This is a genomic window from Vibrio sp. D417a, assembly GCF_030248595.1.
GTDB lineage: Bacteria > Pseudomonadota > Gammaproteobacteria > Enterobacterales > Vibrionaceae > Vibrio > Vibrio alginolyticus.
The window spans coordinates 1-57671 of sequence record NZ_JAHGAM010000028.1 but is presented as its reverse complement, the minus strand read 5'-3'; the positions used below and the strand labels follow the sequence as shown (position 1 = coordinate 57671).

The window sequence follows — 57671 nt, the reverse complement described above, 5'->3', positions numbered from 1 at the left end:
GGTATCTTCACTGCTGAACAAATGGAAGCTGGTCAACTTGCACATTGCCTAGGCGCATTCTGCCCGAACATCCTATTCCCATACGCTCGTGAAACTATCTCAAGCCTAGTCGTTAAAGGTACGTTCCCTCAACTGAACCTAGCGCCAGTAAACTTTGACGCGCTATTCATGAACTACCTACAACAGCAAGCTCAACAAGGCGAAGCTGAAGCGTAATTCACGTTTTATAAGTGACGAATAGCCACAGTGCTGACGTCACCGAATCAAATAAAATGCACAGAGCGTCTACCATCCGATGCAATGTGCATTTTTTATTTCTGACAAAAGTTCCTAGTTCCTAATCGCCAGAAGGCGTAAAATTTGACGATTAGGAACTAGATTCTACTAGTAGCAAGACAATTAGGCGGTAGCATGACACAAGCAAATACAAACAATGCTTACGGTAAAGACATCGCAATGACTGTGATTGGCGCAGGCTCATACGGCACCTCTTTGGCAATCTCACTCGCTCGTAACGGCGCGAACGTTGTCCTTTGGGGACACGAGCCAGAGCACATGGCTCGCCTAGAAGCAGACCGAGCTAACCATGCCTTTTTACCAGGTGTTGATTTCCCTGAAAGCTTGATCATTGAATCGGATTTAGAAAAAGCCGTTCAAGCAAGCCGAGATTTGTTGGTTGTGGTTCCAAGCCATGTCTTTGGCATCGTGCTAAACAGCTGTAAACCATTCTTGCGCGAAGACTCTCGCATCTGTTGGGCAACCAAAGGGCTTGAACCTGAAACGGGGCGCCTGCTGAAAGACGTCGCTTATGACATTATCGGTGAAAACCACTCACTAGCAGTATTGTCTGGCCCAACGTTTGCGAAAGAGCTCGCAATGGGTATGCCGACTGCAATTTCAGTTGCGTCTCCAGATTCTGAATTTGTTGCGGATCTACAAGAAAAAATCCACTGTAGCAAAACCTTCCGCGTATACGCTAATAGTGACTTTATTGGTATGCAACTGGGCGGCGCTGTGAAAAACGTTATTGCGATTGGTGCAGGTATGTCTGATGGTATCGGTTTTGGCGCCAACGCCCGTACTGCATTAATTACTCGTGGCTTGGCTGAAATGAGTCGCCTTGGTGCTGCGCTGGGTGCACAGCCAGAAACCTTTATGGGCATGGCGGGTTTAGGCGATCTTGTCCTGACATGTACCGATAACCAATCACGTAACCGACGCTTTGGCTTGGCATTAGGCCAAGGTAAAGACGTTGATACGGCTCAAGAAGAAATTGGCCAAGTGGTTGAGGGTTACCGCAATACAAAAGAAGTATGGCTACTTTCTCAACGTATGGGTGTTGAGATGCCGATAGTTGATCAAATTTATCAAGTATTGTATCAAGGAAAAGATGCGCGCTTAGCAGCGCAAGATTTACTTGCTCGTGACAAAAAAGCCGAAGGAAAGTAGCAATCTACCGCCCTTTGCAGCTCATCTGAGAAAAATTGAAGTTGTCGGGTCACGGAAGAACCACTCTGGATATTGAGAATGAAACACTGCGAAAAACAAAAAGTCTGGAACAAAATTGTCTCAGAAGCCCGTGAAATGTCAGAACAAGAGCCTATGCTGGCGAGCTTCTATCATGCCACCATTATCAAGCATGAAAGTTTGTGTGCCGCTCTGAGTTATATTCTGGCTAACAAATTGAACACCGCTTCCATGCCAGCGATGGCTGTGCGTGAAGTGGTTGAAGAAGCCTTTGCAGCTGATCCAACCATCACTGACGGCGCGGCTTGTGATATTTGTGCCACGGTCAATCGCGACCCTGCTGTTTCAATGTACTCAATGCCATTGCTGTACCTAAAAGGCTATCACGCACTGCAAGGCTACCGAGTAGCAAACTGGCTGTGGAAGCAAGGTCGTCACGCTCTTGCGACTTACCTACAAAATCAGATTTCGGTAGCATGTCAGGTCGATATTCACCCTGCAGCGCGCATTGGTAGTGGTATCATGCTCGACCATGCAACAGGCATCGTGATTGGTGAAACTGCCGTGGTCGAAAACGACGTGTCTATACTGCAAGATGTCACCCTTGGTGGTACTGGTAAAGAATGCGGTGATCGTCACCCGAAAATTCGCGAAGGCGTAATGATCGGAGCTGGTGCAAAGATTCTTGGCAATATCGAAGTCGGTGAAGGCGCGAAAATCGGATCTTGCTCTGTGGTATTGCAAGCCGTGCCTCCTCACACAACGGTGGCTGGCGTGCCTGCAAAAATCGTCGGACGTCCAAAAACGGACAAACCCTCTCTCGATATGGATCAAGGCTTTAACGGCAAGTCGCAAAGCTTTATCCATGGAGATGGTATTTAATCGTCAACAAACCTTTTTGACAACAACGTGGTAGGTAACTCTCAAGTGCGAAAACAAAATCACCCTGTTCTACGCTCGGCTATTTTATTAACTTGTGCTTTATCTGCCACTTATCCCATTACCTCCTCTGCTGTGAGTCAGCAAGAGCTCAAAGGCGTATCCAGTGAGATAAGCCGTCAGCGCAAATCGCTCTCTTCCCAAGAAAAGCAGCTCAATGAGTTACAGAAATCACTAAAAGATCAAGAGCTTGGTATTTCTAAGCTTGAGCGTGAAATACGACAAACCAAGTCTAACCTCGCACAAGCAGACAAAAACATAGAAAACCTGGAAGAGAAAATTGCCTTGCAAGAAGCACAGCGTCAAGAGCAAGAAGAAGAACTCAAACAGCTGCTGCAAACGTATTACGTAACCGAGCGAGCGAAGGCCAATGGTCACTTGTTAAATCAAGGTGTGGAAGAAGACCGCATGAGCCAATACTTCCAGCATTTAGCTAAAGCACGTGCTGAAGTGATTGATGCGATCACCAAAATAACCCAAGAATTAGCGCACAACAAAAACCAGCTCGAGCTAGAAAAAGAGCAAATCGAGACTCTGCTCAAGCAGCAATCCGAAAAACGTACAGCGCTAGCGAGTACACAATCCAAGCGTAAGCAAACCCTGAATAAAATTCAGAGCAGTATCAAGAATGACAAACGCTACTTAGCCGAGCTGCAACGCAACGAAACCCGTTTAAAAGCAGAGATCGCCAAAGCAGCGAAGCGTAATGCGGTGCCAATGGACGGACTCGGCAAACAGCGCGGTAAGTTGCCTTGGCCACTCAAAGGCAGTGTGTTACACAACTTTGGTACGCGACAAACTGGGCAGGTAAACTGGAAGGGTATGGTGTTGTCTGCCAACTATGGTCAACAAGTGAAAGCCGTTTATCCTGGTACTGTCGTATTTGCTGAGTATCTGCGCGGATACGGTTTAGTGGTACTGCTCGACCACGGAAAAGGTGACATGACCCTCTATGGTTACAACCAAGCGTTAACTAAAAAAGAAGGCGATCGAGTCACCGCCGGCGAAGTGATTGCTCTCGCGGGTGATACGGGTGGTCAAGACAGGCCATCGCTGTACTTTGAAATTCGTCGTAATAGTGAAGCGCAGAATCCGAAATCTTGGTTAAAACGCTGATTATCTGACTCATCGACTTATAATAAAAAAGGAGCCACTCGGCTCCTTTTTTGCATTCATATTTTGGAAAATGCTATGCGTAGTAGGTTTCTACCGCATCAATAAAAGCATGCACATCATCTTTGCTTAACGCGTTGATTCCTGCCGCCGCCTCTCGGCCCCCACCTGTCGGGAACTGACCACACACGGCCACGGCACCTTGTTTATTGTTTAACGGGGCACGAAGTGAAACCGTATAAGTCTCATCTGCATTTTCAGTAAGTACCGCATGCGCAGAGTCAGGGTTTTGGTTTGCCAGCCAGTTGCCATAAACACCACTGATTCGGCGTGATGCCGCCGTGTTTGGTAACTCAAACAACTTTAGCTTACCGCCCTCATGCATGGCAGGCACTGCGAGAGCCGCCTCCATGTCTTGTTGGTAAGCCGATTGCAATTGGTAGTATGGCGAGGCCGTATCTTCAATAGCTTCAAATGGTGACATGTACTTCAGCAAAGCTCGGTACAGCTCCGCAGGATGAAAGTGTAAATCTTCGACTTTCGAGCCGTAGCCGTTGTAGTTAATTAAAGTACCCAGCTCTTTTAGCTGCTCTTTCTGTTGCTGCGACAAGCCCGCGTTATTCGCTAACTCATTGGCTTTAGCAATCATGTTATCGCCATAAGCCGCCGTAATCGCCCAGTCATGAAAACGCCCATCAAGCAACTTATCGACAATCAACGCCGTGCACATGTTGGCATCGAGATCGATGTGCGCATCCAAATTACCATGCTGAGGAATGTCACCAGCTTTGTGATGGTCGGCGTAAAAGACGTGCGCGCCTTGAGCCAAAGCTTGCTCTAGACCTGCCATGTTCTTTTCCATCGAAATGTCTAACACAGTCAGCTCATCACCCGCTTGCACGTCTACTTTTTCCACCAGTTTGATGTCGCGCTTTACACCGGTTATTAACTGGGCATCGACAGGATCAGCCAAACGTAATTGCAGAAGAGCAATGATGCCATCAGCATCACCATTAAAAATGTCGTAATTCATGGGGCGATAGTTCCTTTATCGAGAATCTTATCCCTGCAAGGGTTTTTAGCGTATGGGACTATTGTGCGTGGCATATTTGACAAGTCAACTCGAGCCACGACTCGAAAATGAGAGTGACTCTCGAAATATTAAGCAGTTTGACGTTTAACTGTGTAGATTGCTAACCGCATCTTCTAATAACAGTAGCTGCTCTAAGCCCTGCTCAGTTGCTAATGGCTTAACGACATTAAGCATCTGCAACATCCCTTGCTTCACCATTTGTTCGGTAATGTTGGTTTTTGAAGCCATCGCGGATTGATACGCCAACCAACTACACGCAATCAAGTGCAATGTACATACCAATGACTTCAACTGTTGTTGATCGACATTCAACAGCTTCATCGTTACGAACTCTTGCATAATAGCAATGAGGTTCGCTTGCAGCTTCTCTTGCACATCGATGTACTGTTCGTGTAGCTGTTCATCTCGTGACAAGATTTCTGGTAAGTTTGCGTAGAAAAAGCGGTATTTCCACATCAAGGTAAAAATAGAGTCTAGGTAGCTCTTCAGCATAGTCAGGCTCTCTTGCGAACCTTGAATAGGGGTAAATCTTTCTAAAAGTTCTGCTGAATAAAGCGCAAAGATCTCACGAACGATTTCTTGCTTATTGCGGAAGTGGTAATACAAATTACCAGGGCTAATTTCGATGTGATCGGCAATGTGATTGGTGGTGATGTTGCGCTCACCATGTTGGTTGAACAACTCCAGTGCCGCGTAGACGATTTTGTCGCGCGTTTTCATTGTTATCGTGTTCCCTCTTCATTAACGAATCGAGTATAGCGACTTCACCAACCTAGGTCGATAGAGGCTCCAAATCCGGTAACATAACAGACCAGTTAAGATGCCAGTTGAGTTGGCGACAAGGTCTAACCAAGAAGTTTGTCGCCCTACATACCCTTGCAACCACTCAATAACGGCGCTGAATAGCAAAATACTAATCGCCACCGCCCAACGTTGACGCCAACGCCACACACAAAAACAACCTAAAAACGCAAAGCCGCTGTACGCCATAGCGTGCTGCATTTTGTCGAGGTACGCAATATTGCCCCAGTCTTGCAGTTCACCTGAACTCAGAGATAAAAAAGCGATCAATATGGCGTAGCTCAAGATGACGAAACGTGCAGCCGTCAAGTTCATTGGATATCCTTATGCGATTGGAAATGGAAAGGCCGTGACTTGATCAATGTGGTCACAGCCTAGCGCCAGCATGATCAAACGATCAATACCCAGCGCAACCCCTGCACAGTCTGGCAACCCTGCTTCCAGTGCAGAGATCAGATGATAATCGATCGGCTGTGGTTTTAAACCCATTTCGATACGCTTTGCGTTATCTTGTTCAAAGCGCGCTAATTGCTCTTTCGGGTTATCCAGTTCATGAAATCCGTTCGCCAGCTCTATCCCCTTAAAGTACACTTCAAAACGATCCGCGACGCGATGATCTTGAGGATTGATTTTCGCAAGCGCCGCCTGTGATGCAGGGAAGTCGTACACAAAAGCCGGCACGTCCTGACCAATTTTGTTTTCTACTCCCACGCTAAATAGTAGTTGCAGCAGCGTATCGCGATCTTCTTCTGGCTCAGCAATGTCACTCAAACCCAGCTTGCTTGCCGCCGCTTTCAGCTCAGTCATCGAGCCTTCCAGTGGACACACACCCAACACATCAATGACGGCTTGCTGATACGTCATGCGCTGCGCTGCACCACACTTCAATACCAGCTGCAACAGGTCATCCATTTCATCCATCAATTTATGATGGTCAAAGCCAACGCGATACCACTCCAACATCGTGAATTCAGGGTTGTGGTAGCGACCATTCTCTTCATTACGAAATGCTTTGTTGATTTGATAAATACAACCGCTGCCCGCAGCCAAAAGGCGCTTCATATGGAATTCTGGGCTGGTCATAAAAAACAGCTTACTGCCATCGGCATAGCCTGGGCCAACAAACTCGGTTTGGAAAGTATGCAAATGGATGTCAGTCACGGTTGCGTGACTCATGGCTGGCGTATCGACTTCCATCACCTGTCGGTCAGCGAAGAATTGTCGAATCGACGCGATTAACGTCGCACGTTGACGAAGTTGGTCAATGGAAGCAGTAGGTTGCCAGTTGGTTTGCATAACAAGTCTCTCAAACTTTAATTCAGCGAGGAAAGTCTCATTCTACATGCTTTTTACTCTTCAAGAAGAGAGGAATATCCCTTCTTCTTTTTACTAATGTGCTCGCAAATTTGAGGCAAGCATTACTCGTGCCGCAGAACAAAAAACACTCAGTTAAAATCCTATTATCCATGCGGTTAATGTCACGCAACACGGGTTTAACATCCCTAATGTTAATGCTTGAGGGCCAAAACCTCGATGCCGTGATAGCAGTCACATAACCTATAAATTCTATGCCCTTAAGTGCATTACCGAAGCAAAAACCCAATTACATCAATTTTTCTGCCATGTGGCTCATCTACACTAACCCTACTACTTTTGGGGAGTTCTTTTTAAGGAGCGCCTCGTAATGACAATAACAAGCGGATTTCCGCAATCACACACTGGAGGATAACTGTGCAAATTATCACCACAGATATCGCAGTCATCGGCGCAGGCGGCGCTGGTCTTCGTACTGCTATTGCAGCGGCTGAAGCAAACCCAGACTTAGAAGTCGCTCTGATTTCTAAAGTTTATCCAATGCGCTCCCACACGGTCGCTGCAGAGGGTGGCTCAGCAGCAGTTATCAAGGATGAAGATAGCTTAGACAACCACTTCAACGACACTGTTGGCGGTGGTGACTGGCTATGTGAACAGGATGTTGTTGAATACTTTGTAGAGAACGCGACTCGCGAAATGATCCAAATGGAGCAATGGGGTTGCCCATGGAGTCGTAAAGAGAACGGTGAAGTCAACGTACGCCGCTTTGGTGGTATGAAGGTTGAACGTACTTGGTTCGCTGCAGACAAAACTGGCTTCCACATGCTTCATACGCTATTCCAGACATCAATGAAGTACAGCAACATCAAACGTTTTGATGAGTACTTTGTGGTGGATCTGCTTGTTGATGAAGGCGAAGTTCAAGGTCTGATTGCTATTCACATGTCTGAAGGCGAGCTTGTTACTATCAAAGCAAAATCTGTTGTTCTAGCAACAGGTGGCGCGGGCCGTGTTTACCACTGTAACACCAACGGCGGTATCGTAACGGGCGATGGTATGGCAATGGCTTACCGTCACGGCGTTCCTCTACGTGATATGGAATTCGTTCAATACCACCCAACCGGTCTTCCAGGCACAGGTATCCTGATGACGGAAGGTTGTCGTGGTGAAGGCGGTATCATCGTTAACAAGAATGGCTACCGTTACCTACAAGATTACGGCATGGGCCCTGAAACTCCAGTTGGCCAACCGAAGAACAAATACATGGAACTGGGTCCTCGTGACAAAGTTTCTCAAGCTTTCTGGCACGAACAACAGAAAGGCAACACCATCAAACACCCACTGGGTGACGTGGTGCACCTAGACCTTCGCCACCTTGGTGAAGAGTACCTACAAGAACGTCTACCGTTCATCTGTGAGCTAGCAAAAGCTTATGTAAACGTGGACCCTGCAAAAGAGCCAATTCCAATTCGTCCAACCGTTCACTACACCATGGGTGGTATTGAAACGGACGGCGGTTGTGAAACTCGCATTAAAGGCCTATTCGCGGTGGGTGAATGTGCGTCTGTTGGTCTTCACGGTGCAAACCGTCTAGGGTCTAACTCACTGGCTGAGTTCGTGGTATTTGGCCGCGTAGCGGGTGAAAATGCAGTGAAACGCGCAGCAGAATTCAAAGGTTGGAACGACGCGGCAATTGACACGCAAGTCAAAGCCGTTGAAGAGCGCATCGCGAAACTGATGAACCAAGAAGGCGACGAAAACTGGGCAGAAATACGCACAGAAATGGGCCACACCATGGAAGCAGGCTGTGGTATCTACCGCCAAGAAGATTTGATGCAAGCGACTATCGACAAAATCACTGAGTTGAAAGAACGCTACAAACGCATCAGCATCAAAGACAAAGGTAAAGTGTTCAACACTGACCTTCTGTACGCAATCGAAGTGGGTTACGGCCTAGAAGTCGCAGAAGCGATGGTTCACTCTGCGATTCTACGTAAAGAATCGCGCGGCGCGCACCAGCGTCTAGACGACGGTTGTACAGAACGTGATGACGTAAACTTCCTAAAACACTCACTTGCTTTCTACAAGCCAGAGTCAGCACCAAGTATCGATTACAGCAATGTGACCATCACTAAGTCACAGCCAAAAGCTCGTCTATACGGTGAAGCAGCAGAAAAAGCAGCGGCTGAAGAGAAGAACGCAGAGGAGCAAGCATAATGTCAGCAAATCGCATTCAAAAAGTAGACATCCTGCGTTACGACCCAGAAAAAGATGCAGAACCATACAAGCAAACATTCGAAGTCCCATTCGATGAAACCATGTCTGTACTTGACGCACTTGGTTACATCAAAGACCACCTAGACAAAGATCTGTCTTACCGTTGGTCTTGTCGTATGGCGATCTGTGGTTCTTGCGGCATCATGGTGAACAACGTACCGAAACTTGCTTGTAAGAGCTTCCTACGTGACTACCCAGACGGCGTGACTATCGAGCCTCTAGCGAACTTCCCAATCGAGAAAGACTTGATTGTTGATATGACGCCATTCATCGAGCGCCTAGAAGCAATCAAACCATACATCATTGGTAACGATCGTAAACCAGAAGACGGTACGAACTTGCAAACGCCAGAACAGATGGCGAAATACAAACAGTTTGCTGGCTGTATCAACTGTGGTCTGTGCTATGCAGCATGTCCTCAGTTTGGTCTTAACCCAGAGTTCATCGGTCCTGCTGCACTAACGCTAGCCCACCGCTACAACCTAGACAGTCGTGACAACGGTAAAGATGAGCGCATGAAGCTTATCAACGGTGAAAACGGTGCTTGGGGTTGTACGTTTGTTGGTTACTGTTCTGAAGTTTGTCCGAAGAACGTTGACCCAGCAGCGGCAGTAAACCAAGGCAAAGTGGAGTCTTCTATGGACTTCGTGATTGCTATGTTGAAACCTGATGGTTCACCAAAGAAAGTGGAGGCATAAGGATGAGCAATCGTAAACCTTACGTTCGTGAAGTAAAACGCACTTGGTGGAAGAACCATCCTTTCTACCGCTTCTACATGCTACGTGAAGCTACGGTGCTTCCGTTAATTATATTCACTCTGTTCCTAACTTTCGGTTTAGGTTGCTTGGTGAAAGGTCCTGAAGCATGGCAAGGTTGGTTAGCGTTCATGGCGAACCCAATCGTAGTCGCAATCAACATCGTTGCACTACTCGGTAGCCTATTCCACGCTCAAACTTTCTTCAGCATGATGCCACAAGTAATGCCAATTCGTTTGAAAGGCAAACCAGTGGACAAGAAGATCATCGTATTGACTCAGTGGGCCGCGGTTGCGTTCATCTCACTGATCGTTCTCATCGTGGTGTAAGGAGCTGAGCAATGAAACCGAATTATAGTGTAAACACATCACCAAAACGTTCTGATGAGCCAATCTGGTGGGGTCTGTTTGGCGCAGGTGGTACTTGGTTCGCGATGATCACGCCAATCACCGTTCTTGTGCTAGGTATCTTGGTCCCACTAGGCGTGATTGACGCAGAAGCGATGAGCTACGAGCGTGTCTCTGCCTTCGCAACCAGCATCATCGGTGCGCTATTCATCATTGGCACGCTAGCATTGCCAATGTGGCATGCAATGCACCGTGTACACCACGGCATGCACGACCTTAAATTCCACACTGGTGTGATTGGTAAAATTGCATGTTATGCATTTGCAGGCCTCATCACTGCACTAGCAGTTATCTTTATCTTCATGATTTAAGAGACTGACCAAAAAAGAAAAAGCTGGCTAAATGCCAGCTTTTTTATTGCTTTGGGTTACCTATGATATTTTTGCTTTTTAAGCTTTTGACCACCCATGATCTTATTGCTGTGCGACCTTCTTTGTCTGGTCCATAAGACCCAGAGCACCAAAGCCAGTAATCACATCTAGGTTTGTTTTCAAGCCCGTTTCGTCACTTCCACCAATGTAATTTTGTGGCATCTGAACTTGGAAGTTTTGCAAATTGTTGTACAGCGAGTTCGCTACGTCTCGATTCAATTCTGCCAAGTAAACTTCACGGTTTGCTCCTAACGCCGCATACTTACCTTTAAGGACTTCAGATTCTGCGCGACCTTTCGCTAATATCGCTTTCGCTTCAAACTCAGCAGAAAGTGCGTTCGCTTTTTGAATCGCTAAGTTAGCCTCTGCGATAGCTAGCTCTTTCTCCTTCTCGACTTCAGCAAGTCGTTTGGTTTTTTCCACTTCAACGATTTCACGCTCTGCAATCTGACGTGCAACTTCCACTTCTTTTTGCTGAGCAATAATTGCGAGTTCTTTACCACGCTGAGCGTCTTGCACCTCACGTGTTCGTTGAATCTCTTTGCGTAACTGCTCGGTCTCTGCCTGTGCTTTCGACGTTTCTTGTTCCTGAATCGCGCGAATACGATCCGCCACTAGACGCTTTTTATCTGCCAATAACTGATCTAATTGCTTTTCTGGCTGCGGGTCACCAATGGTCACCTGCGTCACTTGAATACCGTATTGTTGTAACGGATTGTCTTGACGAATTGGTTGCCCGGTTTTGTCTACGACTGGCACAGTTTTCCATACCAGTTGATTGGTGCGCTGTAATTGGTTCGGATTGGCTTGATTCGCCCCAACAGGCGCAAGATCCAACTCTTCCACTTCAACCTGACGTCGCTCTGTCAGATAAATCCCCTCTCGTAACTGATCGCCAAGTTTCGATTTGAACTGGTTCAAACCACCTTGGAAAAACTCTTCACCCGTGTATTGGGTCGCGGTAATCACCGTTACGTTACGTGCGTTCTTTACAAGCAGCGCATCGATCAAGTTACTGTTGTTGCGGAACTCTTTGTGCATCTTCTTCACCGCTTCAGGATCATTACTGAGCTTAAAGCGGAATGTTACGGGGATCTGACCAATATAGGTGTCGGCAAATCGAACCTGAATCGCATCAAGGCGTTGATAAAAATCTTCGCCCTTGCTGTTACCGAATGACACGGTGATGACTTGGTCATACTTGGTGATTTTGGACAGAAATGGCATACGAAAATGAATGCCAGGTTCAGTAAACACATCCAACTCACCAGTAATATTATTCTGATGCACGTAGCTGTAACCCGCATCGGTCATCAGCACCGAGCTATTAATCGTTAAGCCTATTGCCAACAGCGGTACGCCAAATACGGCTGCTTTTAATCCTTTATGTAGTAACTGACGTCTTTCTTCCACCTTTAAACCCCTTCCTAAACCTCTGCTTTCCATTTTGTTCTCCTTTTTGGATTGTTACTGAGCTAAATCGATAAAAATCAGATTGCTATGCAACTCAGCAACAAGTACTAATGTATCAAAATGTTACATTAAGGAATAATCGACAGATTCATGGAATAAATAAGATTTTTACGAATAATACAAAATCATCAAAAATTTGCGGAGGATATCGATGTTTTACGCAGAGGGATTAAAAGAGAAGAATCACAGGCAATAAAAAAGGCCGCCGAAGCGACCTTTCTAACAATCATATAAAGTGCTTACTTCACACGACCTACGTATTCAGCAGTACGAGTATCTACGCGAATCACTTCACCAATTGAGATGAACAGAGGAACACGAACAACAGCGCCAGTTGATAGCGTCGCTGGTTTACCGCCAGTACCTTGAGTATCACCTTTCAGGCCTGGGTCTGTGTCTACAACTTCTAGCTCAACGAAGTTTGGTGGAGTAACAGTAATTGGGTTACCATTCCAAAGAGTGATCATACAAGTGTTGTTTTCTACCAACCACTTAGCGTTTTCACCTACCGCTTTTGCATCCGCTGCGATCTGTTCAAACGTTTCACTGTTCATAAAGTGGTAGAATTCGCCGTCTGAATATAGATAATCTAGGTCGATATCCATTACGTCTGCCACTTCACAAGTGTCACCAGACTTGAATGTTTTCTCTAGCACTTTACCAGAAAGAAGTTTACGAATTTTAACACGGTTGAACGCTTGGCCTTTACCTGGTTTAACGTATTCGTTTTCCAGAATTACACAAGGCTCGTTATCAAGCATTAACTTAAGACCGCCTTTAAATTCATTGGTGCTAACTGTAGCCATTTTTTCCTCTTACATTCTTAGAGCTAAATTCAATGCCGCACATAATAACCCGAAAAGTCGAATCTGTTGAGCAAAACTGGCTCAAACAGTTGGCGAATGGGATCTCTGATCCTGCAAAATTGCTCGAAATACTGGAAATTGATCCTTCACCGTGGCAAGACGGGTTTGCCGCGCGCAAGCTGTTTGCACAGCGTGTACCGCAAAGTTTTGTCGATAGGATGGAGAAAGGCAACCCTAAAGACCCTCTTTTACGTCAGGTTTTACCACTGAGCGACGAATTTGAGGTGCATCCGGGTTACTCCAATGATCCATTGGAAGAGCAGGACAATGAAGTCCCTGGCCTGCTACACAAGTATCGCAACCGCGCCCTGATGATTGTCAAAGGTGGCTGCGCGGTAAATTGCCGTTACTGCTTTCGTCGTCACTTCCCTTATCAAGAGAACAAAAGCGGGAAACAAGCCTGGACCAAGTGCTTAGAGTACATGGCACAACAACCAGAGTTGAACGAAGTCATCTTCTCAGGTGGTGATCCATTAATGGCAAAAGACGATGAGATTCATTGGCTTTTAGAGCACATTGCTCACATTCCTCACATCAAACGTCTGCGTATTCATAGCCGTTTACCTGTGGTGATTCCAGCTCGAGTCACTGATGAACTATGCCAACTTCTGCAAGCATCAAGGTTACAAATCATCCTCGTCACTCACATCAACCATGCCAACGAAATCAATGACGAATTTGCTGAACAGATGTTCCAGCTCAAAAGAGCGGGCGTTACGCTTCTAAACCAAGGCGTTCTGCTGAAAGGCGTGAATGATTCGGTAGAAGCTCAAGTGGCGTTAAGTGAGGCCTTATTTGACGCGGGTATCTTGCCTTATTACCTCCACGTTCTTGATAAGGTGCAAGGCGCAGCGCACTACTTTATTTCGGACGAAGAAGCGAAAGCTATTATGCGCGGACTCATCACGCGTGTATCGGGTTATCTGGTACCAAAACTCACACGAGAAGTTGGTGGCAGGCCAAGTAAAACGCCGTTGGATTTGCATTTAGAATAAGCTCTGACACTCAATTAAATTTGTCGTCTAGATTGATTATTTTTGTTCGCTTTGCACGGTAAGTCTATGCATACTCCGCACTTTTGGAGGTCAAGATGCATACAGCATTCGAACAAATTTTCGATCTTGGCCCATTCAGTTGGCCTGCCCTACTATGCTGCGCCATTAATGGGCTCATGATCGGTATAGAGCGCCAAACTCGTGGTAAACCGGTTGGCATTCGCACAGCAATATTAATTATTTCAGGCACCTACCTGTTTATGTCGATGGCAGTGTCGTTATCGCCAAATACACTTGATCAAGCACGAGTGCTTGGTCAGATCATTACTGGCGTCGGCTTCTTAGGCGCTGGCGTTATGATGACACTTGATGGAAAAATCCATGGCGTAACATCCGCAGCTGTAATATGGGTGCTAGCAGGTTTAGGTTTGATGATAGGTTTGGGTTATTTAACGCAGTCGGTGGTTATTACTCTCCTGACACTAACCGTGTTGTTAGGTGTGGATAAAGCAGAAAACCACATCAAAGCATTACGCCGCGGTGTTCATCAAAGAATTCAACAACGCAAAACTTCATCACGATTAATTAAATAGTTAACGCTCCGAGAAACTCGCTTCATCTCATCAGTAATTAAAGAGCCCTCGACAAACATCGAGGGCTTTCTGTATATAAAGATTCTGACTTTCTCAGGGATTACTTAGCAAAGTTGATGAGTGGGAAACACTTGAAGAAACCGTTATCCGCACAGTTCAAAAGACCAATTTGCACGCCATCGATTTGATCGGTCATGTTGAAGAAACCAAACTGGAAATTAGACTTCTTAGAGATACTCGCTAAGCCCACATCCGCCATGGTGTAGCCTTCAGAATAGTTCACCGCGCTCCAGTTCAAGCCTTTTACGTTGTTCGTAATGTTAACAGCACCCAAGTTAACACCCGTCGTCTGACCTTGGTTCCAGTTAACTAAGCCTAAAGACGCGCCTTTCATTTCTTGATTTACTTTTGCTGCACCAAAAAACAGACCAAAGTTCACACCTGTCGTACGATCCGTTTCTGACATACCAAGCAGTGAAAAGTCGACACCTTTAACCTCATTTACCTGCCCATGCAACACAGCTAAACGAACGCCACCTACTGAGGAATTAGAGGGTGCGTTTGTGTTATCGATAGTAGAGAACATCACAGGTGTACTGTCGGCTAAAGCAACAGGTGATGCGATAGCGGCTGCAACCGCCAATGACGTCATAAGCTTTTTCATTTTCATCTCCATGATGGGAAGCAACAATTTACAACATAGTGTAATGTTCAGATTTTGCTCTGTCCCCGTTCAAAAAGTGTTAGCAATAGGTCAGATTTAACCATCTGACTCAAAAGAAAAAATATTTCTCTTCGATTTTTTGCTTCTGAAATGGCGCTTGTTACGCTCAAAAATTTCATGATAAGCCACACCAGGACGTCATGTTTCTCAGGTGGCACGCATAAAAAAGTCGAGGCATCTGCCTCGACTTTTAAAGGTTTGGTCGGTTATCTTTCCGCTATAAGGGCTTCCTTAGAGCGATGAGATAAGCTGGCTTACATCATGCCGCCCATACCGCCCATGCCACCCATGTCAGGCATCGCTGGCGCGTCTTTTTGCGGTAGGTCAGTAACCATCGCTTCAGTTGTGATCATCAGACCTGCAACCGATGCTGCGAATTGTAGTGCAGAACGAGTAACTTTAGTTGGATCTAGGATACCCATTTCTAGCATGTCGCCGTATTCTCCTGTTGCCGCGTTGTAGCCGTAGCTACCTTCACCCGCTTTCACGTTGTTCGCAACAACTGAGTCTTCCTCACCTGCGTTCTTCGTGATTTGACGGATTGGCGCTTCCATTGCACGTAGTGCAACGCGGATACCAACGTTTTGTTCTTCGTTGTCACCCGTTAGGTGAGCAATCTTAGATGCCGCGCGGATAAGTGCAACACCACCACCAGCAACAACACCTTCTTCAACCGCTGCGCGAGTTGCGGCTAGCGCATCTTCTACACGGTCTTTCTTCTCTTTCATTTCAACTTCAGTCGCTGCACCGACTTTGATTACTGCAACACCGCCAGCCAGTTTAGCTACGCGCTCTTGTAGTTTCTCTTTGTCGTAGTCTGAAGTTGCGTCTTCGATTTGTTGACGAATCTGAGCAACACGGCCAGAGATCATCTCTTCTTCACCGATACCATCGATGATAGTCGTGTTTTCCTTCGTGATAGAAACACGCTTCGCTTGACCTAGATCTTCTAGTGCAACTTTTTCTAGCTCTAGACCGATCTCTTCAGAAATCACAGTACCGCCAGTTAGGATAGCGATGTCTTGTAGCATTGCTTTACGGCGGTCACCAAAGCCAGGTGCTTTCACAGCTGCAACTTTTACGATGCCACGCATGTTGTTCACAACCAATGTTGCTAGCGCTTCGCCTTCTACATCTTCTGCAATGATAAGCAGTGGACGAGATGCTTTCGCGACAGCTTCTAGCGTTGGAAGAAGCTCACGAATGTTTGAGATCTTCTTGTCTACTAGAAGAATGAATGGGTTTTCTAGATCAACACTGCCTGATTCTTGGTTGTTGATGAAGTAAGGAGACAGGTAACCGCGGTCGAACTGCATACCTTCTACTACGTCTAACTCGTCTTGTAGCGCCTGACCTTCTTCAACCGTGATAACGCCATCACGACCCACACGCTCCATTGCTTCTGCAATGATATTACCTACGCTTGCGTCTGAGTTTGCAGAGATAGTACCAACCTGCGCGATCGCTTTTGTGTCGTTACATTCAACAGAAAGCTCTTTTAGTTGCTCAACTGCCGCGGCAACAGCTTTGTCGATACCACGCTTAAGATCCATTGGGTTCATGCCCGCTGCGACTGCTTTTAGACCTTCGTTAACGATAGATTGCGCTAGTACCGTTGCTGTTGTTGTACCGTCACCCGCTGCGTCGTTTGCTTTAGACGCAACTTCTTTAACCATTTGTGCGCCCATGTTCTGGAATTTATCTTCCAGCTCGATTTCACGCGCTACTGATACACCATCTTTAGTGATAGTTGGTGCACCAAAAGATTTGTCTAGAACGACATTACGTCCTTTAGGACCCAGTGTTACTTTTACTGCGTCAGCCAGAACGTTTACACCTTCCAGCATTTTAACTCGTGCGTCATTACCAAATTTAACGTCTTTAGCAGCCATCTTTGATTTCCTTTCTAAAATTCTTTGTGTGTAATTTCGTAATTGAATCTGAGCAAAAAATTACTCAATGATTGCTATTATTCAACGATCGCCATGATGTCGTTTTCAGACATGACAAGCACTTCTTTACCGTCGATTTTTTCAGTTTTTGTACCGTAACCTTCAGCGAAGATAACGGTATCACCGACTTTAACGTCTAGTGGCAGTACGGTGCCGTTTTCTAGGATGCGGCCTTTACCCACAGCTAGAACAACACCGCGAGTCGATTTTTCTGCAGCAGAACCAGTCAGAACGATGCCACCAGCAGACTTAGATTCAACTTCTTTACGTTCAACGATAACTCGGTCATGTAATGGACGAATGTTCATCGGTCGTCTCTCCTGAAAATTTCCATGTTTATTTGATAATTGTCCTTAGGGACTGTAGCCCCAGACACGTGATCCCTATATAAGGGGTCGAAGCAGCGATCCCAAGGGGGTGGCACAAAATTTTTGTGACTTAGTTAAAATAACGAACAACTAGGCAACGGTTTGCGTTAGAAATGCTCACTCGCTCGGCATCTCGCTTTCTTGTATCCTTGCAGTTTGCTCACCAGATAGTTGTCACACATGCAGGAAAATAACAAGCTGGAACCCCAAGCGACCGATAAGCATGGTTTGTTGACCGCACCCATTCCTGAAACGCTGCGGAAAATGACCGTACCCATGACCATGGGCATGATCGCAATTTTGATGTTTAACTTGGTGGACACGTTTTTTATCTCGTTGCTTGGCACTCAAGCGCTAGCAGCTATCAGCTATACCTTCCCTGTAACCTTTGCGGTTAACTGCATTACGATGGGGATTGGGATGGGACTATCGACCAATATTGGTCGCTTGCTTGGGCAAGGTCATGCACCACAAGCTGCTCGGTTCACCACCCACGGTTTGTTGTTAGCCGTGTTACTTGTGGCTATCGCGTCTTCTATTGGCTTTACCACCATTGCGCCATTGTTTCGTTTTCTTGGTGCGTCTGATGATCTCATCCCTCTTATTGAGCAATATATGCAGGTCTGGTATCTCACCATTCCTCTGCTAGTGATCCCAATGGCGGGCAACAGTGCTATCCGAGCTACTGGCGACACAAAAACACCAGCAAAAGTCATGATGTTGGCTGGTTTGATTAATGGCATGCTCGATCCATTGTTGATTTTCGGTTATGGCCCTTTTCCGGAACTTGGCATTCAAGGCGCAGCCATAGCAAGTGCCTTTAGCTGGTTAGGTGCTTTGTGTGGCTCATTCTATGTGCTAATTAAACGGGAAAAATTGCTTGCTCAACCCCAATGGGCTTTGCTGAAACAAGACTGGCAACAGACACTAAAAATTGGTACCCCTGCTGCGCTATCAAACGCGATGAATCCGTTGTCCGGTGCCATTCTGATGATGCTGTTATCCAACCATGGTACAGCGGCGGTTGCTGCTTACGGCGCAGCGCAGCGTATTGAGTCTATATTGATTTTAGTATTGATGTCGCTGACCTCTGCCCTCACACCGTTTATGGCACAAAATTTAGGAGCCAAACAACCGCAACGAGCCTTTTCCGGTTTATTTATTAGCATGCGTTTTGCAGTGGTATTCCAAGGGTTTATCTTCTTGATGATGGTACCGCTGAGCATTCCTCTGGCTGCGCTATTTTCTCAGGAAGATGCGGTGAAAAACCTGCTTTGGCATTATTTACTGGTGGTGCCATTTAGTTATGGCTTCCAAGGCATCGTAATGATGTTAGTCAGTGGTTTGAATGCGATGCACAAGCCATTGCGTGCATTCCAGTGGAGCTTTATGCGGCTGTTCATTTTTACCTTGCCATCGGCGTGGATCGGGAGCCAAATCTACAGCATTGAAGGCTTGTTTATCGGTATCGCGGTTGGAAATACGTTGGGTGGGCTACTGGGCTACTTGTTTGCGCTGCGCGAGCGAAAATTAACGCTCATAGAGCAGAGCAGCGTGTCTTAGCACTCGTCTATCGCTAGTTTCTTTTTTGTTGATTCTCAAATACAAAAAAAACCGCGGAAAGCCGCGGTTTTGTTTATCTATTTCAAGCTTACTTAGAACAGTTCTTCAGCAACTTTGTATAGATCGTTGCGTACTGGACGCTTCATGTTTTCGATTGCGTCGATGATATCGTGGTGAACAAGTTGCTCTTTCACGATACCTACACAACGACCACCATGACCTTCGATCAATAGGTGAACAGCGTAGTTACCCATACGAGATGCTAGTACGCGGTCAAATGCAGTTGGACGCCCACCACGTTGGATGTGACCAAGTACTGTTGCACGAGTTTCACGACCTGTCGCGGCTTCGATGTCACGTGCTAGTTCATTAGCATCCATCATTAGCTCAGTAAGCGCGATGATCGCGTGTTTCTTACCTTTAGCGATACCATCTTGGATGTTGCTGATCAGCTTGTCTTTGTCTAGACCAGTTTCCGGAGTGATGATGTATTCACAACCGCCCGCAATTGCAGACATCAGAGTCAAATCACCACAGTGACGGCCCATGATTTCTACAATTGAAATGCGTTGGTGAGATGAAGAAGTATCACGTAGACGGTCGATTGCATCGATAACGGTGTTTAGTGCACTTAGGTAGCCCACAGTGTAATCCGTACCTGCGATATCGTTGTCGATTGTGCCCGGAAGACCGATACATGGGTAACCCATTTCAGTCAGTTTCTTCGCACCCATGTACGAACCATCACCACCGATTACCACTAGTGCATCGATACCATGTTTTTTCAGGTTCTCAATCGCTTTTTCACGAACTTCCACTTGTTTAAATTCAGGGAAACGCGCAGAACCTAGGAACGTACCACCTTTGTTGATCACATCTGAAACGCTAGAACGATCTAGCTTCTCGATGCGGCCTTCGTATAGGCCTAGGTAGCCGTCGTACACACCGAATACTTCCAATCCTTCGGATAGTGCTGTACGTACTACGCCGCGTATCGCAGCGTTCATACCAGGTGCGTCACCGCCACTTGTTAAAACACCGATCTTCTTAATCATGCTCACCCTCGATCTTTGGCAATCAATTATTTAATTTTCTTTTAGGCCCCTTGTTACCAAGCAACCTGCATAATCCAGAACTGTGCGTTATGTTACATTTCCTCTACAGGATTACCAATGAAAACACACTTTTTTATGTAACTTTTCTACTTATGTAAGAGTATTACAGTTTCTCTATGAAACTTTGTTGATTCATATCAGGATCACGAATCTTAATAAGTATTGATGGAAAGATAGTCAATAAGTACCTGTTTGTCGTCGGGCACTGATGGATTTTTCAAGCCTACCAATCTTGCGCTTTCTGCTCTTTCTCAGGTCCGAAAACGACAGACAATGGATCTTGATGGATCAATACATCCGCATCAGGAAACAGAGCCAATAAATTATCTTCCACTTTATCAGCGATGTAATGCGCCTCAATTAATCGTAAGTTATCGTCTAGCTCTAAATGCAACTGTATAAAGCGCGTCGGTCCTGACATTCGCGTGCGTAACTGATGCACACCCAATACCCCTTTTACGCTCAAACAAGCTTGGTTAATTTGCTCAAGCTCTTCATCGGGCAACTTTCTATCAAGTAAGGTTTGAATCGCTTCGCTGACCATTTTGAAAGCGCTATAAAGAATGAAGACACCAATACCAATCGCAAACACAGCATCCGCTTGAGTCACTCCAAAATAACTGAGCCCCAGAGCCACCATGATCGCAGCATTCATATACAAGTCAGTCTGATAATGCAGAGAATCCGCCGCTATTGCTTGGCTCCCCGTCACGCGAACCACATGTTTTTGGAACATCACCAAGCCAAGTGTGACCACAATCGCAAACAGCGATACATACACACCTAACTCCGGTGCGTGTAAAGCATGCGGGCGGAAAAATCGGTCAATCCCGTTAAGAATCAAAAATACTGCCGAGCCCGAAATAAACATTGCTTGGGCTAGGGCCGCTAAGGACTCAGCTTTACCATGTCCAAACGTATGTTCGCGGTCTGCAGGTTGTAAGGCGTAACGAACCACTACAAGATTCACAACCGAAGCCGCGATATCTAACATGGAGTCAATCAATGACGCCAATAAGCTCACTGAACCGGTTACCCACCACGTGATGACTTTTACTATCAGAAGAAGCGTCGCCACAATGGTTGCAGTCCAAGCGGCGGTCGTAACTAAACGTGCGTATTGCTGTTTCATAATCAAAGAGTTAACTAAAACCATACGTTGAGTATATTGAATGACCATGAAATAACCAGATCAAAAAGAGGCAACCAATGGCTGCCTCTTTATATAACATCAATTCATGACTTAATTATTGCGCGACTTTTCCATGCGCTTGTGCATTCTGTCGCCACACTCTTGCATACGTTCATTTTGTAGCTCAACAAATTTCGCTTTCTGCTCAGGTGTTAATACGCTAAGCATTTGGTGCTTTCTTTCTAGCATTTGCACGCGACGTTCCGTTTGGCGCTCAACCATCTCTTTTGCTAACTCGGTAGCTTGAGCTTCATCAAAATTATCCGCCAGCAAAAGCGATTGCACTTTTGCGTGATGCGCTTGACGCTCAGCCATACGTGCTTCTTTGCCATCAGCGAATTTTGCTTTCATTTCTGCTTTGTTTGCTTCACGCATTTCTTTTAGCTGATCTTTTTGTGCATCAGTCAGGTCTAGTTGACGCATGACACCTCGGTCCATACCCATGCCGCATTCGTCACGAGGACCTTTATGATGGTTTTTACCACCGTAAGCGAATGCGCTTGCGGCGCCAAGAGTAAGAGGTAGAACAACAGCAGCTAACACAAGTTTTTTTGCAGACTTCATAATACGATTCCTTACACAGGTGAGTGGTTCTTCTGAGCTGTTCTCACAGCGCTTGAGTATAGAATACGACCCACTAGGTAAAGCGACGTATAGGGAGCGTAAAGAATCGTAAAGAGTGATTTTTCTCCTCTTCGTTGCGCATCATTCCAATGTAATATTAGGCTATCGGTAACTTACTATAGGTGCCCCCATGGCAAACATTCTTTTAATCGATGACGATATCGAGCTAACCAGCTTATTAAAAGAAGTACTCAGTTTCGAAGGGTTTGACGTCAGCGAAGCAAATGACGGTGAAGCCGGCTTAGCCGCGATCAATGATAAGATTGATTTGATTTTGTTGGATGTCATGATGCCAAAACTCAATGGCATGGAAACGCTGAAACGCTTACGTGAAAATTGGGAAACTCCCGTCTTGATGCTGACCGCTAAAGGGGAAGAAATTGATCGCGTGATCGGCTTGGAACTGGGCGCGGATGATTATTTACCAAAACCTTTTAGTGACCGAGAGCTGTTGGCGCGTATCCGTGCGATTTTACGCCGCACTAGCAGCACACAAAAAAATACCAAAAACAGCGATTGCATTGAGTATCAAGAAATCCGCCTCTATCCCGGTAAGCAAGAAGCGTATTGTGAGCAACAGCTACTCGACCTCACGGCAACCGAGTTTGCGCTACTCACCCACTTCGTACAAAACCCAGGACAAGTGCTGACCAAAGAGACACTGAGCTTAGATGTGCTTGGTAAACGACTCGCTGCTTTTGATCGCGCTATCGATATGCATGTCTCGAACTTACGTAAAAAATTACCAGATCAAAGCAATGGCAAGCCGCGAATTAAAACCCTGCGTGGTCGTGGCTACATGCTGCTTGAGGAGGATTAATGCACCTATCACGCATCAAACTGCCAAACATCAATAGCCTGTATGGACGCATCTTTGCCATTTTTTGGTTCACCATGTTATTAGTATTGATAGCCGTGCTATCACTGCCACATTTGGACCCACGCAAAGCTCGCGATATTCCAGAAGAACACTACAAACGTATGGTAGAAACGCGTGACTCAATCCAACAAAAATACAGCCAGCAAACTGATTTAGGCCGCATACTTTTTCGTATCGAGGGCAACCGCCACGGCAAGCACGACCCTCGCCCACGAGTCTTTTTTTCTGACTACAGCGGTAATGTTCTTACGACAGAAAAACGCAGCAATTTTCAATTGCGTGCCATGCAAAACTTTGTCACCAGTATCGAAGATTACAATAATCCAAAGCAGAAGCTGTATGGTCGATACATGATTGCGGGCCCAATTCCTATCACTTTGGCAGGTTCCGATATCTTGATGTACGTGGGCTTCAAGTGGAATGAGCCACCACCTCTACTCCTGCGTCTGTTTGATCACCCATTCCAGCTCTTGCTTGCGGTCATGCTGGTTAGTACACCATTGCTGTTATGGCTTGCTTGGGCTTTGAGTCAGCCTGCACGTCGTCTTGAAGCCGCTGCTCAACGTGTGGCGAAAGGTGAATTTGTCACAGACCCAAATTTAGAAAAAGGTACGGCGGAATTTCGTCAAGCAGGCAGCAGCTTCAACCAGATGGTCGAAGCGGTTAATCAAATGATTTCAGGACAACAACGTTTGCTATCCGATATCTCTCACGAGCTGCGCTCACCTTTAACTCGTCTGCGCATGGCAAGCGCATTAGCGACGCGTAAACAAGGCGAAAGCCCAGAACTGACTCGTATCGATACCGAAGCGCAGCGCTTGGAACAGATGATCAGCGAACTATTAGAGCTTTCTCGCATGCAGGCGAACAGTCATATGACTCGCGAAACACAGCCACTAGAAAGTTTATGGGAAGAAATCATTAAAGATGCGCAGTTTGAAGCAGAGCAAATGGGCAAACAGCTACACTATTCAGAATTACCTAAGCGCAATATTTCCGGTAACCCTAAACTGCTGATGAGTGCGGTGGAAAATATCGTTCGTAACGCCATTTACTACGGAAAAGATGAGGTACAAATCGACATCAAAGCCGATGACGATACGCTTCGTATCACGGTTGACGATAATGGAGAAGGTGTACCAGAAGAGGAACTGGCCGCGATTTTTCGCCCGTTCTATCGCGTTTCCACGGCACGCGATCGCCACTCTGGCGGCACAGGTCTCGGCCTAACCATTACCGAAAGTGCCATTCGCCAGCACAGTGGCACGATCGCAGCCAGCCGAAGTCCTTTAGGCGGATTGCGTATGAGTATCACCTTACCGATCAATTGTTAGTCTCAATTTGATGAACTAACAATAATTCGCACCATATTTCTAGAGTGAGTGATTCACAGCCCCACCCTCACTTTAGAAATTGGTGAGGCTTCTTAGAATACCCTTACAAAGATCAAAGTTGATAATAATTATCGTTAGCATTAAAGTGAATTTTCCAATTAAGGAGGATTTACTATGTCACATACATTTCCCGCTCTGCCTTACCCGTACGATTCACTAGAGCCGTACATCGACGCGAAAACCATGGAAGTGCATTACAGCAAACACCACAAGACGTACTTTGATAAGTTTGTAAATGCCGTTGAAGGGAGTGAGCTCGAAACTCAGTCATTAGACGAGATCTTTGACAATATCTCTAAGCTCAGTCCAGCAGTACGTAATAATGGTGGCGGCTATTACAACCACATCATTTATTGGAATTGCATGTCACCAAACGGTGGCGGAGAGCCTCAAGGCGCGCTTGCTCAAGCAATTAACGATAAATTTGGTAGCTTTGCGCAATTTAAAGAGGCGTTTGCCCAAGCAGCCATCAATACCTTTGGGTCTGGCTTTGCATGGCTGATCGTAAAAGATGGTGAGATTCACATTACGTCCACCAGCAATCAAGATAACCCTCTGATGGACGTAGTGGATGTGCGCGGTGAACCAATCCTCGCATTAGACGTGTGGGAGCACGCGTATTACATCAGTTACCAAAACCGTCGCCCAGAATATATTGATGCGTGGTGGAACGTCGTCAACTGGCGAGCAGTTGAAGAAAACTATGCTCACGCTCTCTTATAAAAAGCATCACTACTTACGGTATTAACATCCGCGCTAATGCCTGCTTTCATACCCAGGTCAATTTTGCTGAATCTCGCATCTCTCGGTGACTTGGGTATATACTGCCCTTCTCTTTGACCAACTCTATTTCAATACCATGTTTGATATCGCTTTATACGAACCAGAAATCGCGCCGAACACCGGCAACATCATTCGACTATGCGCCAACTGCGGTGCAAACCTTCACTTAATTGAACCTCTGGGTTTCGATCTTGAAGAGAAAAAAGTCCGCCGCGCTGGTTTGGATTACCATGATTTAGCTCGCGTAACGCGTCATAAAAACTATCAAGCGTTCTTAGAATATTTAGAGAAAGAGAAGCAAGGTAACTACCGATTGTTTGCCTGCACCACCAAAACCACAGGTCACCACGTTGATGCACAATACCAAACGGGTGATGTTTTGATGTTTGGTCCAGAAACTCGTGGTTTGCCTGCTGAAATCATCGATAGCTTGCCAATGGAGCAGCGTATTCGCATTCCAATGATGCCGGACGCACGCAGCCTAAACCTTTCGAATGCCGTTGCGATCATTGCTTTTGAAGCATGGCGTCAAATGGGCTTTGAAGGCGCATTGTAAGCAGCACGAATTCCAAATACAGAAAAGGGCGCTTGGTGCGCCCTTTTGTTTTCTTTACTGTCTAACTCAATCAGTTGAGCTTGTTGCGATCATCATCGTCTTTACGCTCGTATTCCCCTTCGAAGGTCTTGCCATTATCTGACTGGGAATCAAATGGGTCACGACGGAACGGGTCTTGCTCAAATGGCCCCTGGTTAGAGAAACCACCTTGGAAGCCACCGCCATGCATGGTTTTCACCACCATTTTGCTCATCAAGTATTTAGCTATCGCGGCGCGTGGCGCAGGAAGCAACACCAACATACCAAGGGCATCGGTCATAAAGCCCGGGGTTAACAGTAGCACGCCAGCCACCGCTAGCATTACGCCTTCAAAAATTTGCTGGGCTGGAATTTCACCTTGTTCAAGACGCCCCTGTACTGACATCAGTGTTTGTATACCTTGGCTACGAACCAACGATGCACCAACAAATGCCGTGATTAAGACTAGTGCAATGGTCGGCCATAAACCTAAAAAGCCGCCCACCTGAATAAATAAGCCGATTTCAATGATCGGAACAAAAATAAACGCTAATAATAAGATAGGAAACACACGCCCTCCTTTGTTTAATTCAGTGTAATGGTAAAAGCAGACTAAGCTCAAACGAATCGTTGTAAAAAAGCGTGTTCATACTGGTCTCCTTCTCTTTTAGACAAAGTAGCGGGAGCGCGTTTCATTCAATTGCATACCGATTTTTTCGTGCTTTTAAAGTGCTAATTTCGAACTCTAAAAACTCATGTTTGTCGAGGAAAATCGAGTACCCATAAAGGGTTATTAATAACCCGTTCATACTTTGCAAATTATTGACTCATGAAAAACGAAAAAGGTGATCTAGTTACTATTTTTATGCGCTAGGTGCAGTATCATGTGCCACATAAGTCAGGACGGATTTTCCAGCCAAAAATTCTGATGAATGGATTCTAGATTGCAGAAATGGCTAATAAATAACTTTATTATCAGAATTATCATCTAAGGATCCTGCTATGGCTACCCTATCTGATGCTCCAAAAACAGCAAACCCAGCCACTCGTATTGAAGAAGATCTATTAGGTCAACGTCATGTCCCTGCAGATGCGTACTACGGTATTCATACGCTACGTGCGATCGAGAACTTCAACATCTCCAATATGACCATCTCTGACGTACCAGAATTTGTACGCGGCATGGTAATGACCAAAAAAGCAGCAGCGTTAGCAAACAAAGAACTTGGCGCTATTCCAAAAGACGTTGCAAACTACATCATCGAAGCGTGTGATTTGATCCTAGAAACTGGCAAGTGTATGGATCAGTTCCCATCAGACGTATTCCAAGGCGGTGCAGGCACTTCAGTTAACATGAACACGAACGAAGTGATCGCAAACGTTGCGCTTGAGTTGATGGGTAAAGAGAAAGGCCAATACGAATTTGTTAATCCAAATGACCATGTAAACAAGAGCCAATCAACCAACTGTGCGTACCCAACAGGCTTCCGTATTGCGGTATACAACAGCGTACACAAGCTAATGGAAGCAATTGAGTACCTAAAAGGCGCATTCGAACTTAAAGCCGTTGAGTTTAAAGATGTACTGAAAATGGGCCGTACTCAGCTTCAAGACGCAGTACCAATGACAGTAGGTCAAGAGTTCCATGCGTGGGCGGTAACACTAAACGAAGAGATTCGTGCTCTAGATTACACATCTAAACTCCTCCTAGAAATCAACCTAGGCGCAACCGCAATCGGTACTGGTCTAAATACACCAACTGGCTACCAAGCGCTTGCAGTAAAACACCTAGCGGAAGTAACAGGCCTTGACGTTGTTGCAGCAGAAGACCTTATCGAAGCAACGTCTGACTGTGGTGCATACGTAATGACTCACGGCGCGCTAAAACGCCTAGCAGTGAAACTATCGAAGATCTGTAACGACCTTCGTCTACTTTCTTCTGGTCCTCGTGCGGGTCTAAATGAATTGAACCTACCTGAAATGCAAGCAGGCTCTTCAATCATGCCAGCTAAAGTAAACCCAGTTATCCCAGAAGTAGTAAACCAAGTTTGCTTCAAAGTTCTCGGTAACGACAACACGGTTTCTTTCGCAGCAGAAGGCGGTCAGCTACAGCTAAACGTTATGGAACCTGTGATCGCACAAAGTGTGTTTGAGTCTATCTCTCTACTACACAACGCGTGTGTGAACCTACGTGATAAATGTATCGACGGCATCACTGTGAACAAAGAAGTTTGCGAAAACTACGTTTACAACTCTATCGGTATCGTCACTTACCTAAACCCATACATCGGCCACCACGAAGGTGACATCGTAGGTAAGATTTGTGCAGAAACTGGTAAGAGTGTTCGTGAAGTCGTGCTAGAGCGCGGTCTGCTTACAGCAGAGGAGCTTGATGAAATCTTGTCAGTAGAAAACTTCATGCATCCTACTTACAAAGCAAAACGTTACGAGTAATAACGAATCCGAAGGGGGCCACTCAGGCCCCTTTTTTAGGCTCTCATACGGTTAACCACATTTTTTATATGCTTTTATTGCCGCTAAACCACTAGGTTCTCATTCTCTGAGCATTTACTCCTGTTCCTGAGTGTTCAAAAAATCAGAATCAAATAAAAAACTAAAGAGGTATCAATATGGTCATGGTCGAACTCTTCGTGGTTCTGCTCTTCATCTATTTGGGGGCAAGAATCGGTGGTATCGGCATTGGTTTTGCCGGTGGTGCTGGGGTCATTGCGTTGTCTTTGATCTTGGGCGTACCAACAAGCCAAGCTTACATTCCCGTTGACGTAATTTTGATCATCATGTCTGTAATCACCGCTATCGCAGCAATGCAAGTAGCTGGTGGTTTAGACTGGATGGTGCAAGTTGCTGAAAACTTTTTGCGCAAGCATCCTGAGCGCATCACCTTTTATGCGCCTATCGTAACTTACCTAATGACATTAATGGCGGGTACTGGCCACACGGCATTCTCTACTTTGCCAGTGATTGCAGAAGTAGCGAAAGGCCAAGGCGTGCGCCCTTCTCGTCCACTGTCTATCGCGGTCGTGGCATCGCAAATCGCTATCACCGCATCACCAATCTCAGCGGCTGTTGTAGCGTTCGCGGCAATGCTGCACCCATTTGGCGTTGACTACCTAACACTACTAGCAATCTGTATTCCAACGACGTTCATCGCGTGCATGATCGGTGCGTTCGTGGCGAACTTCATGGGCTGTGAGCTAAAAGACGATGCTGAATACCAAGAGCGTCTAGAAAAAGGCTTAATCAAGCTAAATACAGAAGCAAAACGCGAAATCCTACCAACAGCGAAGAAAGCAACATTCATCTTCCTAGGCGCAATCGCATTTGTCGTGTGTTACGCAGCAGCAATTTCTGGCTCTGTTGGCCTTATCGAGAACCCTGCTCTAGGTCGTAACGAAGCTATCATGACGGTAATGCTAGCAGCTGCGGCAGCTATCGTAATGAGCTGTAAAATCGATGCTGGCAAAATCCCAGCCGCAGCAACATTCCGCTCTGGTATGACAGCGTGTGTGTGTGTTCTTGGTGTGGCATGGCTAGGTTCTACGTTCGTTAACGCGCACGTTGACGGCATCAAAGAAGTGGCTGGTGCGCTACTGGCAGACTACCCATGGATGCTAGCACTTGTTCTATTCTTCGCTTCAATGCTGCTTTACTCGCAAGGTGCAACTACTGTTGCGCTGATGCCAGCAGCACTAGCAATCGGTGTGGCACCACTTACCGCAGTTGCATCTTTCGCAGCAGTAAGTGCGCTATTCGTGCTGCCAACTTACCCAACGCTTCTAGCAGCGGTTGAGATGGACGACACGGGTTCAACTCGTATCGGTAAGTACGTATTCAACCACCCATTCTTTGTACCTGGTGTGGTAACCATCGCTTCTGCGGTAGCACTTGGCTTCGCATTCGGTGGTCTACTGATCTAGTAGAAACAGAGTCTTACTCGGGGAGCTTCGGCTCCCTTTTTTATTCCCTGTTGTCTTGATTTATGCTCAATAAATCTTCATTTTCATGAAACTTATTGACTCGCCTCCGGGTCTGATTGAGTTACACTAACGGCAATTATCTAAGATGAATTGACTCTTTTATGCGCGCATTACTTTCCGTTTTACTCTTAGGGCTCATTACCTTTTCCACTCCGTCTTTAGCTTTATTTGGCAAAGACCAGTTTAACAGTAGCCAGAACAACAGTTTTGGTAGCAGCAGCGACAGCTTTGTTCCGGTTGATCAGGCGTTTCCATTTAACTTCTACCAGCAAGATGACAAATTGATGCTCGATTGGCAGGTACGTGACGGGTACTACCTATATCAAGAGCGCTTGTCTGTAGCTGGTGAGAAAGTATCGCTAGGCGAACTGCAAATGGAAGACGGCACACCGCATAAAGATGAATTCTTTGGTGACGTGCATATCTATACGCAACCTCTCTTCGTTAATGTACCAATGCATGATTGGCAAGACGGTGCTCGCGTAGTCGTGCAATACCAAGGTTGTGCGAAAGCAGGCTTCTGTTACCCGCCAGAAACTCGCGTGATTCCTATCAACGCGTTTACTTCGTCGAACTCAGATTCAACAACGGCGACAACTGCATCAAAAGCAGAACAGGCACCAACAGCAACGCCACCAGCGGCGCAATCATCTACGTCTGATGACACATCATCAGCGCCAGTAACACAGCAAGATAGCCTTGCAGCCAACCTTGCTGATAACTGGTGGACACCACTTCTGTTCTTGGCGCTTGGTGTGGGCTTGGCGTTTACACCTTGTGTGCTGCCGATGTACCCAATTCTGACCAGCATCGTGCTTGGCAGTGGCAAACTGAGTCAGCGCCGTGCGCTAGGCTTGTCGTTTGTCTATGTACAAGGCATGGCGCTGACTTACACCCTACTCGGCCTTGTGGTGGCATCTGCAGGTATGCAGTTCCAAGCGGCAATGCAACACCCTTATGTGCTGATTGGCTTGAGCGTACTGTTCATCGCACTCGCTTTGTCTATGTTTGGTCTGTACTCATTACAGCTACCAAGCAACGTTCAAACGTGGTTAAACAACCTCAGCAACAAACAGCAAGGCGGCAGCAGTGCAGGCGTATTCGCCATGGGGGCGATTTCTGGACTGGTGTGCTCACCATGTACCACGGCACCTCTGTCTGGTGCGCTACTTTACGTGGCACAAAGCGGCGATTTGCTTACCGGTGGTATCGCGTTATACGCGCTGGCGATGGGCATGGGTATTCCGCTGATTCTTGTTGCGGTCTTCGGCAACAAACTGCTACCAAAAGCAGGTGGTTGGATGGACCGAGTGAAAACACTCTTCGGCTTTATTCTGCTTGCCGCACCTATCTTCTTACTAGAACGCATCATGCCAGAAATGTGGTCAACGATTCTGTGGTCAGCACTGGGTATTGCTGCTTTTGGTTGGCTATACCACATCAAAAACAGTCTAGAGTTTGGTGGCTGGAAACAAAGTGCCGTGGGCATAATCGCCGTCTTAGGTTTGCTAGCCTCAGCACAACCTATCTTAAATTACTGGTTTGGCAACAGCACAACACAAACTCAGCAAGCCACTGTTAGCTTTACTCGCATTGCTAACGTGGCGGATCTTGAAGAACAACTGGCACTTGCGAAAGCGGCAGGTAAACCCGTCATGCTCGATTTCTACGCCGATTGGTGTGTAGCATGTAAAGAGTTTGAAAAGTACACCTTCCATGACCCAAGCGTCGAAGCCAAACTGCAAGACTTCATTCTTCTGCAAGCGGACGTGACCAAAAACCAAGTGCAAGACATCAAACTACTGAAGCACATGAGTGTGCTTGGTTTACCAACAATTGAGTTTTGGGATGCCAGTGGTGAACACGTTTCAAACGCTCGTTTGACGGGCTTTATGCAAGCCGAGCCTTTCTTAGAGCATATCAAGCAGTTCTGATAACCAGATATTCAAACGCCAGTGATGTCCACTGGCGTTTTTTATTGCTCAGATTTGAATAAGAACATTGCGTTTATATGCAATTTTCCTAATAAAAGTCGATTTGGTTCAGACTTTTAGCGAATAAATATTGTCCACTCTCTCAAAGCTGGACAATAATAAATTTAACGAAATAGTCAAAAGTGTTTAACGTCATGGATTCGACCTACACCATCATTATTGCAGATGATCACCCACTCTTCCGGAATGCCTTGTTTCAATCTATCCACATGGCTATTAGTGGTGCAAATTTGCTGGAAGCGGACTCACTCGACGCACTTCTGGCTTTGTTGGAGCGAGAGGAAGAGCCAGATTTAGTGCTATTGGATCTCAAAATGCCAGGAGCAAATGGTATGTCTGGCTTGATTCATTTGCGAGCAGAGCATCCAGATTTACCTATCGTCGTCGTTTCAGCGAGTGAAGAGCCGGCGATCGTGACGCAAGTGAAAAGCCATGGTGCATTTGGTTTTATTCCCAAGTCCAGCGACATGCGCGAATTAGTGAACGCGCTCAATCAAGTGCTGAATGGCGACCCATACTTCCCTGAAGGGTTGATCACCAATAACGCGGCATGTAATGACTTAGCGGAAAAGATTGCTGCGCTAACACCGCAGCAATATAAAGTGTTGGGAATGTTGTCCGATGGCTTGCTGAACAAGCAAATCGCTTACGAATTGAATGTTTCAGAAGCCACCATAAAAGCGCACATGACAGCGATTTTCCGTAAGCTCGGTGTAAAGAACCGCACGCAAGCCGTGATTATGCTGACGGAAATGAGCGACTAGATTGACGTCTTATCGTCAGACTTACTTTTTTCGTTTGGCAATCGGATACCGACTTTAGTGACCTGCTGATCAACAACATCAGCGACGATCCAATGCAAACCTTGCCACTCGAAATGGTCTCCCAATACTGGCGTGCTACCTAATTGCTCTTCGACAAGGTTTCTCAAACTTTTATCCAGCGGTTCATCCCCCAGATTCAAACCATACATCACGGCAATATCGGCAAGCTTCACTTCAATATCGAGGAAGAAGTCACCGAAGAATCGCGCTAGCGACGCTTTCTCTGGGGCTTCACTAAACAGTAAGCTCAGTGCATCTAAATCCTTTTCTTGAGCTAATACACACAAGGTATCATCTTCCTCAAGACGCGTACTGCCGGATGGGTGCAATAGCTCTTTACTGCGAAATACAGCGGCGATACGCGTTCCTTCCGGCATCGAAAGACTACGTAATGGCTCACCAATGCACCATTTATCTGCTTTAAGTCTATAGATAAAAAGCTCCCACTCACTGGTCGGGTAAATCTCTACACCCGTACGCGAAATTGGCTCAGGCTTAGAAGGTAGCTCGACCTTTGCAAGAGACATCGCCTTAGTCAACGTGCCCCCTTGTACTATCAAAGACACCATTACTACAAAGAATGCCAAATTGAAGTACAGTTGAGCATCTGGCAACCCTGCCATCATCGGAAATACCGCGAGGATGATAGGTACAGCACCACGCAATCCTACCCAAGAGACAAACCACTTTTCACGTGGCGTGAAACTCTTGAATGGCAGTAAACCAATCCAAACTGAGATTGGTCGGGCAAACAAAATCATCCCGAAAGCAAGCGCAAGACCTGGCAACGCAATAGAGAGTAAATTGGATGGTGTAACCAACAAACCAAGCACCAAGAACATACCAATTTGAGCTAGCCACGTCATACCATCTAAAACATGAAGAATAGAGTGGCGGCTGCGTGTTGGACGGTTACCTAATAAAAGACCAACAAGGTAAATCGACAAAATACCACTGCCACCCAAAGTGTTAGATAAAGCGAAAATAAGCAAGCCACCACTGACCGTTAAAATAGAATACAGCCCATCTGGTAATTGATTGCGATTGATAACTTTCCATAAGATCCAGCCACCAGCGAAGCCAAGTAACGCGCCAATACCAAACTGCTTAAGAAAACTGAACGCCAAAAAGCCCGCACTTAAATCTGCGCCAGGGTTCGCTAAAATAGCAATCAGAGTTACGGTCAGAAACACCGCCATTGGGTCATTGGTGCCGGATTCAATTTCCAGCGTTGAACCAACACGTTCGTTCAGGCTACGACCTTTGAGTAGAGAGAAAACCGCGGCAGCATCGGTGGAACCAACAATCGCACCAACCAATATGCCTTGCAATAAATCTAAGTCGAATAACCACGTTGCCATCAGCCCGGTCAAAATGGTGGTGATCGCAACGCCAAATGTCGCCAAAGAGACCGAGGGCCATAACGCAACCCTAAAGCTGGCGACCCGCGTTCTCATCCCACCATCAAGCAAAATGATGGCTAATGCGAGGTTACTAACCAAATAAGCGATGGAAAAGTTATCGAATAAAATGCCGCCTAAGCCATCTTCCCCCGCCAGCATTCCAACGGCTAAAAATACCAAAAGAATTGGGATTCCCAACTTAGAAGACACTGGGCTTAAAAGAACGCTAAGTGCGATTAACAACGCACCTATTAGAAAAAAACTGTTAATGGTGTCTGCGTCCATTCTCACCCTCCCTTAATGAAAAACGATACTAATTGTGATGAGCAAGGCTACTTCGTTAATGAGGTAATGCCCTAATCTGCCTCCCCTTTACACCGTCTCAAAATGCGAGGTTGTACGAGAATGACTCAGTTATATTACTTTATTGTGCGTTAAAACGGTGATTTGATGCGAAAACTTTATGTAAATAAATTACTTGTGAGCTTTACTATCTACGCCTTCTCTCTTTAAGAGCCACAAGATCACCACCAATACTTACACAGCATCCCCAAGTTCAATGAAGAAAAGATTAATGGCCAGTCTTAATCATGCTTGTTTATCCAATCAACCTTTAGACCTTTGGCTAACTTAACAGTTTATTAACATAGAATTTTACCCCTTTGTTCGCTGCAAAAGCCCATAATATGGGGGTTCTTCATTTTTAACACCCCGACTAAAGTTGAAAAGAGTTATTGCCAACACCTTGCTAATGTACATATTGAAACATTTCATTAACAACAATACCAATCGTAAGGAGACGGCAATGGCATTTGAAAGCGAAGAAAGAGCCAAAGCCTATTGGGACAAAAACGTGAAGCTCATGATCGGCCTAATGGTCATCTGGTTCGTCGTGTCTTTCGGCTGCGGCATTTTATTTGTCGACGTACTAAATCAATTTCAACTAGGCGGTTACAAACTCGGTTTCTGGTTTGCTCAACAAGGCTCCATCTATGCCTTCCTAGGAATTATTTTCTATTACGCATGGAAGATGCGCCAAATTGACCGTGAATTCGGCGTGGACGAATAAGGAGTCACTCAGATGGATTTGAAAACTATTACCTACCTGGTCGTTGGCGCCACGTTCATCCTGTACATCGGGATTGCTATTTGGGCTCGCGCCGGCTCAACCAAAGAGTTTTATGTTGCTGGTGGCGGTGTAAACCCGATTGCAAACGGTATGGCAACCGCAGCCGATTGGATGTCCGCAGCGTCGTTTATCTCAATGGCAGGCTTAATTGCCTTCATGGGCTATGGCGGCTCAGTATTTCTAATGGGTTGGACTGGTGGTTACGTTCTGCTTGCGCTGTTGCTAGCGCCTTACCTACGCAAATTTGGTAAGTTTACGGTGCCAGAGTTCGTTGGTGAACGCTTTTACTCCAACACGGCACGTATCGTAGCGGTTGTTTGTCTTATCATCGCATCAGTGACTTATGTTATCGGTCAGATGAAAGGCGTAGGTGTTGCGTTTGGTCGCTTCTTAGAAGTGGACTACTCCACTGGCCTATTAATTGGTATGTGTATCGTTTTCATGTACGCGGTTCTTGGCGGCATGAAAGGCATCACTTACACGCAGATTGCTCAATATTGCGTACTCATTCTTGCTTACACTATCCCTGCAATCTTTATCTCTCTGCAACTCACTGGTAACCCAATCCCACAAATTGGTCTGGGGAGTACCATGGCTGGTACCGATGTCTATCTACTCGATCGGCTTGACCAAGTGGTGACCGAACTCGGGTTCAGTGAATACACGACCCAAGTACGTGGCGACACACTTAATATGTTTGTCTACACCATGTCACTGATGATTGGTACTGCCGGTCTACCACACGTAATTATCCGTTTCTTTACCGTGCCGAAGGTTCGCGACGCACGTACATCAGCAGGCTGGGCTCTGATCTTCATCGCAATCCTTTACACTACAGCACCAGCGGTATCAGCGATGGCTCGTCTCAACCTAATGAATACGGTAAATCCAGCTCCGGGTCAGCACCTAGCGTATGACGAGCGTCCTGCGTGGTTCAAAAACTGGGAAACAACTGGACTACTCGGTTTTGACGATAAAAATGGCGATGGCAATATCCAATACACTTCAGATGCGTCCACCAACGAACTGCGCGTTGATAACGACATCATGGTATTGGCTAACCCTGAGATCGCTAAACTACCAAACTGGGTGATTGCACTTGTGGCAGCAGGTGGTCTTGCAGCTGCACTATCTACCGCAGCAGGTTTACTACTCGCCATTTCTTCAGCTATTTCCCATGACTTAATCAAAGGGGTTATCAATCCGAACATATCCGAGAAAAAAGAGCTACTTGCTAGTCGAATATCAATGGCAGTAGCGATAGCAGCCGCAGGCTATCTCGGTTTAAATCCGCCTGGATTTGCCGCAGGTACGGTAGCACTCGCCTTTGGTCTTGCCGCTTCATCCATCTTCCCTGCATTGATGATGGGCATCTTCAGCAAGAGCATCAACAAAGAAGGCGCAATCGCCGGTATGATTGCGGGTATCAGTATTACGCTGTTCTACGTATTCCAACACAAAGGCATTCTTTTCGTTGCTGATTGGAAATATCTAGAAAGCTGGGGAACAAACTGGTTCCTAGGTATTGAGCCAAACGCGTTTGGTGCTATTGGCGCACTATTTAACTTCATCGTCGCATTCGCTGTCTCCAAAGTAACAGCAGAAACGCCACAAGAAGTAAAAGACCTAGTCGAACACGTTCGCGTGCCAGTAGGTGCTGGTAGTGCAGTGGATCACTAAAAACTAATCAAAACCACAAAAGCCCCGTTTGGAACCAGCCGTCCGGGGCTTTTTTATTCTCACTTTTCAGTTACCATATTCGCAGTATGTCGTTGCAAGGAAGCCAAGATGTTCAAAAACAAGCACTTTATTCTCGCTCTACTGATTGCGCCAGTTCTCTCTTTGATCGCTTACTTCGGTACCGATATGGCCCTCAGCGAGAAACCCCACGCGGCGCAAGAAGGGGAAACTTACAAACTCGCGAGTAAGTCTAATTGTCGTTACACCAGTGGTCTGTGTGATATGGAAAATGGCGATTTTAAAGTGAAATTTCGCTCGGAAAAACTCACTAAAAATAACTTAGAATTGTCACTCAACGCCGCTTACCCACTCGAAGGGGTTAAAGTTTCTATTGTGAGTGACAAAGAGAAAAACGCTCAACCGATTGATATGAAGCCCGCCGATCAAGCAGGCCAAAGCTGGTACATCACCTTACCAAAGCCTGCATCTGCAGAAAGCTGGTTAAGAGTCGTCATTCAATCAGGCGGCACACTGTATTATGGTGAAACGCAAACCGCATTTGTGAAGTACGAAACCTTATTTACTGAATAACGGCGACAAGCTAATTCACCGGCCTTCAAACGACAGTGACTTAGTTTCACTCAGCATAAATGAATTCCTACTCAGCCGACGCCTTTGCGTCGGCTTTTGTTTCCGTAAGTCTTTCTTCAACAACCTCTTACTCTAAAAAGGGTTGCCAACCCACAAGTTAATTGATAATAATTATCATTACATTTAATGAGAGGTGGTTATGGACAACAAACGGGACATCTTTAACGCATTTTTTAAAGCCCAAGATAGATTCCTTCTCGCCGCACCACATGGCTTTGAGCCAGACGTGATTCATGACTATATTCATTGGGGAATGGTGTTGTCTTCCTGTTATGAACACGATGCCGATGAAGAAAATCTATTGTTGTGTGAGCTGTTTTTACGTCAGGTTTATTTCCATTTACTAGACGCAATTCAAGACTCAACTCGCAGTCGTATCTTCCGTCGTGTCTGTCTCGATTCTATCCATACGCCATTATTTTGCCTCAAACGCTATTACTACCAGTTTGAACAAGGCGACGTGAAATTTCTCGCACTACAACAACAATTACGCCTGATTCAAATCTCACTCGATTAACCAAAAGGATCCCTACCATGAGCACCGAATTCCGCATAGAAACTGACAGTATGGGCGAAGTAACGGTCCCTGCAGATGCTCTCTACCAAGCCCAGACTCAACGCGCCGTCGATAACTTCTCATTCAGTCAACATAAAATGCCATCTGGTTTTATCAAAGCGTTAGCACACATCAAGCAGACTGCGGCACTCACCAACGCACAGCTAGGGCTGCTTGAGGGAGATATTGCCAACGCGATCGCTGACGCAGCTCAAGAAATTATCGAAGGCAATCATATTGAGCAATTCCCAATTGACGTGTTCCAAACGGGATCAGGCACTAGCTCAAATATGAATGCGAATGAAGTAATTGCAACACTGGCCTCCCAGCATCTAGGCGGCACTGTCAGCCCTAATGATCACGTCAACATGGGACAAAGCAGCAACGATGTGGTACCGACGGCCATTCAAGTTAGCGCAGCATTAGCCATTGAAAAACAGCTCTTCCCGGCCCTGTCACACCTAAGCCAAACACTAGAGTCTAAGCAACAAGCATTGAAAGATGTTGTAAAAACCGGTCGCACCCACTTAATGGATGCGATGCCAATTACCTTTGCTCAAGAACTTGGCGGTTGGCAGTTCCAAATCGAGCATGCAAAACAAGCGATTGAACAAACACTTCCTGCTGTAAAAGCCTTAGCCCAAGGTGGTACGGCGGTTGGAACGGGGATCAATGCCGATCCACGCTTTGCAGACTTATTCGCTAGCAACCTAACCCAGTCAACTCGTATTCAGTTCACGGCCAGTGATAACTTCTTTTTCAATTTAAGCAGTCAAGATGCGATCGTCGCTCTGTCGGGACAGCTCAAAACAGCAGCAGTTGCGATCATGAAGATCGCAAACGATCTTCGTTGGATGAATTCAGGCCCATTGGCTGGTTTAGGTGAAATTGAATTACAAGGCTTGCAACCGGGTTCTTCCATCATGCCTGGCAAAGTAAATCCTGTGATCCCAGAAGCCGCAGCTATGGCATCAGCGCAAGTCATTGGTAATGACACCACCATTACCGTCGCAGGCCAAGCGGGCAACTTCCAGCTTAACGTCATGCTGCCAGTTATTGCTCATAACGTATTGGAGAGTATCGAGTTACTCTCTAACAGCGCAACCGCTTTAGCTGACAAAGCCATTGCGACGTTTGAAGTTCGCCAAGATAACTTGGATGTAGCACTCGCCAAAAACCCAATTTTGGTCACGGCTCTCAACCCTGTCATTGGTTACCTAAAAGCGGCAGAAGTCGCGAAAAAAGCCTACAAACAGGGACGCGCGATTATTGATGTCGCGGAAGAAGAAACTGATTTGGATAGAGCCACACTAGAGCGATTGCTTAATCCAGCCAAACTGACCCAAGGCGGCGTCGCAGAATAAACGGCAAACTCAGCCTATCAACTAAGATTACAAATATCGAGACCTCCATTCGGAGGTCTCTTTTATAGTGATTTTTCAAACACTCCAATCCTAAGCGACTCGATTGAGCACCGAACGCAGCTTAAGCGGCTTAACTGGCTTAGCAATAAAGCTGAACCCATTTGCTTTGATGCCATCAAGCATATCATCGGTACGATCTGCACTGATGATGACTCCTTCAAAGCTGTGGCCTAATCTCAGGCGGCATTGCTGTAGCACTTCTAAACCAGTACGACCATCATCAAGTCGGTAATCGGAGAAAATTACATCCGGAATCCAACCATCCTCAAGCGCTTGTAGACTTTCAACTAAATCAATCGCAACTCGTGTATCGCAGCCCCATCGGGAAAGTAAGTTTTCCATGCCGACTAGAATGTCAGGCTCATTATCGACACATAGGATTCTCAGATGACCAAGTTCAGATTGCTTACTCATTGCCACGTGAACTGGATGAGGCTGAACATGATCAGCTTTATCTAGGGTGATGGAAAAAACACTGCCTTTTCCAACCCAAGAGCGCATCGAAATTTCATGCCCAAGTACCTGAGCAATTCCTTTCGAAATCGCCAAACCAAGTCCGAGGCCTTGGTCGGAACGAACTTGAGTTCCGCGATTAAACTCTTCAAAAATCTCTTGCTGCTTCTCTTCTTCAATCCCCACTCCATTATCCCATACATCAATACGCACTCGCCCTTTCACGCGCCGAACACCGAGTGCGACTTTGCCATTCGGGTTATAACGAAACGCATTGGTCAGGAAGTTTTGCACCACACGGCGCAGCAGTTTGGGATCCGACTTAACCATGAGTGAGGACGGAATCATGGTGAACTCTATACCTTGCTGTTTGGCTAACGCACTAAACTCAGCATTCAAATTCGATAACACATCATTTAACGCAAAGCCATGCACGTTGACTTCCAACTTGCCCGATTCCAAACGCGAGATATCCAGCAAATCTCCAATTAAGTCTTCGGCAGCCTCTAAAGCACTTTCAATGTGTGCTGACAGCTTTTTGGCTTCGCTGTCTTTGGCGACTTCCGATAGTGAAGATGCGAATAGACGCGCCGCGTTGAGCGGTTGCATCAAGTCATGGCTTACTGCCGCCAAGAACCGTGATTTGGACTTCGATTCCAAATCCGAGCGCTGCGTCGCTTCCACCAGCTGCTTGTTAAGTTGTTCTAATTCTCGAGTCCGCAGACGTACTCTTTCTTCCAATGTCTCGTTGGCGTCTTTCAGTGCTTGCTCTGCATCACGGAATACGGTGATGTCGGTAAAGCTCATCACAAAACCACCACCTGGCATTGGGTTACCTTGCACCTCTATCACGCGACCATCGGGACGAACCCGAGAAGAGGTGTGCCGAGTCCCTTGCTCAAGGTGATAAACACGGCGACGGACGTGGTCATCAGGGTCACCAGGGCCACACAACCCCTGCTCTGCATTGTGCCGAATCACATCCGCAATCGGTCGACCTACTTGAATCAGGCCTGGCGGAAATTCAAAGAGTTCTAAATAGCGTTGGTTCCACGCTACCAAGCGTAGTTGCTTATCGACGACCGCAATACCTTGTCCAATATGCTCAATCGCGCCTTGGAGTAAACCCCGACTAAAATCGTACAGTTCAGAGGCTTCATCGACGATAGTCGCCACCTCTTCAAGCTGCATGTTTCTTCCTTGCAGAGCGGAAGTAAGTACTAACTTAGCAGAAGATGCTCCAAATACCCCTGCTAGCACACGCTCCGTATGCCGAATCAGAGAAGATGGCGCTTGTTGATTCGGCATCAACTCTTCTCGTTGCTGGCTCCAGTAGGCTTGAAACGCCGCTTTAACTCGCGTTCGTCCTACAAATCTGGATGCTAGCATTTCCAGTTCTGCAACCGTAACGCGGCTCTGGTACAGACTCATATTTTCGCTTTCAGGCAACGGTGTACCAACGAATGATGCCGATTGTAAGCGCTCACTTAGGCTTGGTCGGGTAGCCATAGAAACCACAACAAAACACACTGCATTAGCGACCACGCTGAGGATCATCCCCCAATCTGAAATCGCGATATCAAAGCTAGCCAATACCTCTGGTGGCGTAATCAACCAGATCAGGAAGTTATTACTGGCGTCTCCGGCAAGCATGTCTGTTTGGCTCATTAACGTAATCAACCAGGTAGCAAAACCCACCGCGAGGCCAACATACACACCTTTCTTATTCCCTTGACGCCAATACATACCGCCAACCAGCGCAGGAGCGAATTGCGTGATAGCCGCGAACGAGAGAAAGCCGATAGCAGAAAGTGAATGAATGGTGTCCAACGCTTGATAGAAACACCACGCGCCAATCAACAAAACTAAAATCAAACCACGGCGGATCCGCAGTAATAATTCAGAAAAATGGTGATGGTTACGCTGCGTCAGTCGCATGCGACGCAATAGCAATGGCATAACCAAGTCATTCGAGACCATGATCGCTAAGGCAATCGTCGATACGATAACCATGCCACTTGCCGCTGAAGTACCGCCTAGAAACGCAAGCAAGGCGATTTCACTCGCCCCTACCGACATCGGCACACTGATGACATAAGTATCAGGCGAAGCGCCACTCAAGAGACCTTGCCCTACCCACGCAATAGGTAAAACAAAAATCCCCATTAAGATCAGATAAATGGGGAACAACCAACGAGCCACATGCAAATCTTGAGCACGTTCATTTTCCACCACCATCGTATGGAATTGTCGCGGAAGGCAAACGATCGCCAGCATCGTGAGTACAGTATGAATCAATATAGTCGGGATATTTGGTGACTGATACGTCTGTGCGGCAACATCAATTAAGCTCAAATTCTCGGTGTTCATCGCCAACCAAACAATGAAGACACCAACCACTAAAAAAGCCAGCAGTTTGATAATGGATTCGAAGGCAATTGCCATCATCATCCCACGATGGTGTTCCGTGTTATCAATGTGACGGGTACCGAATAGCATCGTAAAAATCGCCAATGCGACCACAACAAACCACGACACGCTATCGTTTTGATAACCAAAATCAGTAGCCAGCTCCGGAGCAATAATTTCAAGCCCCATAGTGATACCACGCAGCTGTAAAGCGATGTACGGCAAAATTCCCGCAACCGCTATGAGCGTAACAACCACGGCCAAACCTTGGGATTTACCGTAGCGTGCTCCGATAAAGTCAGCAATCGACGTGATGTGTTCCCGTTTAGCAATCAAAATAAGCCGAGCTAAAACGCGCCATCCGATGGTAAACACTAAAATGGGAGCAATATAGATGGGCAAGAAAGACCAAGGATTACTGCTGGCCTGCCCGACCGTGCCGTAGAAGGTCCATGATGTACAGTACACCGCAATGGAAAGGCTATAAATCCAAGGCCGCCAGCGCGCTAGCCACCTTTTCTGAATGTCGCCGTACCACGCGATGATAAATAAAGCTCCCAAATACGCTAAAGAAACGGGAACCACCAGCCATCCTTGCATCCGATATCCTTTCTTGCCTTTCTTGCTACTTTTAAAGCAAGAGAATAAAAAAACCTCTCCATGAGGGAGAGGTTTCATTTAACACTGCTTTGATAACGGAGACAAAGCTTAGTTTTTAACCTTTGTTACATAAGTCTAATTCTGTGTTTCAAGTGGCTTGTCTGATACATCAACCACCTGATGTGGGTCTTGCGAATCAAGCTTGATGAACAGAGCCAATAACCCCATCGCGGCCATGCCCCAGAACACAAGCGGTCCCCAGTGCTCATAACCCCAGCCACTCAATACGGTCATTAACGCGATAAATGCGCCCAACGGAATCGCGTTATACAACGCTTGCAACGCTACGATCTTATTTTCTTCGGAGTTTTGGATATATTGGATCGCGGCAATGTGTGCGGTAGCGAAAGTCACACTATGCAATAGTTGAACAACCACCAAAGCAATAATTGATGTTGTCGACGCCGTAATACCCCAACGCATCATTACACCAACGGCAGCAGCAATAAACAGCGCGCGTATTGACCAACCTACGAATAAGCGCTTACTCAATGCAAACACTGCCACTTCTGCGGCCACTCCTAAGCTCCACAAGTAGCCAATGACATCTTCCGAGTGACCAGCGGCCTTCCAGTGAATCGCACTAAAGCCGTAGTAAGCCGCATGACTGCCCTGAATTAGTGACACCAACACTAAGAATTTTAGTATCGGCTTGTCGGTCAAAAGAGCGGTCAGCTTTGGACGTTCTGCGCTTTGCCCACCATGCGTTACAGGCATTGGGTTAGTCGGTCGCATAGCAAACAGCAACGAGATAAACACGCCGAACATCGCAGTGTACAAGATCATATCGGAGCCAAATTCAGCCACCAGGTAGCCCACTGCCGTCGAGCCTGCGATAAAGGCAATCGAACCCCATAGCCGCGTGCGGCCATAATCGAGCATTTTCAGGCGAGCGTAGTAATTTGCCATCGCGTCCGACAACGGAATAATCGGTCCACAACAAAGATTGAACAACACTGTCGCTAGTGCCATTAACCAAAAGCTACCACCCGTAAAAAAGTGAAATCCAACAAAAAGGAGGGCAGCGAAACTCAACCAACGTAAAGCAGGCATAAGATGTTCGACTTTGTGTACTCGTGGGGTGATCACGATATTGGCAACACAACGTGTCGCAAGGCCTAACCCGACCAGCAAACCGATATCTGCCGAAGATACTCCTTGCTCCTTAAACCAAAGTGACCAAAATGGCAGATACACGCCATACGCAAAGAAGAATCCGAGAAAGTACTGGGAAATCCAGCCATACGGAGAAGGTTTCAACATTACTAATATCCTAAAACGGGAACACCAACGTTCGAGCCGGGAATTATGGATCGCCATGCGTATTATAAAAAGGGAAGAATAAGAAACTTATCGTTTCCTCGATGGAATACTAACTTTGCGACATTTGGCATCTTCAAGCGAAAACATCGTAATTTAGACCAAAGTCGTCTGGCTTCCGGTAAGAAATTTGTCAGACTTAGAGAGTGTTCCTTCCATCATTATTGGGTGTTCTCATGCCTGACAAATTTAACATGCAATCTCCACCGTTCGATCGCTTAACTGAAGCACAACAAACGCGACTGCGATCGTCTCTGGACGTTGCCTACTATCGAGCTCGAGATGTTATTTTATCCTGCGGACAGAAGAACCCCCACTTACATATTCTGATCAAAGGCGCGGTAGAAGAGCGCTCCAACGATCAACAGGAAGTGTTCGCACATTATGCCAACGACGATATGTTCGATGTACGCTCGTTACTTGAAGACAAGGTACGTCATCACTACATCGCGCTTGAGGACACGCTCTCTTACCTACTGCCGAAAGAAGTTTTCCTTGCCCTTTACAACGAAAATGGCCAGTTTGCAGCCTATTTCGATAACAATTTATCGAAACGGCAAGAGCTCATCGAAGCGGCCCATCAACAGCAAAACTTAGCGGAGTTTATTCTCACTAAAGTTGACCGCAGCATTTATCACCCACCGATGATCCTTGAACCAAATACACCAATTAACGAGGTAACACGTGCCTTAAAAGAAAATGGGATTGACGCTGCATTGGTTCAACTCCATGGCGATGATCCACGATTGGAAAAATGGCCATCAGCCCACCCGTACGCAATAGTGACTCGTACTAATATGCTGCATTCTGTGATGATAGATGGTTGCGCGCTCGACACACCAGTGGGTGAGATCGCGAGCTTTCCTGTTTATCACGTTGATGATGGTGACTTTCTATTCAACGCCATGATCACAATGACCAGAAATAGAATGAAACGCCTCATGGTATGTGAAGGCAACCGAGCCGTCGGCATGCTGGATATGACCCAAATTCTCAGCGCGTTTTCAACCCACTCTCACGTGTTAACGCTCAGTATTGCTCGAGCAAGCAGCGTGGAAGAGCTCGCTTTGGCCTCAAACCGCCAACGTCAATTGGTCGAGAGCTTATTGAAAAACGGCATCCGCACTCGCTTCATCATGGAGCTGATCTCAGCTGTAAACGAGCAAATTATCGAGAAAGCGTTCGAGTTAGTAATACCACCAGCCTTGCACGACCATTGTTGCTTGATCGTACTCGGCTCTGAAGGCCGAGGAGAGCAAATTCTCAAAACCGATCAAGACAATGGCCTGATTATTCAAGATGGTCTGGAATGGCCTCATTGCGAACAAGTGATGCAATCCTTCACACACACCCTACAACAGCTCGGTTATCCACTTTGCCCTGGCAAAGTGATGGTTAACAACCCGAAGTGGGTCAAAACACAGCAAGAATGGATAAGCACCCTAAACCACTGGATAGCTAAAGCCGAACCAGAACAAATCATGGACTTAGCCATTTTCAGTGACGCCCATGCTATTGCTGGGAATTGCGAGCTGCTGGCTCCAATTGCGGCGCATCTTCGTGACACAATGAAAGATCGCATGTTGATATTGTCTGATTTTACTCGCCCTGCCTTGCAGTTTTCGGTGCCCCTAACTCTATTTGGCAACGTAAAAAGTGCTAAAGACGGATTGGACATTAAACGCGGCGGTATTTTCCCAATTGTACACGGCATTCGCACCTTGTCTTTGGAGTATGCCATTGAAGAGAAGAACACGTTTGAACGCATTGAAGCTCTGAGAAATAAGCGCATCTTAGAACCCGAAACAGCAGATAATCTCAACGAAGCACTAAAATTGTTCTTTAAACTTCGCCTTAATCAGCAACTCAAAAAGCAAGAAGCGTTGAATAACATTGATATTAAACAACTGGATAGAACTGAGCGTGATTTGCTTCGCCACAGCTTACATGTAGTGAAGAAATTTAAGCAATTTTTAGGCTTCCATTATCAAATTCGTGATTAACCCTGATTTTCATAAATCACAGAGGCGTAAGCAATGAACTGGTTACAACGCAAATACTGGTACTACAAATTGAAAGGTTCGCCTTATCAGTCGCTGTTTTGCACGCCAGATAAAACAGAATACGTCTCTCTTGACTGCGAAACCACCAGCCTTGACCCAAATCGCGCCGAGCTGGTGACTATTGCAGCCACCAAGATCATCGACAACCGTATCATCACCAGTCAACCATTTGAAGTCCGCTTACGCGCGCCGCAATCGCTCGACTCTGGCTCAGTCAAGATCCATCGAATTCGCCACCAAGACTTAGTCGATGGCATCAGTGAAAAAGAGGCGCTGCTCGAGCTGCTCGACTTTATCGGCAACCGACCACTTGTGGGCTATCACATTCGTTACGATAAAAAGATCTTAGACCTTGCTTGTCTGAGGCAACTTGGCTTCCCACTTCCTAACCCACTCATCGAGGTCAGTCAGATTTATCACGATAAGTTGGAACGACATTTGCCGAATGCCTATTTCGACTTAAGTCTGGATGCCATTTGTAAACACCTCGAACTTCCTATCCAAGACAAACACGACGCCTTGCAAGACGCGATTTCTGCCGCTTTGGTCTTTGTCCGCTTAACGAAAGGCGATTTACCCAACCTAACCGCACCGTATACATAAAAATCAGTTGACCTAGCTCCCAGAAATACTTTTGTTTCAGCGATTTCCCGGCGCTTCTATCACTCTCATCCTAAAGTCTAATTGTGGAAATACGCGCGGTGACTGACAGTTATAAGCACAACGTCGTCATTACCACGACCAAGTTATTTAGAACCAAAAAACAGCCCTACAAAAATATATTCAAAATCTTATCTAGATTGGTGTAAGGCCGAGAAATAAGGCACAAGGAGAGAAGCCATGAGCGAAGCCCACGTTTATCCGGTAAAAGAAAATATTAAAACTCATACACACGCGGATAATGATACTTACTTAGCCATGTATCAGCAGTCGGTAACCGATCCAGAGGGCTTCTGGAACGAACACGGCAAAATCGTTGATTGGATCAAACCTTTCACCAAAGTAAAAAGCACTTCTTTCGACACTGGCCATGTTGATATTCGCTGGTTTGAAGATGGCACACTGAACGTCTCGGCTAACTGTATTGACCGTCATCTCGCAGAACACGGGGACGACGTCGCCATCATTTGGGAAGGCGATGATCCAGCCGACGACAAAACACTCACTTTCAACGAACTACACAAAGAAGTGTGTAAATTCTCCAACGCATTGAAAGACCAAGGCGTACGCAAGGGCGACGTGGTGTGTCTATACATGCCAATGGTGCCAGAAGCCGCAGTGGCTATGCTCGCTTGTACTCGTATTGGTGCGGTTCACACCGTAGTATTTGGCGGTTTCTCACCAGAAGCACTATCCGGCCGTATCATCGACTCTGACGCTAAAGTCGTGATCACCGCTGACGAAGGCGTACGTGGCGGACGCGCTGTTCCACTGAAAAAGAACGTGGATGAAGCACTAACCAACCCAGACGTAAAAACCATCAGTAAAGTCGTCGTGCTTAAACGTACAGGTGGTGATGTAGAATGGCATGAACACCGTGATGTTTGGTGGCACGAAGCAACAGCCAACGTTTCTGACGTTTGTCCACCAGAAGAGATGAAAGCCGAAGACCCGCTGTTCATCCTCTACACATCTGGCTCGACAGGTAAACCTAAAGGCGTACTACATACTACAGGCGGTTACCTCGTCTACGCGGCAATGACCTTTAAATATGTCTTCGATTATCAACCAGGTGAAACCTTCTGGTGTACCGCGGATGTGGGCTGGATTACAGGCCATACTTACCTAATTTATGGTCCACTAGCGAACGGGGCCAAAACCATTCTGTTTGAAGGTATTCCAAACTACCCAAGCACGGCTCGTATGAGTGAAGTGGTTGATAAGCACCAAGTGAACATTCTCTACACTGCGCCAACCGCTATTCGTGCACTAATGGCAAAAGGTAACGAAGCGGTAGCAGGGACATCTCGTTCAAGCTTACGTGTGATGGGTTCAGTAGGTGAGCCTATCAACCCTGAAGCGTGGGAGTGGTACTACAAAACGATTGGTAACGAGAGCTCGCCTATCGTTGATACTTGGTGGCAAACAGAGACCGGCGGTATCTTAATTGCACCACTACCAGGCGCAATAGACTTAAAACCAGGCTCAGCAACTCGACCATTCTTCGGAGTCCAACCTGCACTGGTTGATAACATGGGCAACATCATTGAAGAAGCCGCAGCAGAAGGTAACTTGGTGATCCTTGATTCATGGCCAGGTCAGATGCGTACTGTTTATGGCGACCACGAGCGCTTTGAACAGACCTACTTCTCAACCTTCAAGGGAATGTACTTTACGAGTGATGGTGCTCGTCGTGACGAAGACGGTTACTACTGGATCACAGGCCGTGTTGATGACGTACTAAACGTGTCGGGTCACCGCATGGGTACCGCTGAAATAGAATCGGCTCTTGTCGCACATCATAAAATTGCTGAGGCCGCGATTGTTGGTATTCCACACGACATCAAAGGCCAAGCTATCTACGCTTACATTACCTTGAACGATGGTGAATTCCCGTCAGCAGAGCTACACAAAGAAGTGAAAGATTGGGTGCGTAAAGAGATTGGTCCAATTGCAACACCAGATGTACTGCACTGGACGGATTCCTTACCGAAGACTCGTTCTGGTAAGATCATGCGTCGAATACTGCGTAAAATTGCAACGGGTGATACCAGCAACCTCGGAGACACATCAACGCTTGCCGATCCGAGCGTTGTAGATAAACTTATCGCAGAGAAAGCAGAATTGGCATAAATTCAACCAACTGTTTTAAAAGCACTTTAAAAACCGCCATCACTCATGGCGGTTTTTTGCTTTAGTGCACAAATTGGCCACACAAAAAATATGGCAATTATGTTGTTTTTGTTAACTTGGTTACAGAAACGAGAGTGGCTATTAGGAGATTAGACCAGTAAATTGCTGCTAATTGCTATGAATTAGCTATAATCTTGGTCGATTTTTTAAAATTTGCTCGGTTTTAACAAAAAAATCGTGCTGAACTATCGTATATTTGGGAATATAAACGTTCCACTCACGATAAGGGAAGATAGCAACACAATGTCTGCAAAGTCACGGATTCTTGTTCTAAACGGACCAAATCTTAATCTATTGGGTCTGCGCGAACCGACACACTATGGTCACAGTACCTTAGCTCAAGTTGTGGATACTCTTACAGAGCAAGCCCATAACGCTGGGGTAGAACTGGAACACCTACAATCAAATCGTGAGTACGAACTGATTGAAGCCATTCACGCTGCCTATAGCAAGATTGACTTCATCATCATCAATCCAGCGGCTTTCACTCATACTAGTGTGGCGCTGCGAGATGCATTACTTGGCGTCGCCATCCCATTTATTGAGGTGCACTTATCAAATGTGCACGCACGTGAACCATTCCGTCATCACTCTTATCTGTCAGATAAAGCAGAGGGTGTGATTTGCGGTTTAGGCGCACAAGGTTATGAATTTGCTCTGTCTGCAGCGATCAATAAGCTACAGGCAAAGTAACCCTAACACTCTGCAACCCTACGAGGGTTGTCTTAATCACAAGATAAAAGAGAAAGAAAAGATGGATATTCGTAAAATCAAGAAGCTAATTGAGTTAGTTGAAGAGTCTGGCATTGCTGAGCTAGAGATCTCTGAAGGTGAAGAGTCAGTGCGCATCAGCCGTCATGGCACTGCAGCCCCTCAAGCACCAATTCACTACGCAGCAGCTCCAGCGGCGGCACCTGCTCCAGTAGCAGCGGCACCAGTAGCAGCGGCACCAGTAGCGGAAGCGCCAGCAGCAGAAGCTCCAGCAGCAACACCTGCAGGTCACCAAGTTCTTTCTCCAATGGTTGGTACTTTCTACCGCTCTCCAAGCCCAGACTCTAAAGCATTCGTAGAAGTGGGTCAGAAAGTAAATGCTGGCGATACTCTATGTATTGTTGAAGCAATGAAAATGATGAACCAAATCGAAGCGGACAAATCTGGCGTTGTTACAGCAATCCTAGCTGAAGACGGCCAACCAGTTGAATTCGACCAACCTCTTGTTGTAATCGAATAAGCGGGGCTTGCCTTATGCTAGACAAAGTAGTCATCGCGAACCGAGGTGAAATTGCACTTCGTATTCTTCGCGCTTGTAAAGAATTAGGTATTAAGACCGTCGCTGTTCACTCAACAGCGGACCGCGATCTTAAGCACGTACTACTCGCAGACGAAACCGTATGTATCGGCCCTGCTCGTGGTATCGACAGCTACCTAAACATTCCACGCATCATTTCTGCAGCAGAAGTGACTGGTGCTGTGGCTATCCACCCAGGTTACGGCTTCCTGTCTGAGAACGCAGACTTCGCAGAGCAAGTTGAGCGCAGTGGTTTCATCTTCGTTGGTCCAAAGGCAGACACTATCCGCCTAATGGGCGATAAAGTATCTGCTATCAATGCAATGAAGAAAGCAGGCGTTCCTTGTGTACCGGGTTCTGACGGCCCTCTAGACAATGACGAAGAGAAAAACAAAGCATTTGCTAAGCGCATTGGTTACCCAGTAATCATCAAAGCATCTGGCGGCGGCGGCGGTCGTGGTATGCGTGTTGTTCGCGCAGAGAAAGACCTTATCCAAGCCATTGCAATGACACGTGCTGAAGCAAAAGCGGCGTTCAACAATGACATGGTTTACATGGAGAAATTCCTAGAAAACCCTCGTCACGTTGAAGTTCAGGTTATTGCTGACGGTCAAGGCGGCGCAATCCACCTTGGTGAGCGTGACTGTTCAATGCAACGTCGTCACCAAAAAGTAGTGGAAGAAGCTCCAGCACCTGGTATCACCGAAGAAATGCGTAAGTACATCGGTGAGCGCTGTACTCGTGCATGTATCGAGATCGGTTACCGCGGCGCAGGTACGTTTGAATTCCTATACGAGAACGGTGAGTTTTACTTCATCGAAATGAACACTCGTATTCAGGTAGAGCACCCAGTAACAGAGATGGTTACTGGCATCGACCTAATCAAAGAACAGCTTCGCGTTGCAGCGGGTCAGCCTCTGTCATTCACTCAAGATGATATTAAGATCCGTGGCCATGCGATTGAGTGTCGTATCAACGCAGAAGACCCTGAGCGCTTCCTACCATCTCCGGGTAAGATCGAGCGTTTCCACGCTCCTGGCGGTATGGGTGTACGTTGGGAGTCTCATATCTACACAGGCTACACAGTACCACCTCATTACGATTCAATGATTGGTAAACTGATCACTTACGGTGAGAACCGTGATGTAGCGATTGCACGTATGAAAAACGCACTGGGTGAGATGATCATCGAAGGCATCAAAACTAACGTGCCACTGCAATTCTCCATTATGAATGACGAAAACTTCCAACACGGTGGTGCAAACATCCACTACCTAGAGAAGAAGCTTGGCTTACAATAAGCCTAAGCAAACGTCTTAAAAAATGCCCACTCCCGTGGGCATTTTTGTTTTATATGTACGCGAAGGGCTCAACATATAAATCGGCTTATTTGGGTATATACTCAAACAAATCGTAGAGTTCTGGTAAACTCTGCGCCACTTCATTCACTTTAAGAGCAAAAACCAATGCCTTGGATTCAAATCAAACTCAACGCGACCAATGAAAACGCTGAGCAAATCGGCGATATGCTAATGGAAGAGACTGGCGCGCTGTCTGTTACATTCTTAGACGCGCAGGATACACCTGTATTCGAACCTCTACCTGGCGAAACTCGCTTATGGGGCGATACTGATATTCTGGCACTGTATGATGCAGAAGCAGACACTAACTTCATCATCGACCAAATTAAAGCGAGCAATATGCTGGCTGACAATTTTGCTTACAAAGTAGAACAGCTTGAAGATAAAGACTGGGAACGCGAATGGATGGAAAACTTCCACCCAATGAAATTTGGTGAACGCCTATGGATTTGTCCAAGCTGGCGCGACATTCCAGATCCTGACGCTGTTAATGTTATGTTGGATCCAGGCCTTGCATTCGGTACGGGTACTCACCCTACAACAGCACTTTGTCTTGAGTGGCTAGAAAGCATGGACTTAAGCGGTAAGACCGTTATCGACTTCGGTTGTGGCTCAGGTATTCTTGCGATCGCAGCGATCAAACTGGGCGCTGAAAAAGTGATAGGGATCGACATTGATCCTCAAGCCCTGCTTGCTTCAAAAGACAATGCTGAGCGTAATGGCGTTGCAGACAAACTAGAAGTTTACTTACCGCAAAATCAACCTGAAGGTCTCGTCGCTGACGTCGTTGTGGCCAACATCCTTGCAGGACCTTTACGTGAACTTGCACCTATCATCAAAGGGCTAGTTAAGCCAAATGGCGACCTTGCAATGTCTGGCGTATTAGACACTCAAGCTGAAGATGTTGCGAACTATTACCGTGACGAGCTTCACATTGACCCGATTGTTGAGCAAAGTGAATGGTGTCGCATCTCTGGTCGTAAGCAAGGCTAGACAAGGTTTTCAGAGCTAATTGTTTGAAATTCATACAATTTACAAAAACAATTTGTAAATGCTCAAATATTAGTCTTTTCACGCAGTGAAAAAATGCGTAAAATGCGCGCCCTTGCTGGTACAGAACTGTGATGACGTTTTGAAAATCGGAAACTATCAACTTAAGAACAATCTAATCGTAGCCCCTATGGCTGGTGTAACGGATAGACCGTTTCGCGAGTTGTGTCTTCGCTATGGTGCGGGAATGGCCGTCAGTGAAATGATGTCTGCTAACCCAAAACTATGGGGAACGTCAAAGTCGAAACAGCGCATGGTACACGAGGGCGAATCGGGCATTCGCTCTGTACAGATTGCGGGTTCCGATCCACAGCTTATGGCGGACGCAGCTCAATTCAGTGTTGAGAACGGTGCACAAATCATCGACATCAACATGGGCTGCCCGGCAAAAAAAGTGAATAAGAAGCTAGCGGGCTCTGCTCTGCTTCAATACCCAAACATTATCGAAGAGATTTTGAAAGCGGTCGTGAATGCAGTGGACGTTCCTGTAACGTTAAAGACTCGAACTGGCTGGGATACAGACAACAAGAACTGTGTCCAGATCGCTAAATTAGCCGAAAACTGCGGCATACAAGCTCTTGCTCTGCATGGCAGAACGAAAGCATGTATGTACAAAGGTGAGGCCGAATACGACAGCATTAAAGCGGTAAAAGAGGCGATTTCAATTCCGGTTATCGCGAACGGTGATATCGATAGCCCGGAGAAAGCCAAATTTGTACTGGAGTACACCGGTGCGGACGCTTTAATGATTGGACGCCCTGCCCAGGGTCGTCCTTGGATTTTCCAGGAAATCCATCACTATTTGGAAAACGGCACCACAATGGAGGAGCTTCCAACTGAGGAAGTGAAAACCATTATGCTTGGTCATGTGAATGCTCTGCATGAATTTTATGGGGAGTTCTTAGGTCCACGTATCGCGCGCAAGCACGTTGGGTGGTACCTGAAAGAGCATGAACAGGCAAGTGAGTTTCGCCGTACCTTCAACGCTATCGACGCAGCTCCGCTGCAAATTGAGGCGTTAGAAGGTTATTTTGATAACGTTGCATCATAATTAAGAGAAGAGCTAGACCGAATATGTTCGAACAAAATCTGACTTCAGAAGCATTAACAGTAACTACAGTAACGTCACAAGACCAGATTACTCAGAAGCCTTTACGTGACTCTGTTAAAGCGTCTCTTAAAAACTACCTTGCTCAACTAAACGGCCAGGAAGTAACAGAACTATACGAATTAGTTCTAGCTGAAGTTGAACAGCCACTATTAGATACTATCATGCAGTACACTCGCGGTAACCAAACTCGCGCAGCAACTATGATGGGTATCAACCGCGGTACTCTTCGCAAGAAACTTAAGAAATACGGCATGAACTAAGACCGTTTTTCAAAAAGTATTTGGAACAAGCCGTTACCTTTTTAGGTAACGGCTTTTCTTTATCTACTAAAACACTACGAATAACGCTCACTTTGTTCAGTATTACCAACTGGCTTTAAGATAACTACTGCTGAGCCAAACAATAGGAAAGCCACGAAAGCGACCCATTCATTGCCTACAGAATACGCGAAGCCCGCCAAGGCAGACCAAATCGCGACACCAAAGTGCATCATACTCATTCCAAAAGACATTAACACACCTCGATATTCATCAGATAAGCTTGCGATATGTGCTTGTAATGCCGGAGAACCAACCCCTCCAGCGAGAGACCAGAGCACTAGAGCTGGAAGATAAGCGGTCACCGTACTCATCTCATTTGAGAACACCCATGCACTGCAAGGTATGCACACCATTAAAGCCACTCGCATAACGGCTCGAGAGCTACCAAGCCAACGGCAAGCTCTCCCCACGCACATATTTCCAACCACACTAACGATCCCTAGAGCAGCATAAATAGCGCCCACCCAACCGAGCGCCAACTCGCTGGTATCTCGAATATGGAGGCCTATCAGGTTAAATACACCAATACCTCCCCCTAGGCCTAAACACATCGCTAGAATCGCTCTCAACGCGCCTGGAAGATGAATGACGTCTGCGATAGGTGGCAGAGTATCTGACTTCTTGGACTCATTATGCTTGTTGTTCATGAACACTACAATCATGGCACTGACAAGAAGAGCCGCAACGCCCAAAATAATAAAAGCGGCACGCCATGATAAAAGCTGGGTCAACAATGCTCCGATCGCCGGGCTGGTTATCATACCTAGCGTTAATCCCGCCTGAACCATCACAATTTGACGCATCGCTCTATTACCCTTCGCGTCTCCCGCTAACGCGAATGCAATTGGCAACATGCCTGCACTTGCAATACCAGTGATCACTCGAGTTGCAATAGCAAGTTCAAAATCATGAACTATGCCCGTCGTAATAGACGCAACCCCAAATACAAAGCAAGCAGGCACCATGATTCGAATACGCCCAACTCGGTCTGATAAACGGCCCAAGTAAGGAGCGAAAATTGCTATGGCTAAACTATATGCCGTAATAAATAAGGTCACCTGACTCGGTTGAACACTTAAATCATTTCCGATAGGTTCAAGAATAGATCCAAGCATCAACTCATCAGCACCAACAAGAAAAGCAACGAGAAATAGGATCATGGACTGCATCATAGCTCCACCTCCTGTTCTGTTTTCGATTCAGCACAAGTGAGCAACGAAATATCTAAAACTCTATCAGGCCAAGATTGCAAAAATGCCTTCTCATGAGATACCACAATCACGCTACCGGAAAAGCGCTGGAGAGCCTCTTTAAGCGCATTTTTGCTGCTGCTATCCAAATGTGTTGTTGGTTCGTCCAACAGCAAAACATTGCATTTCTGAACCGATAAACAACACAGTTTCACCCGAGTTTGCTCACCACCGCTCAATGTATCTAAGTGGCGCTGCGTCTTATCCCCCGTGATCCCAAAGCGAGCTAATAGCTTGCGTGACTCTTTGCTTGAGATTGTTGGCGCACAAGAGCACAGCTCCTGTTCAGGCGTGTTCTGAGGATGGCGCCAAGACAAATCTTGAGAAAAATAACCAATCATTGCACCTTTTGCCAATACCACCTCACCAGAGAGTGGCTCGATCTCCCCCATCAGGGTTTTAAGTAAGGTCGACTTACCTACGCCGTTAAAGCCAGCAACAACCAACTTTTCCCCGCGCGCTAACGTGATATCAAATACTGGAAGCAGAGGCTGCTGATAACCGATCATCAACGCTTTTGCGTCAATCACATTCGGTTGCCCAATGGGCTGGTAAGCAAAGTCAAACATCGATACTTTCTCTACATTATTCAGTTGAATACGTTCGATTTTATCCAGTTTTTTCTTACGCCCTTTAGCAAGACTCGCGTTAACTCCAGCGCCATTTTTGGCAATAAATTGCTCTAACTTTCGAATTTCATTTTGCTGAGCCTTATATTGCTTTTCTATCAAAGCACCATCGTGATGCTTTTGCTGCATTGCTTTGACATAAGTGCCGCTGTATTTTCGAACCGTTTGATAATCAATATCACAAATACTGGTCGCTACTTGATTAAGGAAATCAATATCATGAGAAACCAGTAAAACTGTGCCAATGTAATCATTGAGAAACGTGACTAGCCATTCAATGTGCGGAGCATCAAGATAGTTTGTCGGCTCATCAAGAATTAACACATCGGGGTTGCGAAGTAACAACCTGCCTAAAAGGACTTTGTGCCTTTGACCGCCACTTAGCGAGACAAGCGGTGTATCTAAGCCAAATTGATAAATACCAAGACCTACAGCAACTCGTTCAATTTTGGTATTAATTGCATAGAAGTCTTCATCTTCTAAATATGCCTGTAGCCGAGCGACTTGGCTTAAAAGAGATGTAGAGTGAGACTCGGTCATCGCATGATACAAAGTCCAAAGCTTTTGCTCTGCAGCGTATAAACTCTCAAAAGAGCCCTTTAAACACTCATGAACTGTCAGCACATTATCGATCTTAAAATGTTGTTCTAAATACCCCACCTCAAGGTTTGGTAACCATTCAATGCAGCCCTTATCTGCAGATAATTCACCGCAAAGCAGTTTCAATAAGGTGCTTTTTCCAACACCATTCGCTCCGGTGATACCTATTTTCTCTCCCACGTTAATACGAAAGGTCACGTTGTTGTATAACGTCTTATCAGCTATCTGATAAGACAAATTTTTAACTTGTAAAATACTCATGTTTTCAACCAATTAAAAAAGGGCCGGTGATCAATACCGGCCCTTATTTCAATACTGGGTAATGCTTTGTAGCTGCTTAACAGATACAAAAAGGCCGATGATGAAATATCACCGGCCATCTCTTCTCTTTTATCAGGTGTACAAGCTCCTGCGTATAACTTCAGCGAAGCTACCCACACATAAAACACCTGATGAAGATTAATTTAAGACTCCGAGCAACACTTCATCGCGTTTTTTTGCACGGAGTTCAGCCTTCTTACAAAGCTTTTAAACAAGAGATATAACATGATTTACTGTCGAAAAAATATTCGATGTGAAGCGTACACCTTTAGAATAAAAAGTACCAGATAATTGTTAAAACTATCGTGACTTACACGAAGGTCCACTGAAAGAAGACTTTTCCTCAGTCAATGTGCTAGGTGAACGACTTACTCAGCAAACACAGCTATGAGAGCACCTATACCGCTCACGTTATACGAATGTAGTGGTGGCTTTGTAGGTTGGAGAGGGTTAGAGGGAAGAAGTAGCGAATACACTTTAAGACACTGGCTTAAATAGATCGACAAAACAAAATCCATGTTTGGAAAGTTTTAAATGCGCTGAGTTTATATTAATAAGCGCCTATGGCTAAATCAAAACATTTAAAGCAGAGAAATCTCCCCCGAAAATAACATAACCTAGTGAATAAATTCTCCAGGTAATAATAAAGGAAGCTTTGGTAAGTTAAGCACAGGGGCTCAAAACTAGCGCT

The 57671-nt window shown here is 46.2% G+C and carries 51 protein-coding genes (1 of these 51 running past the window's edge); 33 read left to right on the top strand and 18 right to left on the bottom strand.

The window, feature by feature from the left end; all coding sequences use genetic code 11:
• From secB to KI742_RS20865, 4 genes are all read left to right on the top strand, one after another.
• On the top strand, positions 1-216 hold the 3' end of the coding sequence (gene secB / locus KI742_RS20880; RefSeq protein ID WP_005386410.1) for a protein-export chaperone SecB. The gene continues 249 nt to the left of window position 1, outside the view; only the last 216 of its 465 coding nucleotides appear in the window; its start codon lies off the left edge, out of view; the stop codon is at positions 214-216.
• A gap of 195 nt (positions 217-411) precedes the next feature.
• Complete coding sequence (gpsA, locus tag KI742_RS20875; protein WP_285386198.1) at positions 412-1449, top strand: NAD(P)H-dependent glycerol-3-phosphate dehydrogenase; 1038 nt, start codon at positions 412-414, stop codon at positions 1447-1449.
• A 78-nt stretch (positions 1450-1527) separates the two neighbouring features.
• On the top strand, positions 1528-2349 hold the full coding sequence (gene cysE, locus KI742_RS20870) for a serine O-acetyltransferase (RefSeq protein ID WP_005381475.1): 822 nt from the start codon (positions 1528-1530) through the stop codon (positions 2347-2349).
• 27 nt (positions 2350-2376) lie between these two features.
• On the top strand, positions 2377-3522 hold the full coding sequence (locus KI742_RS20865; protein WP_005381476.1) for a murein hydrolase activator EnvC: 1146 nt from the start codon (positions 2377-2379) through the stop codon (positions 3520-3522).
• A 73-nt stretch (positions 3523-3595) separates the two neighbouring features.
• Here the strand turns inward: KI742_RS20865 and KI742_RS20860 are convergent, their stop codons facing one another.
• The 4 genes from KI742_RS20860 to epmA form a co-directional block, all read right to left on the bottom strand.
• A complete protein-coding gene (locus KI742_RS20860; RefSeq protein WP_262640708.1) occupies positions 3596-4552 on the bottom strand; it encodes a DHH family phosphoesterase in 957 nt (318 codons plus the stop codon).
• 144 nt (positions 4553-4696) lie between these two features.
• Complete coding sequence (locus tag KI742_RS20855; protein WP_005381480.1) at positions 4697-5332, bottom strand: TetR/AcrR family transcriptional regulator; 636 nt, start codon at positions 5330-5332, stop codon at positions 4697-4699.
• Between the two features lie 21 nt (positions 5333-5353).
• A complete protein-coding gene (locus KI742_RS20850; protein ID WP_285386200.1) occupies positions 5354-5728 on the bottom strand; it encodes a VanZ family protein in 375 nt (124 codons plus the stop codon).
• Positions 5729-5737: 9 nt separating this feature from the next.
• Positions 5738-6709: an elongation factor P--(R)-beta-lysine ligase gene (gene epmA, locus KI742_RS20845; RefSeq protein ID WP_130545479.1), complete on the bottom strand. Its 972-nt coding sequence runs from the start codon at positions 6707-6709 to the stop codon at positions 5738-5740.
• A 435-nt stretch (positions 6710-7144) separates the two neighbouring features.
• Here epmA and frdA point away from each other — a divergent pair, with 435 nt between their 5' ends.
• Genes frdA through frdD form a run of 4 tightly spaced genes read left to right on the top strand, consistent with a single transcriptional unit; the run spans position 7145 to position 10477 of the window.
• The gene (frdA, locus tag KI742_RS20840) at positions 7145-8944 is read left to right on the top strand and encodes a fumarate reductase (quinol) flavoprotein subunit (RefSeq protein WP_054575300.1); all 1800 of its coding nucleotides are present in this window, start codon (positions 7145-7147) and stop codon (positions 8942-8944) included.
• The gene (locus tag KI742_RS20835) at positions 8944-9702 is read left to right on the top strand and encodes a succinate dehydrogenase/fumarate reductase iron-sulfur subunit (protein ID WP_005381489.1); all 759 of its coding nucleotides are present in this window, start codon (positions 8944-8946) and stop codon (positions 9700-9702) included. Before frdA ends, KI742_RS20835 begins: the two co-directional genes overlap by 1 nt.
• 2 nt (positions 9703-9704) lie before the next feature.
• Positions 9705-10088, top strand: a complete 384-nt coding sequence (gene frdC / locus KI742_RS20830; RefSeq protein WP_285386202.1) for a fumarate reductase subunit FrdC — start codon at positions 9705-9707, stop codon at positions 10086-10088.
• A gap of 11 nt (positions 10089-10099) precedes the next feature.
• The gene (frdD, locus tag KI742_RS20825) at positions 10100-10477 is read left to right on the top strand and encodes a fumarate reductase subunit FrdD (RefSeq protein ID WP_005381493.1); all 378 of its coding nucleotides are present in this window, start codon (positions 10100-10102) and stop codon (positions 10475-10477) included.
• A gap of 102 nt (positions 10478-10579) precedes the next feature.
• Here frdD and KI742_RS20820 read toward each other — a convergent pair whose 3' ends face one another.
• A complete protein-coding gene (locus KI742_RS20820; protein WP_005386397.1) occupies positions 10580-11983 on the bottom strand; it encodes an SPFH domain-containing protein in 1404 nt (467 codons plus the stop codon).
• Between the two features lie 266 nt (positions 11984-12249).
• Entirely contained in the window at positions 12250-12816 is a 567-nt protein-coding gene (gene efp, locus KI742_RS20815; protein ID WP_005381500.1) for an elongation factor P, read from the bottom strand.
• Positions 12817-12848: 32 nt separating this feature from the next.
• Between efp and epmB the strand changes: the two genes are divergently transcribed.
• Positions 12849-13871, top strand: coding sequence for an EF-P beta-lysylation protein EpmB (gene epmB, locus KI742_RS20810; RefSeq protein WP_285386203.1), 1023 nt, complete (start codon positions 12849-12851; stop codon positions 13869-13871).
• A 95-nt stretch (positions 13872-13966) separates the two neighbouring features.
• Entirely contained in the window at positions 13967-14464 is a 498-nt protein-coding gene (locus tag KI742_RS20805) for an MgtC/SapB family protein (protein ID WP_005381504.1), read from the top strand.
• A gap of 100 nt (positions 14465-14564) precedes the next feature.
• Here KI742_RS20805 and KI742_RS20800 read toward each other — a convergent pair whose 3' ends face one another.
• The 3 genes from KI742_RS20800 to KI742_RS20790 all read right to left on the bottom strand — a co-directional run bounded on the left by KI742_RS20800 (position 14565) and on the right by KI742_RS20790 (position 17448).
• The gene (locus KI742_RS20800; protein ID WP_005395435.1) at positions 14565-15128 is read right to left on the bottom strand and encodes a VC2662 family protein; all 564 of its coding nucleotides are present in this window, start codon (positions 15126-15128) and stop codon (positions 14565-14567) included.
• 314 nt (positions 15129-15442) lie between these two features.
• Entirely contained in the window at positions 15443-17080 is a 1638-nt protein-coding gene (groL, locus tag KI742_RS20795) for a chaperonin GroEL (RefSeq protein ID WP_042523711.1), read from the bottom strand.
• Positions 17081-17157: 77 nt separating this feature from the next.
• Complete coding sequence (locus tag KI742_RS20790) at positions 17158-17448, bottom strand: co-chaperone GroES (protein WP_005381516.1); 291 nt, start codon at positions 17446-17448, stop codon at positions 17158-17160.
• Between the two features lie 240 nt (positions 17449-17688).
• On the opposite strand from KI742_RS20790, the gene KI742_RS20785 reads away from it, so the two are divergent.
• Positions 17689-19071 (top strand): MATE family efflux transporter, encoded by a 1383-nt coding sequence (locus tag KI742_RS20785; protein ID WP_017821828.1) that lies wholly within the window; start codon positions 17689-17691, stop codon positions 19069-19071.
• A gap of 92 nt (positions 19072-19163) precedes the next feature.
• Here KI742_RS20785 and pfkA read toward each other — a convergent pair whose 3' ends face one another.
• From pfkA to KI742_RS20770, 3 genes are all read right to left on the bottom strand, one after another.
• The gene (gene pfkA, locus KI742_RS20780; RefSeq protein ID WP_005381521.1) at positions 19164-20126 is read right to left on the bottom strand and encodes a 6-phosphofructokinase; all 963 of its coding nucleotides are present in this window, start codon (positions 20124-20126) and stop codon (positions 19164-19166) included.
• 283 nt (positions 20127-20409) lie between these two features.
• Positions 20410-21318, bottom strand: coding sequence for a CDF family cation-efflux transporter FieF (gene fieF, locus KI742_RS20775; protein ID WP_025768809.1), 909 nt, complete (start codon positions 21316-21318; stop codon positions 20410-20412).
• A 111-nt stretch (positions 21319-21429) separates the two neighbouring features.
• The gene (locus KI742_RS20770; RefSeq protein WP_047104268.1) at positions 21430-21942 is read right to left on the bottom strand and encodes a CpxP family protein; all 513 of its coding nucleotides are present in this window, start codon (positions 21940-21942) and stop codon (positions 21430-21432) included.
• A 190-nt stretch (positions 21943-22132) separates the two neighbouring features.
• Between KI742_RS20770 and KI742_RS20765 the strand changes: the two genes are divergently transcribed.
• The 4 genes from KI742_RS20765 to trmL all read left to right on the top strand — a co-directional run bounded on the left by KI742_RS20765 (position 22133) and on the right by trmL (position 25615).
• Complete coding sequence (locus KI742_RS20765; RefSeq protein ID WP_005382384.1) at positions 22133-22822, top strand: response regulator; 690 nt, start codon at positions 22133-22135, stop codon at positions 22820-22822.
• Positions 22822-24216 carry an envelope stress sensor histidine kinase CpxA gene (gene cpxA / locus KI742_RS20760; RefSeq protein WP_054579327.1) on the top strand — a complete coding sequence of 465 codons (1395 nt, stop codon included), beginning with the start codon at positions 22822-22824 and terminating at the stop codon, positions 24214-24216. Before KI742_RS20765 ends, cpxA begins: the two co-directional genes overlap by 1 nt.
• A gap of 174 nt (positions 24217-24390) precedes the next feature.
• Positions 24391-24999, top strand: a complete 609-nt coding sequence (locus KI742_RS20755; protein WP_005382382.1) for a superoxide dismutase — start codon at positions 24391-24393, stop codon at positions 24997-24999.
• A gap of 136 nt (positions 25000-25135) precedes the next feature.
• Positions 25136-25615, top strand: a complete 480-nt coding sequence (gene trmL / locus KI742_RS20750) for a tRNA (uridine(34)/cytosine(34)/5-carboxymethylaminomethyluridine(34)-2'-O)-methyltransferase TrmL (protein ID WP_025768811.1) — start codon at positions 25136-25138, stop codon at positions 25613-25615.
• 70 nt (positions 25616-25685) lie between these two features.
• On the opposite strand, the gene KI742_RS20745 is transcribed toward trmL, so the two are convergent.
• Complete coding sequence (locus tag KI742_RS20745) at positions 25686-26204, bottom strand: FxsA family protein (protein ID WP_005386383.1); 519 nt, start codon at positions 26202-26204, stop codon at positions 25686-25688.
• Between the two features lie 431 nt (positions 26205-26635).
• Here KI742_RS20745 and aspA point away from each other — a divergent pair, with 431 nt between their 5' ends.
• From aspA to KI742_RS20725, 4 genes are all read left to right on the top strand, one after another.
• Positions 26636-28087 (top strand): aspartate ammonia-lyase, encoded by a 1452-nt coding sequence (gene aspA, locus KI742_RS20740; RefSeq protein ID WP_005382379.1) that lies wholly within the window; start codon positions 26636-26638, stop codon positions 28085-28087.
• Positions 28088-28263: 176 nt separating this feature from the next.
• The gene (locus KI742_RS20735; protein WP_005382378.1) at positions 28264-29571 is read left to right on the top strand and encodes an anaerobic C4-dicarboxylate transporter; all 1308 of its coding nucleotides are present in this window, start codon (positions 28264-28266) and stop codon (positions 29569-29571) included.
• A 161-nt stretch (positions 29572-29732) separates the two neighbouring features.
• Positions 29733-31565: a protein-disulfide reductase DsbD gene (locus tag KI742_RS20730; RefSeq protein WP_285386207.1), complete on the top strand. Its 1833-nt coding sequence runs from the start codon at positions 29733-29735 to the stop codon at positions 31563-31565.
• A gap of 194 nt (positions 31566-31759) precedes the next feature.
• The gene (locus KI742_RS20725) at positions 31760-32389 is read left to right on the top strand and encodes a response regulator transcription factor (RefSeq protein ID WP_005382375.1); all 630 of its coding nucleotides are present in this window, start codon (positions 31760-31762) and stop codon (positions 32387-32389) included.
• On the opposite strand, the gene KI742_RS20720 is transcribed toward KI742_RS20725, so the two are convergent.
• On the bottom strand, positions 32386-34137 hold the full coding sequence (locus KI742_RS20720) for a potassium/proton antiporter (protein WP_005382374.1): 1752 nt from the start codon (positions 34135-34137) through the stop codon (positions 32386-32388). The genes KI742_RS20725 and KI742_RS20720 overlap by 4 nt on opposite strands.
• Positions 34138-34657: 520 nt before the next feature.
• On the opposite strand from KI742_RS20720, the gene KI742_RS20715 reads away from it, so the two are divergent.
• The 5 genes from KI742_RS20715 (at position 34658) to KI742_RS20695 (ending at position 39232) form a co-directional block, all read left to right on the top strand.
• Positions 34658-34921 carry a DUF4212 domain-containing protein gene (locus KI742_RS20715; protein ID WP_005382373.1) on the top strand — a complete coding sequence of 88 codons (264 nt, stop codon included), beginning with the start codon at positions 34658-34660 and terminating at the stop codon, positions 34919-34921.
• Between the two features lie 12 nt (positions 34922-34933).
• The gene (locus KI742_RS20710) at positions 34934-36661 is read left to right on the top strand and encodes a sodium:solute symporter family protein (protein WP_005382372.1); all 1728 of its coding nucleotides are present in this window, start codon (positions 34934-34936) and stop codon (positions 36659-36661) included.
• A 108-nt stretch (positions 36662-36769) separates the two neighbouring features.
• Positions 36770-37252, top strand: coding sequence for a hypothetical protein (locus tag KI742_RS20705; protein ID WP_005382371.1), 483 nt, complete (start codon positions 36770-36772; stop codon positions 37250-37252).
• Between the two features lie 199 nt (positions 37253-37451).
• The gene (locus KI742_RS20700; protein WP_005382370.1) at positions 37452-37829 is read left to right on the top strand and encodes a hypothetical protein; all 378 of its coding nucleotides are present in this window, start codon (positions 37452-37454) and stop codon (positions 37827-37829) included.
• Between the two features lie 17 nt (positions 37830-37846).
• Positions 37847-39232 (top strand): lyase family protein, encoded by a 1386-nt coding sequence (locus KI742_RS20695; RefSeq protein WP_054575306.1) that lies wholly within the window; start codon positions 37847-37849, stop codon positions 39230-39232.
• Between the two features lie 90 nt (positions 39233-39322).
• Here the strand turns inward: KI742_RS20695 and KI742_RS20690 are convergent, their stop codons facing one another.
• Both KI742_RS20690 and KI742_RS20685 read right to left on the bottom strand, forming a co-directional pair.
• The gene (locus tag KI742_RS20690; protein WP_054577283.1) at positions 39323-42754 is read right to left on the bottom strand and encodes a PAS-domain containing protein; all 3432 of its coding nucleotides are present in this window, start codon (positions 42752-42754) and stop codon (positions 39323-39325) included.
• Positions 42755-42889: 135 nt separating this feature from the next.
• On the bottom strand, positions 42890-44077 hold the full coding sequence (locus KI742_RS20685) for a 3-phenylpropionate MFS transporter (RefSeq protein WP_285386208.1): 1188 nt from the start codon (positions 44075-44077) through the stop codon (positions 42890-42892).
• Positions 44078-44310: 233 nt separating this feature from the next.
• Between KI742_RS20685 and KI742_RS20680 the strand changes: the two genes are divergently transcribed.
• From KI742_RS20680 to fis, 9 genes are all read left to right on the top strand, one after another.
• Positions 44311-46137, top strand: coding sequence for a DUF294 nucleotidyltransferase-like domain-containing protein (locus tag KI742_RS20680; RefSeq protein WP_262681889.1), 1827 nt, complete (start codon positions 44311-44313; stop codon positions 46135-46137).
• 33 nt (positions 46138-46170) lie between these two features.
• Positions 46171-46800 (top strand): 3'-5' exonuclease, encoded by a 630-nt coding sequence (locus KI742_RS20675; RefSeq protein WP_025768818.1) that lies wholly within the window; start codon positions 46171-46173, stop codon positions 46798-46800.
• Between the two features lie 237 nt (positions 46801-47037).
• Positions 47038-48990 (top strand): acetate--CoA ligase, encoded by a 1953-nt coding sequence (gene acs, locus KI742_RS20670; protein WP_285386212.1) that lies wholly within the window; start codon positions 47038-47040, stop codon positions 48988-48990.
• A 303-nt stretch (positions 48991-49293) separates the two neighbouring features.
• A complete protein-coding gene (gene aroQ / locus KI742_RS20665) occupies positions 49294-49743 on the top strand; it encodes a type II 3-dehydroquinate dehydratase (RefSeq protein WP_285386214.1) in 450 nt (149 codons plus the stop codon).
• Between the two features lie 61 nt (positions 49744-49804).
• The gene (gene accB / locus KI742_RS20660) at positions 49805-50281 is read left to right on the top strand and encodes an acetyl-CoA carboxylase biotin carboxyl carrier protein (protein ID WP_213894214.1); all 477 of its coding nucleotides are present in this window, start codon (positions 49805-49807) and stop codon (positions 50279-50281) included.
• A gap of 14 nt (positions 50282-50295) precedes the next feature.
• The gene (gene accC / locus KI742_RS20655; RefSeq protein ID WP_005382509.1) at positions 50296-51639 is read left to right on the top strand and encodes an acetyl-CoA carboxylase biotin carboxylase subunit; all 1344 of its coding nucleotides are present in this window, start codon (positions 50296-50298) and stop codon (positions 51637-51639) included.
• 165 nt (positions 51640-51804) lie between these two features.
• Entirely contained in the window at positions 51805-52692 is an 888-nt protein-coding gene (gene prmA, locus KI742_RS20650) for a 50S ribosomal protein L11 methyltransferase (RefSeq protein WP_005382507.1), read from the top strand.
• A gap of 139 nt (positions 52693-52831) precedes the next feature.
• Positions 52832-53800: a tRNA dihydrouridine synthase DusB gene (gene dusB, locus KI742_RS20645; RefSeq protein ID WP_005382505.1), complete on the top strand. Its 969-nt coding sequence runs from the start codon at positions 52832-52834 to the stop codon at positions 53798-53800.
• A gap of 23 nt (positions 53801-53823) precedes the next feature.
• Positions 53824-54120, top strand: a complete 297-nt coding sequence (fis, locus tag KI742_RS20640) for a DNA-binding transcriptional regulator Fis (RefSeq protein WP_000462885.1) — start codon at positions 53824-53826, stop codon at positions 54118-54120.
• A 74-nt stretch (positions 54121-54194) separates the two neighbouring features.
• Here fis and KI742_RS20635 read toward each other — a convergent pair whose 3' ends face one another.
• Positions 54195-55352, bottom strand: a complete 1158-nt coding sequence (locus tag KI742_RS20635) for an MFS transporter (protein ID WP_285386216.1) — start codon at positions 55350-55352, stop codon at positions 54195-54197.
• Positions 55349-56920 (bottom strand): ABC-F family ATP-binding cassette domain-containing protein, encoded by a 1572-nt coding sequence (locus KI742_RS20630; protein ID WP_258515049.1) that lies wholly within the window; start codon positions 56918-56920, stop codon positions 55349-55351. The genes KI742_RS20635 and KI742_RS20630 overlap by 4 nt, the downstream gene beginning before the upstream one ends.
• Between the last annotated feature and the right edge of the window lie 751 nt (positions 56921-57671).

Coding starts and splice junctions, on each gene's coding strand:
- gpsA (WP_285386198.1), top strand. CDS start 412: ATGACACAAGCAAATACAAACAATGCTTACGGTAAAGACATCGCAATG.
- cysE (WP_005381475.1), top strand. CDS start 1,528: ATGAAACACTGCGAAAAACAAAAAGTCTGGAACAAAATTGTCTCAGAA.
- KI742_RS20860 (WP_262640708.1), bottom strand. CDS start 4,552: ATGAATTACGACATTTTTAATGGTGATGCTGATGGCATCATTGCTCTT.
- KI742_RS20855 (WP_005381480.1), bottom strand. CDS start 5,332: ATGAAAACGCGCGACAAAATCGTCTACGCGGCACTGGAGTTGTTCAAC.
- KI742_RS20850 (WP_285386200.1), bottom strand. CDS start 5,728: ATGAACTTGACGGCTGCACGTTTCGTCATCTTGAGCTACGCCATATTG.
- epmA (WP_130545479.1), bottom strand. CDS start 6,709: ATGCAAACCAACTGGCAACCTACTGCTTCCATTGACCAACTTCGTCAA.
- KI742_RS20835 (WP_005381489.1), top strand. CDS start 8,944: ATGTCAGCAAATCGCATTCAAAAAGTAGACATCCTGCGTTACGACCCA.
- frdC (WP_285386202.1), top strand. CDS start 9,705: ATGAGCAATCGTAAACCTTACGTTCGTGAAGTAAAACGCACTTGGTGG.
- frdD (WP_005381493.1), top strand. CDS start 10,100: ATGAAACCGAATTATAGTGTAAACACATCACCAAAACGTTCTGATGAG.
- KI742_RS20820 (WP_005386397.1), bottom strand. CDS start 11,983: ATGGAAAGCAGAGGTTTAGGAAGGGGTTTAAAGGTGGAAGAAAGACGT.
- efp (WP_005381500.1), bottom strand. CDS start 12,816: ATGGCTACAGTTAGCACCAATGAATTTAAAGGCGGTCTTAAGTTAATG.
- epmB (WP_285386203.1), top strand. CDS start 12,849: ATGCCGCACATAATAACCCGAAAAGTCGAATCTGTTGAGCAAAACTGG.
- KI742_RS20805 (WP_005381504.1), top strand. CDS start 13,967: ATGCATACAGCATTCGAACAAATTTTCGATCTTGGCCCATTCAGTTGG.
- KI742_RS20800 (WP_005395435.1), bottom strand. CDS start 15,128: ATGAAAAAGCTTATGACGTCATTGGCGGTTGCAGCCGCTATCGCATCA.
- groL (WP_042523711.1), bottom strand. CDS start 17,080: ATGGCTGCTAAAGACGTTAAATTTGGTAATGACGCACGAGTTAAAATG.
- KI742_RS20790 (WP_005381516.1), bottom strand. CDS start 17,448: ATGAACATTCGTCCATTACATGACCGAGTTATCGTTGAACGTAAAGAA.
- KI742_RS20785 (WP_017821828.1), top strand. CDS start 17,689: ATGCAGGAAAATAACAAGCTGGAACCCCAAGCGACCGATAAGCATGGT.
- pfkA (WP_005381521.1), bottom strand. CDS start 20,126: ATGATTAAGAAGATCGGTGTTTTAACAAGTGGCGGTGACGCACCTGGT.
- fieF (WP_025768809.1), bottom strand. CDS start 21,318: ATGAAACAGCAATACGCACGTTTAGTTACGACCGCCGCTTGGACTGCA.
- KI742_RS20770 (WP_047104268.1), bottom strand. CDS start 21,942: ATGAAGTCTGCAAAAAAACTTGTGTTAGCTGCTGTTGTTCTACCTCTT.
- KI742_RS20765 (WP_005382384.1), top strand. CDS start 22,133: ATGGCAAACATTCTTTTAATCGATGACGATATCGAGCTAACCAGCTTA.
- cpxA (WP_054579327.1), top strand. CDS start 22,822: ATGCACCTATCACGCATCAAACTGCCAAACATCAATAGCCTGTATGGA.
- KI742_RS20755 (WP_005382382.1), top strand. CDS start 24,391: ATGTCACATACATTTCCCGCTCTGCCTTACCCGTACGATTCACTAGAG.
- trmL (WP_025768811.1), top strand. CDS start 25,136: ATGTTTGATATCGCTTTATACGAACCAGAAATCGCGCCGAACACCGGC.
- aspA (WP_005382379.1), top strand. CDS start 26,636: ATGGCTACCCTATCTGATGCTCCAAAAACAGCAAACCCAGCCACTCGT.
- KI742_RS20735 (WP_005382378.1), top strand. CDS start 28,264: ATGGTCATGGTCGAACTCTTCGTGGTTCTGCTCTTCATCTATTTGGGG.
- KI742_RS20730 (WP_285386207.1), top strand. CDS start 29,733: ATGCGCGCATTACTTTCCGTTTTACTCTTAGGGCTCATTACCTTTTCC.
- KI742_RS20725 (WP_005382375.1), top strand. CDS start 31,760: ATGGATTCGACCTACACCATCATTATTGCAGATGATCACCCACTCTTC.
- KI742_RS20720 (WP_005382374.1), bottom strand. CDS start 34,137: ATGGACGCAGACACCATTAACAGTTTTTTTCTAATAGGTGCGTTGTTA.
- KI742_RS20715 (WP_005382373.1), top strand. CDS start 34,658: ATGGCATTTGAAAGCGAAGAAAGAGCCAAAGCCTATTGGGACAAAAAC.
- KI742_RS20710 (WP_005382372.1), top strand. CDS start 34,934: ATGGATTTGAAAACTATTACCTACCTGGTCGTTGGCGCCACGTTCATC.
- KI742_RS20705 (WP_005382371.1), top strand. CDS start 36,770: ATGTTCAAAAACAAGCACTTTATTCTCGCTCTACTGATTGCGCCAGTT.
- KI742_RS20700 (WP_005382370.1), top strand. CDS start 37,452: ATGGACAACAAACGGGACATCTTTAACGCATTTTTTAAAGCCCAAGAT.
- KI742_RS20695 (WP_054575306.1), top strand. CDS start 37,847: ATGAGCACCGAATTCCGCATAGAAACTGACAGTATGGGCGAAGTAACG.
- KI742_RS20690 (WP_054577283.1), bottom strand. CDS start 42,754: ATGCAAGGATGGCTGGTGGTTCCCGTTTCTTTAGCGTATTTGGGAGCT.
- KI742_RS20685 (WP_285386208.1), bottom strand. CDS start 44,077: ATGTTGAAACCTTCTCCGTATGGCTGGATTTCCCAGTACTTTCTCGGA.
- KI742_RS20680 (WP_262681889.1), top strand. CDS start 44,311: ATGCCTGACAAATTTAACATGCAATCTCCACCGTTCGATCGCTTAACT.
- KI742_RS20675 (WP_025768818.1), top strand. CDS start 46,171: ATGAACTGGTTACAACGCAAATACTGGTACTACAAATTGAAAGGTTCG.
- acs (WP_285386212.1), top strand. CDS start 47,038: ATGAGCGAAGCCCACGTTTATCCGGTAAAAGAAAATATTAAAACTCAT.
- aroQ (WP_285386214.1), top strand. CDS start 49,294: ATGTCTGCAAAGTCACGGATTCTTGTTCTAAACGGACCAAATCTTAAT.
- accB (WP_213894214.1), top strand. CDS start 49,805: ATGGATATTCGTAAAATCAAGAAGCTAATTGAGTTAGTTGAAGAGTCT.
- accC (WP_005382509.1), top strand. CDS start 50,296: ATGCTAGACAAAGTAGTCATCGCGAACCGAGGTGAAATTGCACTTCGT.
- prmA (WP_005382507.1), top strand. CDS start 51,805: ATGCCTTGGATTCAAATCAAACTCAACGCGACCAATGAAAACGCTGAG.
- fis (WP_000462885.1), top strand. CDS start 53,824: ATGTTCGAACAAAATCTGACTTCAGAAGCATTAACAGTAACTACAGTA.
- KI742_RS20635 (WP_285386216.1), bottom strand. CDS start 55,352: ATGATGCAGTCCATGATCCTATTTCTCGTTGCTTTTCTTGTTGGTGCT.
- KI742_RS20630 (WP_258515049.1), bottom strand. CDS start 56,920: ATGAGTATTTTACAAGTTAAAAATTTGTCTTATCAGATAGCTGATAAG.